The 57671-nt window shown below is 35.4% G+C and carries 61 protein-coding genes and 5 tRNA genes (1 of these 66 running past the window's edge); 32 read left to right on the top strand and 34 right to left on the bottom strand.

Going from position 1 to position 57671, the window contains the following annotated elements; genetic code table 11:
• On the bottom strand, positions 1 to 524 hold a 524-nt coding region (locus H0X48_02410; protein MBA3954148.1), incomplete at its 3' end, for a trypsin-like peptidase domain-containing protein.
• Positions 525 to 745: 221 nt separating this feature from the next.
• Here H0X48_02410 and H0X48_02415 point away from each other — a divergent pair.
• Complete coding sequence (locus tag H0X48_02415) at positions 746 to 3472, top strand: hypothetical protein (GenBank protein ID MBA3954149.1); 2727 nt, start codon at positions 746 to 748, stop codon at positions 3470 to 3472.
• Here the strand turns inward: H0X48_02415 and H0X48_02420 are convergent.
• Positions 3469 to 4200 (bottom strand): TlyA family RNA methyltransferase, encoded by a 732-nt coding sequence (locus H0X48_02420; GenBank protein ID MBA3954150.1) that lies wholly within the window; start codon positions 4198 to 4200, stop codon positions 3469 to 3471. The genes H0X48_02415 and H0X48_02420 overlap by 4 nt on opposite strands.
• A gap of 102 nt (positions 4201 to 4302) precedes the next feature.
• Between H0X48_02420 and H0X48_02425 the strand changes: the two genes are divergently transcribed.
• A complete protein-coding gene (locus H0X48_02425; GenBank protein MBA3954151.1) occupies positions 4303 to 4629 on the top strand; it encodes a hypothetical protein in 327 nt (108 codons plus the stop codon).
• Positions 4630 to 4637: 8 nt separating this feature from the next.
• Here H0X48_02425 and H0X48_02430 read toward each other — a convergent pair whose 3' ends face one another.
• Positions 4638 to 5249, bottom strand: a complete 612-nt coding sequence (locus tag H0X48_02430) for a GNAT family N-acetyltransferase (protein MBA3954152.1) — start codon at positions 5247 to 5249, stop codon at positions 4638 to 4640.
• 166 nt (positions 5250 to 5415) lie between these two features.
• On the opposite strand from H0X48_02430, the gene H0X48_02435 reads away from it, so the two are divergent.
• Together H0X48_02435 and H0X48_02440 are read left to right on the top strand one after the other, a co-directional pair.
• The gene (locus H0X48_02435; GenBank protein MBA3954153.1) at positions 5416 to 5652 is read left to right on the top strand and encodes a type II toxin-antitoxin system HicA family toxin; all 237 of its coding nucleotides are present in this window, start codon (positions 5416 to 5418) and stop codon (positions 5650 to 5652) included.
• Positions 5642 to 6010 carry a type II toxin-antitoxin system HicB family antitoxin gene (locus H0X48_02440; protein MBA3954154.1) on the top strand — a complete coding sequence of 123 codons (369 nt, stop codon included), beginning with the start codon at positions 5642 to 5644 and terminating at the stop codon, positions 6008 to 6010. The genes H0X48_02435 and H0X48_02440 overlap by 11 nt, the downstream gene beginning before the upstream one ends.
• A 160-nt stretch (positions 6011 to 6170) precedes the next feature.
• Here H0X48_02440 and H0X48_02445 read toward each other — a convergent pair whose 3' ends face one another.
• The gene (locus H0X48_02445; GenBank protein ID MBA3954155.1) at positions 6171 to 7103 is read right to left on the bottom strand and encodes a hypothetical protein; all 933 of its coding nucleotides are present in this window, start codon (positions 7101 to 7103) and stop codon (positions 6171 to 6173) included.
• 300 nt (positions 7104 to 7403) lie between these two features.
• Here H0X48_02445 and H0X48_02450 point away from each other — a divergent pair, with 300 nt between their 5' ends.
• On the top strand, positions 7404 to 8063 hold the full coding sequence (locus H0X48_02450) for an FkbM family methyltransferase (protein ID MBA3954156.1): 660 nt from the start codon (positions 7404 to 7406) through the stop codon (positions 8061 to 8063).
• 55 nt (positions 8064 to 8118) lie between these two features.
• Here the strand turns inward: H0X48_02450 and H0X48_02455 are convergent, their stop codons facing one another.
• From H0X48_02455 to H0X48_02470, 4 genes are all read right to left on the bottom strand, one after another.
• Positions 8119 to 9720 (bottom strand): trypsin-like peptidase domain-containing protein, encoded by a 1602-nt coding sequence (locus tag H0X48_02455; protein ID MBA3954157.1) that lies wholly within the window; start codon positions 9718 to 9720, stop codon positions 8119 to 8121.
• Positions 9721 to 9826: 106 nt separating this feature from the next.
• Positions 9827 to 11533: a trypsin-like peptidase domain-containing protein gene (locus H0X48_02460; protein MBA3954158.1), complete on the bottom strand. Its 1707-nt coding sequence runs from the start codon at positions 11531 to 11533 to the stop codon at positions 9827 to 9829.
• A 110-nt stretch (positions 11534 to 11643) separates the two neighbouring features.
• Positions 11644 to 12324, bottom strand: coding sequence for a hypothetical protein (locus tag H0X48_02465; protein ID MBA3954159.1), 681 nt, complete (start codon positions 12322 to 12324; stop codon positions 11644 to 11646).
• Positions 12325 to 12850: 526 nt separating this feature from the next.
• Positions 12851 to 13051 (bottom strand): hypothetical protein, encoded by a 201-nt coding sequence (locus H0X48_02470; protein MBA3954160.1) that lies wholly within the window; start codon positions 13049 to 13051, stop codon positions 12851 to 12853.
• Positions 13052 to 13544: 493 nt separating this feature from the next.
• Between H0X48_02470 and H0X48_02475 the strand changes: the two genes are divergently transcribed.
• The 7 genes from H0X48_02475 (at position 13545) to H0X48_02505 (ending at position 19818) form a co-directional block, all read left to right on the top strand.
• Positions 13545 to 14378, top strand: coding sequence for an ankyrin repeat domain-containing protein (locus tag H0X48_02475; protein ID MBA3954161.1), 834 nt, complete (start codon positions 13545 to 13547; stop codon positions 14376 to 14378).
• A 59-nt stretch (positions 14379 to 14437) separates the two neighbouring features.
• The gene (locus H0X48_02480; protein ID MBA3954162.1) at positions 14438 to 15742 is read left to right on the top strand and encodes a glycine--tRNA ligase; all 1305 of its coding nucleotides are present in this window, start codon (positions 14438 to 14440) and stop codon (positions 15740 to 15742) included.
• Positions 15743 to 15764: 22 nt separating this feature from the next.
• Entirely contained in the window at positions 15765 to 16331 is a 567-nt protein-coding gene (locus H0X48_02485; GenBank protein ID MBA3954163.1) for a VTT domain-containing protein, read from the top strand.
• A 36-nt stretch (positions 16332 to 16367) separates the two neighbouring features.
• The gene (locus H0X48_02490) at positions 16368 to 17705 is read left to right on the top strand and encodes a hypothetical protein (GenBank protein MBA3954164.1); all 1338 of its coding nucleotides are present in this window, start codon (positions 16368 to 16370) and stop codon (positions 17703 to 17705) included.
• A 23-nt stretch (positions 17706 to 17728) separates the two neighbouring features.
• Positions 17729 to 18370, top strand: a complete 642-nt coding sequence (locus H0X48_02495; GenBank protein ID MBA3954165.1) for a TrkA family potassium uptake protein — start codon at positions 17729 to 17731, stop codon at positions 18368 to 18370.
• 302 nt (positions 18371 to 18672) lie between these two features.
• Positions 18673 to 19080, top strand: coding sequence for an ankyrin repeat domain-containing protein (locus H0X48_02500; protein MBA3954166.1), 408 nt, complete (start codon positions 18673 to 18675; stop codon positions 19078 to 19080).
• Positions 19081 to 19179: 99 nt separating this feature from the next.
• Positions 19180 to 19818, top strand: coding sequence for a hypothetical protein (locus tag H0X48_02505; protein MBA3954167.1), 639 nt, complete (start codon positions 19180 to 19182; stop codon positions 19816 to 19818).
• Between the two features lie 2 nt (positions 19819 to 19820).
• Here the strand turns inward: H0X48_02505 and H0X48_02510 are convergent, their stop codons facing one another.
• Positions 19821 to 20369 carry an ankyrin repeat domain-containing protein gene (locus H0X48_02510; protein MBA3954168.1) on the bottom strand — a complete coding sequence of 183 codons (549 nt, stop codon included), beginning with the start codon at positions 20367 to 20369 and terminating at the stop codon, positions 19821 to 19823.
• A gap of 210 nt (positions 20370 to 20579) precedes the next feature.
• A complete protein-coding gene (gene rplU, locus H0X48_02515; protein MBA3954169.1) occupies positions 20580 to 20921 on the bottom strand; it encodes a 50S ribosomal protein L21 in 342 nt (113 codons plus the stop codon).
• 593 nt (positions 20922 to 21514) lie between these two features.
• Here rplU and tsf point away from each other — a divergent pair.
• The 9 genes from tsf to H0X48_02560 all read left to right on the top strand — a co-directional run bounded on the left by tsf (position 21515) and on the right by H0X48_02560 (position 26557).
• Positions 21515 to 22105: a translation elongation factor Ts gene (gene tsf / locus H0X48_02520; protein MBA3954170.1), complete on the top strand. Its 591-nt coding sequence runs from the start codon at positions 21515 to 21517 to the stop codon at positions 22103 to 22105.
• Between the two features lie 5 nt (positions 22106 to 22110).
• The gene (locus H0X48_02525) at positions 22111 to 22815 is read left to right on the top strand and encodes a UMP kinase (GenBank protein MBA3954171.1); all 705 of its coding nucleotides are present in this window, start codon (positions 22111 to 22113) and stop codon (positions 22813 to 22815) included.
• 30 nt (positions 22816 to 22845) lie between these two features.
• Positions 22846 to 23433: a ribosome recycling factor gene (gene frr, locus H0X48_02530; GenBank protein ID MBA3954172.1), complete on the top strand. Its 588-nt coding sequence runs from the start codon at positions 22846 to 22848 to the stop codon at positions 23431 to 23433.
• 83 nt (positions 23434 to 23516) lie between these two features.
• Positions 23517 to 23592, top strand: a tRNA-Lys gene (locus H0X48_02535).
• 14 nt (positions 23593 to 23606) lie between these two features.
• Positions 23607 to 23691 (top strand) — tRNA-Leu (locus H0X48_02540).
• Between the two features lie 13 nt (positions 23692 to 23704).
• Positions 23705 to 25015 (top strand): hypothetical protein, encoded by a 1311-nt coding sequence (locus tag H0X48_02545; protein MBA3954173.1) that lies wholly within the window; start codon positions 23705 to 23707, stop codon positions 25013 to 25015.
• Positions 25016 to 25024: 9 nt separating this feature from the next.
• Positions 25025 to 25957 (top strand): thioredoxin-disulfide reductase, encoded by a 933-nt coding sequence (gene trxB, locus H0X48_02550; GenBank protein ID MBA3954174.1) that lies wholly within the window; start codon positions 25025 to 25027, stop codon positions 25955 to 25957.
• Between the two features lie 95 nt (positions 25958 to 26052).
• A complete protein-coding gene (gene rpmH, locus H0X48_02555) occupies positions 26053 to 26193 on the top strand; it encodes a 50S ribosomal protein L34 (protein ID MBA3954175.1) in 141 nt (46 codons plus the stop codon).
• Entirely contained in the window at positions 26186 to 26557 is a 372-nt protein-coding gene (locus H0X48_02560) for a ribonuclease P protein component (protein ID MBA3954176.1), read from the top strand. The genes rpmH and H0X48_02560 overlap by 8 nt, the downstream gene beginning before the upstream one ends.
• Here the strand turns inward: H0X48_02560 and H0X48_02565 are convergent.
• Positions 26541 to 27194: a hypothetical protein gene (locus tag H0X48_02565; protein ID MBA3954177.1), complete on the bottom strand. Its 654-nt coding sequence runs from the start codon at positions 27192 to 27194 to the stop codon at positions 26541 to 26543. The genes H0X48_02560 and H0X48_02565 overlap by 17 nt on opposite strands.
• Positions 27195 to 27342: 148 nt before the next feature.
• Between H0X48_02565 and H0X48_02570 the strand changes: the two genes are divergently transcribed.
• From H0X48_02570 to H0X48_02580, 3 genes are all read left to right on the top strand, one after another.
• Entirely contained in the window at positions 27343 to 28020 is a 678-nt protein-coding gene (locus H0X48_02570) for a hypothetical protein (GenBank protein MBA3954178.1), read from the top strand.
• Between the two features lie 63 nt (positions 28021 to 28083).
• Positions 28084 to 28566, top strand: coding sequence for a DUF1499 domain-containing protein (locus H0X48_02575; GenBank protein MBA3954179.1), 483 nt, complete (start codon positions 28084 to 28086; stop codon positions 28564 to 28566).
• A 144-nt stretch (positions 28567 to 28710) separates the two neighbouring features.
• Complete coding sequence (locus tag H0X48_02580) at positions 28711 to 28887, top strand: hypothetical protein (GenBank protein ID MBA3954180.1); 177 nt, start codon at positions 28711 to 28713, stop codon at positions 28885 to 28887.
• 92 nt (positions 28888 to 28979) lie between these two features.
• On the opposite strand, the gene H0X48_02585 is transcribed toward H0X48_02580, so the two are convergent.
• Positions 28980 to 29054 (bottom strand) — tRNA-Phe (locus H0X48_02585).
• 100 nt (positions 29055 to 29154) lie between these two features.
• Here H0X48_02585 and pheS point away from each other — a divergent pair.
• From pheS to ppsA, 3 genes are read left to right on the top strand one after another with little or no spacing between them, the layout of a single operon-like run.
• Positions 29155 to 30231: a phenylalanine--tRNA ligase subunit alpha gene (gene pheS / locus H0X48_02590; protein ID MBA3954181.1), complete on the top strand. Its 1077-nt coding sequence runs from the start codon at positions 29155 to 29157 to the stop codon at positions 30229 to 30231.
• A 20-nt stretch (positions 30232 to 30251) separates the two neighbouring features.
• On the top strand, positions 30252 to 31172 hold the full coding sequence (locus H0X48_02595) for a UTP--glucose-1-phosphate uridylyltransferase (GenBank protein ID MBA3954182.1): 921 nt from the start codon (positions 30252 to 30254) through the stop codon (positions 31170 to 31172).
• A gap of 33 nt (positions 31173 to 31205) precedes the next feature.
• Positions 31206 to 33602 (top strand): phosphoenolpyruvate synthase, encoded by a 2397-nt coding sequence (ppsA, locus tag H0X48_02600; protein MBA3954183.1) that lies wholly within the window; start codon positions 31206 to 31208, stop codon positions 33600 to 33602.
• Here ppsA and H0X48_02605 read toward each other — a convergent pair.
• From H0X48_02605 to H0X48_02660, 12 genes are all read right to left on the bottom strand, one after another.
• Positions 33567 to 33812, bottom strand: a complete 246-nt coding sequence (locus H0X48_02605) for a hypothetical protein (protein MBA3954184.1) — start codon at positions 33810 to 33812, stop codon at positions 33567 to 33569. The genes ppsA and H0X48_02605 overlap by 36 nt on opposite strands.
• Positions 33809 to 34030, bottom strand: a complete 222-nt coding sequence (locus H0X48_02610) for a hypothetical protein (protein ID MBA3954185.1) — start codon at positions 34028 to 34030, stop codon at positions 33809 to 33811. Before H0X48_02610 ends, H0X48_02605 begins: the two co-directional genes overlap by 4 nt.
• Positions 34031 to 34132: 102 nt before the next feature.
• The gene (locus H0X48_02615; protein ID MBA3954186.1) at positions 34133 to 35326 is read right to left on the bottom strand and encodes a type II/IV secretion system protein; all 1194 of its coding nucleotides are present in this window, start codon (positions 35324 to 35326) and stop codon (positions 34133 to 34135) included.
• Positions 35311 to 35688, bottom strand: coding sequence for a hypothetical protein (locus H0X48_02620; protein ID MBA3954187.1), 378 nt, complete (start codon positions 35686 to 35688; stop codon positions 35311 to 35313). The genes H0X48_02615 and H0X48_02620 overlap by 16 nt, the downstream gene beginning before the upstream one ends.
• Before the next feature lie 94 nt (positions 35689 to 35782).
• Positions 35783 to 36058: an HU family DNA-binding protein gene (locus H0X48_02625; GenBank protein MBA3954188.1), complete on the bottom strand. Its 276-nt coding sequence runs from the start codon at positions 36056 to 36058 to the stop codon at positions 35783 to 35785.
• A 69-nt stretch (positions 36059 to 36127) separates the two neighbouring features.
• Positions 36128 to 36213, bottom strand: a tRNA-Leu gene (locus H0X48_02630).
• 23 nt (positions 36214 to 36236) lie between these two features.
• Positions 36237 to 36310, bottom strand: a tRNA-Cys gene (locus H0X48_02635).
• 17 nt (positions 36311 to 36327) lie between these two features.
• The gene (locus H0X48_02640; protein MBA3954189.1) at positions 36328 to 36876 is read right to left on the bottom strand and encodes a rhodanese-like domain-containing protein; all 549 of its coding nucleotides are present in this window, start codon (positions 36874 to 36876) and stop codon (positions 36328 to 36330) included.
• Between the two features lie 120 nt (positions 36877 to 36996).
• Positions 36997 to 37860 (bottom strand): signal peptidase I, encoded by an 864-nt coding sequence (gene lepB, locus H0X48_02645; GenBank protein MBA3954190.1) that lies wholly within the window; start codon positions 37858 to 37860, stop codon positions 36997 to 36999.
• Between the two features lie 55 nt (positions 37861 to 37915).
• Positions 37916 to 38770, bottom strand: a complete 855-nt coding sequence (locus H0X48_02650) for a M23 family metallopeptidase (GenBank protein ID MBA3954191.1) — start codon at positions 38768 to 38770, stop codon at positions 37916 to 37918.
• Positions 38771 to 38980: 210 nt separating this feature from the next.
• On the bottom strand, positions 38981 to 39715 hold the full coding sequence (locus H0X48_02655; GenBank protein ID MBA3954192.1) for a 1-acyl-sn-glycerol-3-phosphate acyltransferase: 735 nt from the start codon (positions 39713 to 39715) through the stop codon (positions 38981 to 38983).
• 33 nt (positions 39716 to 39748) lie between these two features.
• Complete coding sequence (locus tag H0X48_02660) at positions 39749 to 40522, bottom strand: hypothetical protein (protein ID MBA3954193.1); 774 nt, start codon at positions 40520 to 40522, stop codon at positions 39749 to 39751.
• Between the two features lie 140 nt (positions 40523 to 40662).
• On the opposite strand from H0X48_02660, the gene H0X48_02665 reads away from it, so the two are divergent.
• A complete protein-coding gene (locus H0X48_02665; GenBank protein MBA3954194.1) occupies positions 40663 to 42540 on the top strand; it encodes an ABC transporter ATP-binding protein in 1878 nt (625 codons plus the stop codon).
• Between the two features lie 58 nt (positions 42541 to 42598).
• On the opposite strand, the gene H0X48_02670 is transcribed toward H0X48_02665, so the two are convergent.
• From H0X48_02670 to H0X48_02680, 3 genes are all read right to left on the bottom strand, one after another.
• The gene (locus H0X48_02670) at positions 42599 to 42919 is read right to left on the bottom strand and encodes an RNA-binding protein (protein MBA3954195.1); all 321 of its coding nucleotides are present in this window, start codon (positions 42917 to 42919) and stop codon (positions 42599 to 42601) included.
• 175 nt (positions 42920 to 43094) lie between these two features.
• A complete protein-coding gene (locus H0X48_02675; protein MBA3954196.1) occupies positions 43095 to 43772 on the bottom strand; it encodes an endonuclease III in 678 nt (225 codons plus the stop codon).
• A 36-nt stretch (positions 43773 to 43808) separates the two neighbouring features.
• On the bottom strand, positions 43809 to 44012 hold the full coding sequence (locus H0X48_02680) for a hypothetical protein (protein ID MBA3954197.1): 204 nt from the start codon (positions 44010 to 44012) through the stop codon (positions 43809 to 43811).
• A gap of 411 nt (positions 44013 to 44423) precedes the next feature.
• Between H0X48_02680 and H0X48_02685 the strand changes: the two genes are divergently transcribed.
• A complete protein-coding gene (locus H0X48_02685) occupies positions 44424 to 46823 on the top strand; it encodes a sigma 54-interacting transcriptional regulator (GenBank protein MBA3954198.1) in 2400 nt (799 codons plus the stop codon).
• A gap of 14 nt (positions 46824 to 46837) precedes the next feature.
• On the opposite strand, the gene H0X48_02690 is transcribed toward H0X48_02685, so the two are convergent.
• Together H0X48_02690 and H0X48_02695 are read right to left on the bottom strand one after the other, a co-directional pair.
• Complete coding sequence (locus tag H0X48_02690) at positions 46838 to 47161, bottom strand: hypothetical protein (GenBank protein MBA3954199.1); 324 nt, start codon at positions 47159 to 47161, stop codon at positions 46838 to 46840.
• A 48-nt stretch (positions 47162 to 47209) separates the two neighbouring features.
• The gene (locus H0X48_02695; GenBank protein ID MBA3954200.1) at positions 47210 to 47401 is read right to left on the bottom strand and encodes a hypothetical protein; all 192 of its coding nucleotides are present in this window, start codon (positions 47399 to 47401) and stop codon (positions 47210 to 47212) included.
• Between the two features lie 285 nt (positions 47402 to 47686).
• Between H0X48_02695 and H0X48_02700 the strand changes: the two genes are divergently transcribed.
• Genes H0X48_02700 through H0X48_02710 form a run of 3 tightly spaced genes read left to right on the top strand, consistent with a single transcriptional unit; the run spans position 47687 to position 52800 of the window.
• Entirely contained in the window at positions 47687 to 50206 is a 2520-nt protein-coding gene (locus H0X48_02700) for a sigma 54-interacting transcriptional regulator (GenBank protein MBA3954201.1), read from the top strand.
• Between the two features lie 9 nt (positions 50207 to 50215).
• A complete protein-coding gene (locus H0X48_02705) occupies positions 50216 to 51076 on the top strand; it encodes a tyrosine-type recombinase/integrase (GenBank protein MBA3954202.1) in 861 nt (286 codons plus the stop codon).
• 2 nt (positions 51077 to 51078) lie between these two features.
• Positions 51079 to 52800, top strand: a complete 1722-nt coding sequence (locus H0X48_02710; protein ID MBA3954203.1) for a hypothetical protein — start codon at positions 51079 to 51081, stop codon at positions 52798 to 52800.
• Positions 52801 to 52852: 52 nt separating this feature from the next.
• Here H0X48_02710 and rpsT read toward each other — a convergent pair whose 3' ends face one another.
• From rpsT to H0X48_02735, 5 genes are all read right to left on the bottom strand, one after another.
• Positions 52853 to 53137: a 30S ribosomal protein S20 gene (gene rpsT / locus H0X48_02715; GenBank protein MBA3954204.1), complete on the bottom strand. Its 285-nt coding sequence runs from the start codon at positions 53135 to 53137 to the stop codon at positions 52853 to 52855.
• A gap of 19 nt (positions 53138 to 53156) precedes the next feature.
• Entirely contained in the window at positions 53157 to 53360 is a 204-nt protein-coding gene (locus H0X48_02720; GenBank protein MBA3954205.1) for a 50S ribosomal protein L28, read from the bottom strand.
• A gap of 126 nt (positions 53361 to 53486) precedes the next feature.
• Positions 53487 to 55340: an ATP-dependent metallopeptidase FtsH/Yme1/Tma family protein gene (locus H0X48_02725; GenBank protein ID MBA3954206.1), complete on the bottom strand. Its 1854-nt coding sequence runs from the start codon at positions 55338 to 55340 to the stop codon at positions 53487 to 53489.
• Between the two features lie 174 nt (positions 55341 to 55514).
• Entirely contained in the window at positions 55515 to 56849 is a 1335-nt protein-coding gene (locus tag H0X48_02730) for a hypothetical protein (GenBank protein MBA3954207.1), read from the bottom strand.
• A gap of 15 nt (positions 56850 to 56864) precedes the next feature.
• Positions 56865 to 57671 carry the 3' portion of a hypothetical protein gene (locus H0X48_02735; GenBank protein ID MBA3954208.1) on the bottom strand. The gene runs 288 nt beyond the window's last position, so the window shows 807 of its 1095 coding nt (coding positions 289–1095); its start codon lies off the right edge, out of view — the gene reads right to left on this strand; it ends in the stop codon at positions 56865 to 56867.

The raw sequence follows: 57671 nt of genomic DNA on the forward strand, positions 1-57671 counted from the left end.
GCAAGCACTGGTTCAACAAGTTTTAATTCTTCTGAATCACCTAGCTCTAAATAAGGGACTTTACCTAATTCTTGCAAAATAACTTTTTTGCCTTCAGGGGTAACTTTCAGCAAAGCTATATCAGATTTAGGACATGCACTTTCAACAGTTGCATCGATAGCTATACGGCCTAAAGCAGGTATACATACTTGTACTGCAAATGCACCTTCAACCACATGAAAATTGGTAAGCAAGTACCCTTCAGCATTTATAAAAAAGCCACTACCACAACCTTCATGTTGATTAGGGGATCTGAAAGGCTTTGTCCAATCAAAACTTACTTGTTTTGCCAAAACTTGCACAACACTATTTTTAGCTCGTTGTTCAGCTTTTTCCCATTCATGAGATGTTGCTGTAAGTTCACCAACCATTTCCGTTGCTGCTTGAGTAGCTTTTCCCACTAATTGGTTTGTATCTTTGGCTTTTAATACACTGGCAGCACAGGTAACTACTACCAGGCTAGATAAAAAAAATCTTGTTTTCACGCGTGTCCCTTTAATTAATAAAAACGTAATTTATTAGTAAACTTATTATGTAAGTATATCAGATAAATAATTTTGTTCAATTAAATATATACTATAATTCTTATATGGTATTTTAAATCCGAGGCGTCTGTTATGGTTTTTTTATTGTTTTTCAGGAATAAACAGAGGTATACTAAAATTAATTCTCAAAAAACTGCAAAAAAATTTAACTTTATTATATTATGAAAAAACTGTTTCTTTCACTTGTAGGGGTAGTACTTGTACTAAGCATGCATTTTAGTAGCAAAGCTACCATTGCGTCGATAGGCTTCTTTAAAAAAGATGGTAAGTATATATTACTTATTGGCGATAGAACATTTGCTTTTAATAAAAGACCCGAAGAAGCATCTGTACTAAACGATTATGGACAACTTAGAAAATACCCTACTAACAGAGAACACCTTCCTTATGGTTATTATGATGCTTCGGATAGGTTTTTACTTGAAGGATTTCTTAACTCTCTTACAAATAAAGATGGTATAGCATTTTTATATTTAGAAATTGAGGCTACCTTTTTTAAAACTTTAATCAATAAAAACAGCAGTAGTAATAACACTATGTATAAAGGGCTGAGTAGCTCTCTGAGTACTTTAAGTAAAAAGTATAAAAATATTAATTGGCTATTATCAGATATTACCAACTCATATGTACTTAACGCAGGTAGCTGGTGGAATGCTTTTGAAGAAGTGATGAGCCGTTTACTTAAAAGTTACAACCTTTCCTTAGATACAGCTGATGAATTTTGGGAAAAAAATCCCGCAGCACAAAGTAAATTTTTTATAGAAAAATTTAAAAAATTTAAATTTGCTTTTAAGAAAGCAATAAAAGAGCTCCTTTCAGCCCCATTACCCTCTTTAGATAGTTATGGTGACTATATCCAAACAGTTCTTGATTCTTTAAAAAAGAATAAAAAACTTTATCTTAATCAAGCTAATTATTATAGGTATTATAGAAGCACAATCAAAAAGAATTACCAAGAGTTAAAGAAACTTCTTTTTTGTTTTAAAGATAGTACTCACTTAAGTTCTATGGATACTTTTCTTGAGATATTTGAACATACGCAATCATTAACCACTTTAAAACAATTTGGACGTATACTTAATCCTTTAGGCACCGTATTAGATGAAGCACAAGTAATGACTGAGTTTTTACTCACCTTAGAAAGGCATACTTTTGTCATTGATTTTATTAGCGAAGACCAGTATGATACTTGCACTAAAGATATACTTCAACTAGGATATACCAAAGTTTATTCGCTGACTACACAGCACAAACGCGATTCAGATTTAACACTATCAACATTAGATCAAATACTCTTTTACGGACCACATGTGTGCCTTTTAGACGAACGCTTATTAAAAAGTTGCTTTGAGAAATGTCAAGTAGCCTTGCTTACCAACAATACTCAAGACATGTGCAACCCAAAAGAAAATAAGGCTGTAGAGGACATGCTTGTATGTTGCACGTGTAAGGAAAGAATAAGTGAACAAAAATATCCGGTTCAAGACGGTCAAACCCTAGTACAAGCCTGCTCAATCAATTGTGTAAAAGAAAAAGAAGCTGCGCATCAAAATGCGCGTATCTACGGACAACTACAAGAGCTACTCGAATCAATTACCGATAAAGAATATCTTGAAGCTCTCTATAGAATAGTGTTTTATCATGCTATTTTATTAAATCCGCTTCTGGTTAATACTAAAAATATATTCCTTGAATGCATTTCATTACGCGCACATACAACGCTAAAAAAAGCGCTTTTATTGGTGCATACTTCTACATCACAAGCTCTAATAGGTAATCAGATTATTACTTTATTAGCTATAAACACAAAAAGTCTTAGGCATACTATAGCAGCAATTGCAGAAAGCAAAAAAAACAACCTTGCCCATGCACTTTATCATGCCCAAACCGTAGAATATGATAAAATAGATCAAAGCTCTTATAAACTTGCTGATAGCTTACGTGAAAATATAAAACAACTTCAAAAAAGTTATCTAAACACTACAGGTAAATCTGTAGATATACATTATTTATATTATATTCAAACATATCTCACTACTATTACAGATCTTTTAGGCTATACACCCTCTGTCCTTGATACTGTCACACTTATCAACAACACTCAAGAAACAAGAGAACCTAAAAAACAACTCGGAAAAGAAGAAGCAGAAGATACATTTGATGAACAAGCTCCTATTGAAGAAGAACAGCTTTTTCAAAAGCTAGTTGACACCACTCAGTTAAGCATTTTAGATAATTCAGCAACCAAAGTGTTGCGTGATATCAATAAAAAAAGCAGAGAGAAAAAACCCCTAGTAAGCTTAAGAGACACCTTCGGCCCCATTTTTTATCGTATAGATATTTTTAATCTACGTACTACACTTGCTCAAGATCCTTATCTTATAAAAAAACTTAATACTTCTTTAGAATATCATCCAAGGATAACTTTGCTTACTACCCTTTATTCTTTATGGAATGATTCTCAATATCAGCCAAAACTAACTATCTCAAAAAACAACTATGGTATCTATCAAATGTATTTTAATAAACTTGCTATCAAAGAATCTATTGCACCTAATACTAATGTGCACCATCTTTTTAGTTTTAACGTAGATCGTTATCTTGTATCACATGGTATACTTGAATATGTTGATGACAATAGCACCATACAAGTGTCTGTACCTGGTGCTTTAACTTTTTCCGATGGCTCATGTAAAATAGGCTTTTTCCAGTATGGTTTTAATAAACAACTAACTCTTTGCTACCACCGTTGCTTTAAAGAGTACACAGCAAAATCATACATTAGCGCCCCACTACGTGCCGCTTTAGTTGAATTCTTACACAAGCATACGGCAGAATTACCATCGTATATACTTAGTGCCCTAAACAATTACACTAAAAGTAACTAAATTTTTACAAAATAACCTAAAAATTCTTTGTTACCTGTAGCACCTTCAATGGGTGACTCAGTAACACCTTGGCAATCAAATCCAAAACTTTCTATTGATTTAATAGTTTGCTCAACAACTCTTTTATGCACTTCTGGGTCTTTAATTATCCCTCCTTTGCCAATTTCGTGCCGTTCAGCTTCAAACTGGGGTTTAATAAGAGTAATAAGTTTACCAGCAGGTTTAAGTAAAGTGCATACTGCATTCATTACCTTACTGATAGATATAAATGATAAATCAAGGGTAATGAGGTCAACCCTTTCACCGACATCTTCTAAATAACGTAAATTAGTACGTTCTTTAACTATAACACGCGGATCTTGACGAATTTTCTCATGTACTTGACCGTAGCCCACATCGATACCGTATACTTTTTGGGCTCCTCGTTGCAACAGACAATCAGTAAAGCCACCAGTTGAAAGTCCTGCATCAAGAATTACTAAATCTTTGGGATCAACTTCAAAATAATCGAGAGCTTTTTCTAATTTCCAACCAGCACGGCATACGTACTTAGGTAAATCGAGAGTAAATACCACTTCATCAGTATCGGTTACTTGAGTACCAGGCTTGGCAATAACCTGTCCATTAACTAAGGCTTTATTTTGCATAATCCAGCTTTGAATTTGCGTACGGCTGTAGTGGGGATACAGCTCTTGAATATAAACATCGAGTCGCTTTTTAATTTTCATGTGCTTCTAATAATTCCTTAGTAATCTTTATGTTACAACTCTACTTAATCATAATACTTATAGTTGTTTTATCTTATTTTAGACCTTTAATACAGGACTTTTATGTATATTTTTTTGCTTATTTTTATTTTTTCTAGCTTAACAAACTGTTACGCTATGCATACTGCCTCTCAAACTTTAACTGAACTTCGGGAAGTAGTTATTGAACCCACTGGTACAGCAGACAATATGATTCATGCTCGCACTTCAGGTCAACCAACTAACGATCAAATAATAATGCTTACTAAAGAGATAAGTAAACTTCGTAAAAGCAATAAAATTAGATCTAAAACTAGGACAGTTATAGTACCTTTACTGTTTATCTCAGCTTGCGTAGGAATCTGGTTAATTAAAAGCAGCATCGACAATCTTGCTTCAAAAAGATATTAAAAACTGGCTCATGCATTAGGTTTAAAACTTTTATTAAACCATGCCATGGGAATATCAGCTTCAAAGGACCCATTACTATTTTTAATACGTCCTTCAAAGCGACCTTCTTTTTTAAAACCTAGTCTTTCATAAAGCTTGATAGCTGGATTAGATTCACGAGCAACAATCTCAACTCGATAAATATCAGGACGATGCTCTTCTAGTTCCTTAAACAGAGCCAAAAATAAGTTAGTTCCAATACCACTACCTTGAAAGTCAGGATGCACTAAAATGCTACCTTCACTTAATACATGAGCAAATACTTTTGGCTCGAGCTTGTATTTTAAAAGAGAGCCAATAAGCTGACCATTATACTCTGCAACAAAAATAAGCCCTTTAGTAAGAGCATTTGCAAGTATTTTATCAATATAATCATCAGTAATTTCATCAGCAGTACGGGCTAATCCACCCGGTATTGCTGCAACTTGTCGGTAAAGTAACTTTAAGTTATCCCTATCTTGGGCGTTACCAGGTCTAATAACATAATTAATTTTTGATTTTTCTGTAGGATTCATAGCATAACTTGAAAAACAGATAAATATGAGAGAAATTAAAAAAAATTGTATATAAGAACTGTTCATTAGGCTCCTAGCTAGGTAACTTTAAAATGGGATAAATTATTTTAGCTTATATTTAATTATTATATCAATTATAAAATAATTATCAAATACGCGCAAAAGCAATTGTTGCATAAAAGCATGCATTTTGATATCATTAATGATATAAACACTACAAAAGAGAACTATAGTGAGTAAAATAGAGAAATTAATTAGCAAAATTTTTAATGGTAGCTCAATTTCTTATGACGATGCAGAGCGCATACTACTTTATCTTAATTTTGATTTAGATGTGACAGGCTCGCATCATATCTTTAGAAAACGCAACTATAGCAAAACAGTTTCCCTGAAAAGAAGACCTCAATTGTTAGCGTATCAAATAAAAGATCTTAAACAGGTACTATTGGATCATAATTATGAAAAATAAAAATTTAAGTTATTACCTTAATCTCCCTTGGACTTATACTATTGAAACAGACATAGATGAAAACAAAAATAAAATATATATAGTAAGCGTTAACGAGCTTGAAGGTGTCCGTACTGATGGTATAACAATTGAACAAGCAATTCACCATATTAAAGATGCTATTGAAAGTACTATCAAATTATATATGAAACATAACGAAGAAATCCCAGAACCTATTGATGAAGAACAATTTAAAGGTAATATAGCATATAGAACTTCTTCACGGCGCCATTATTTACTTGCTCGTGAGGCAAAAAAACGTGATCAATCACTAAGCAAAATTATAGATGAGTTCATAGATAAAGCGATGAGCAAATGATAAAGCCCAGCCAATTCTAAAATGCCTGAAACTATGCCATAGAGATATCAGCTTTACCTTTGCCATTAACATCTTTAAGATACTTTTCAAATACAGCAGATTCTCTGTTTAGTTAGAAGAAGCTTATACTAGTATAAGCTTCTTCTAATAACCTAAAGATCTAACTAGTAGCAAGCAATTTGTTTATATCACTAAGTATTAAAGTGAGCGCTCCATTCATAAGGCCAGCTGCCAAGTACATAGTTACTGAGGAAGTATCTTTAGTTGCATTATACTGCGCAATCTCAAGTGAAGAAATGAGCCCATGAGGAGGATAGGATTTTAAAGTACGAAGCTTTATTTCATTAATATCTTGGATAACCTTGTTGCGATCAGCGTTACCTCTATTGAATATACTAGATCTATTTTGTTCTTCTAACCGGTATTTTATTTTTTCTAGTCTATCAACTAATGTAAAAGCATCACGCTCATTTTGGATAGACTGCAGTTTGAGGAAATAATCAAATTCTTTATCAGTAAGAGCCCCCTTAGTAAGTTTTTTAAATTGTTGCCAACTTGCAAAAAACTTATCCCATTGAGGAAATATTTGCTTTATATCTTTAGCCACACGTTGTTTCCAAGAATCCGGCAGCCCGCTTTTATTGAATATAGTTGCTAAAGCAACATTTGCTATTTTATCAGATAAAGCTCTTTCGTTTTGAATTTTAGATTTAAGCAGTAATAAATTTATAGTGTTTTTGCTTTTATTACCATAGGTAGTGGTTAACTTTTTAGCTGTATTATCAGCAATTAAGTCACGCATGCGCTTAAGATCAGTTATATACTGTATATATACTCGAGGTGCTTTTCCTAAAGCAACGTCAGATTCAACAAGCGTAAACGATGCATCCTGAAATGCCTTAAAGTTTGTATAGCCCTGTGGCTCAAGCTCAATAGAAGCGCTATCTCCAAAAGCAGCTCTTTTAAAAGAATTTGACATACTGCTTAACTGCTCTGAATTACTTTGTACTATTTTTTGTTTGAGGTTTTCATCAAGAGCATTAACCATTGCCACATGTACTACTATAATACTTACGTAATATTTTATATTCATAACACTTATCCTTATTTTTGAAAGTAAAACTATCTCTTTGTTATAATACTACCATTAAATATTTTCAAATTGCAATAATATTTATTTTAGGCAGTTGTTAATAAAAAAAGGGCCCGTTTAGGCCCTTTGAGTAGTATTAGAAAAGAAAGACTCTTTTATAAAATTCAGATATATATTTATATTATTGCATATGCAAATAATAAATTACAACAGTTAAATAAATAAAATAGCGAGAAAGAGCAAAATAGTGTATACTTACAAGCAAAACACAGTCAGTCTATTTATAAAAAAGAGCACTTTATGCATACAGATAATTCCCTAGACTCTTTGCCTCAAGGGCCCATTACCAAACAGTTTATTGCCCAGTTTTTACCGATTAATCCAGTTATTATAGAAGCAGGAGCTCATAGAGGTAGAGATACAGTAAAAATGGCTAAGTTATGGCCTGAAAGTACTATTTATGCTTTTGAACCAGTACCTGAACTGTATACCCTTTTAACAGCAACTACCCAAGAGTATGTAAATATCCAATGCTTTAATATAGCATTAAGCAATAAACAAGAAGCTGCTCTTTTGTATATTAGCGGAGGCACTTCAAATGCTTGTAGTTCTTTACTTAAACCTAAAGAATGCTTAACGCTACAACCCACTGTAAGCTTTGAGCAAACTACCCTAGCACAAACAGTAACGCTTGATGCCTGGGCTCAAGAAAAAAACATAACTCACGTTGATTTTATGTGGCTTGATATGCAAGGTAACGAGCTTAAAGCGCTTGAAGGAGCTCAAACGCTACTGCCAACAGTAAAAGCTCTCTTTATAGAGGTAAACTTAGTTGAGCGGTACGAAGGCAATCCTTCTTTTAATCAATTACAAGATTTTCTTGCTAGGTTTAACTTTAAAGCGCTACAAAAAGACATGCCCAAGCATAACAAGATTAATGTACTTTTTGTGCACAATTAATGTATACACAACAAGCCCAAAGTAAATGTTACTTTGGGCTAGAATAAACGCTGTTTTAGTTAGACAACGTAAGCTGCCATATATTTTTAATAGTATCGGTCAAAGGAAACATAAAATCTCTTGCAAGAAGAGGCTCTTCCTTAAGTACTTTTGCTAGCGAAAGCACTGTTGCATTAGTATCTTTTGTTGTAATGGCTATTTCTTTTGTTTGAACACTACGAAATAACGCTTCACGTAGTTCTTGTAAAGTTGTTACCTTTTGCCCGTTAACCGTATCAAGTAAAGCTCCTGCATAAAAACATCCTACTTTATGAGTTTGAGAACCTGGTAAAATACGTGTTATAACTAAAGCTTTTTTAGCTTGATGATCAAGTCGTGTAAATAACCGTAAAAGGGATGTTTGTGGTAAAAGATTATTCCCTCTTCTATCTTTTACGAGATGATTTACACGTAACTGCATAACGCACATACCACCAAACATTTCATAATCTATTTCTTCTGATTCATAATCAGGGTAAATAAAGCGTATAGGATAGACAGGTGGTTCATTAAATAGACAATCAAGCTCTAGTTTTTGACCTTTACGGTATACAATAAGCTTAAGTGGTGTTCCTGCAGGAAAGCGCATCAACAGTTCATCAATAGTTACTTTATCTGACGTGCGCCATCCTACTTTAACATCACCATACTCATCTATTACATATGCTATGCCATTACTTTCAATACCATACCACATATCTCCTGCCTTAACTCCTGCTTGAGCAGCAATAGAATTAGCCTGTAGGTAATGTATATAGACACCACCCGGCACAGGGTTACCTAACGAGTGAGCATGTTCATCTGTAGCATGATTAACATAAATACCTAAGTCAGGCTTACGTACTAACTGTTTGGTTTCAAAGTCTTTTAAAATAATTTTTACATCATTAATAGGCACTATATAACCGACATTTTGAGCTTGAGGAATACCAGCGCTATTAATACCTATAACTAAACCCTGGTTGTTTAAAAGTGGCCCACCAGAATTACCTGGGTTTATAGGTGCAGTGATATGCATATATGATTTGCCATTGCTATATTCACGTCCTGCAATACGTCCATCAGTTGCTTTTAAATATCGTTGTCCAAGAGGATAACCTAGCGCAAGAACGGGTTCAGTAGGATATAAAATATCTGAATCTCCTAACTGCAAATACGGTATTTCTTCTCCAAGAGCTGCTTTAACAAGACTAGAACTTTCATCAGAAAGCTTAAGCAAGGCAACATCAGTTTCAGGACATACACCTACAATAGTAACATCCAGCAAACGTTGCCCTAAAATCGGCACATGAATAAAGACTGATTTAGCACCTTCAATAACATGAAAGTTAGTAAGTAAATACCCTTCAGCATTAATAAAAAAGGCTGTTCCAGCGCCTTGATGTTGCTCAGGAGCTTTATACGGCTCTAACCAATTAAACGTTGTTCCCTGAGACCAGACTTGTACTACTGTATTTTGTACCCTTTTTTCTAGTGTATGCCATTCAACATATGATTGCTGAGCAAGGCCGCTTGAGCGCGTTATAGAGCGAGGATATTCCAGTTCAAACGAATAAGCTTTAAACATACTACATGCTAAAGCGATACTTATACTACCAATTTTATAATATATGCTCATATACTCCCCTTAAAAGCAAATAAAACAAACCACACATTTACTCTTTATAAGTAGTATAAGCCGGCACAAGGCCGGCTTACAAGAAAAGAGCTATTATATTTAAAAACTATTTGGTTTGTTGAACTTCAATCGGTGCTTTAGGTGCTTGGCCTACAGCTTTATCGCTTTGGTACACTTGAGCAAGATTTTTATACAGTGATGATAATGGATAAAAATAAGTAGCTGACAGCTGTCTCTCGTCACGCATAACTTCATCAAAAGGCATTACCACAAGTACACTTTCAACTGTTCTAAGTGTTAAATACCCTGTTTTTAAGCTTTGCGGCACTACTTTACGCAGCTCATCAAGCGTAGTTACCTTTTGACCATTAACTTGGGCAATAACTGCTCCAGCACCAATAGTGCGAGAACGTGATGCAGGAGAATTAAGCAATATATGTGTTACAATAAGCCTTGGCTCACGATTTTTACGGATATCGCTATACTCAAGCAAATCAGGTACATATTTACCAATTAGTACAATATGATTAATAGTTAAAGGCATAACAACAAGACCACCGATAACTTCGTAATCAACTTTTTCGTAACCAGGATACATTATATGCACTGGTGGAACTTCTGATTGACTAAACTTGAAGGTAGTAGATTTTGCTACTCCTTTACGATAATAATCAAGCGTAATATCTTGGCCTACTTTAAGCCGCGATATATAATCAACTATTGATACTTTGTCTTCAGCGCTCCACGGCACATTCATTTCACCATAAATATCAACAGTATTACCGTTTATTTTATAGATCATGTCGCCACCCTGGATACCAGCTTTAGCAAGCGGACTTGATTTATATACTTCAACAATATACAAGCCGCCAGGCAGAGGGTTACCTAAAAACTTGGTTAACATCTCACTACCATTTTTATACAATAATCCTAAATAGGGCTTACGGAGTAGTTTTACGCTCGTAGTTGCAGGCATTGAACGCACTTGATCTAAAAATAAACGCACTTCATTTATAGGTATAATATAGCCAACGTTTTGAGCGTTTTGAATTATAGCAGAGTTAACTCCAATAACTTCACCAATACTGTTAAGCGAAGGGCCTCCGGAGTTACCTTTGTTAAGCGCAGCGCTAATTTGAATAAAATGTTGCCCTTCAATATGCTCACGACCACTTACCACACCAGTAGTACTCTTAAGGCCTTGTTGGCCTAACGGAAAGCCAAGCGCCATAAGTTTATCGGCTCTATAAATAGTATCTGAGTTGCCAAGCTTTAGATAAGGTATACTTGTACGATTAAGATCTTTTTTAAGTTCTTGATTATCATGTTCTTTGAGTTTTAAAAGTGCTAAATCACGTTCAGGGCTTACACCAACAACTTCTACTTCAAAACGGCGTTTACCCAACGATGGTATTTGAATAAAAAGTACTTTAGCTTGATCAACTACGTGGGCATTAGTAATAAGTTCCCCTTGGTCATTGATAAAAAATGCTGTACCAGTAGCTTCATATTGATTTGGCGTTTTATAAGGCTCCAACCAGTTAAATTCTGCAATTTGCGCAAATACTTGTACTACCGTATCTTTAAGCTTTCTTTGTAGATCACTCCACATCTGACGCTTACTTATTTTTAGCTCATCATCACTGATCATGCTATTGTCTGGTATCAAAACAGGTTTTTCTGTACTTACTTGCGTTGTCTGGCTTTTAGTTTGAGCTGTTTGAAGCTCTCTATAGACCCTATAGTTAACTATACCTACAGCAATTAAAATACCTGCAACAAGTGCACCAATAATGGAATATACAATACGCATACTATACCTCTTATAAAAGTTAATTAACAATTTAAGATAAGCTTAGCGGTATACGTAAAAAACACTAGTACTAATTAATAAGCAGCTGCAATTAGAGCATTTTCATCCTTCTATGGCTTCTGCTCATAATTATAAAGATAGTGAGCAAGTTTCTGAGCAGTATCTTTATTAAAAGGGGCCTGCCCTCTAATTAAAACTTCAATAAGGTGGTTTCTGCAATTAAAAAGCTCTTTTGCATAATCAATCACCGTTTTATTAGTTTGACCTTTAATATAAGGACTTACACCAAAATACAAAAATTTTTCAACTATAAACTTTGCCTTAGCGCTTCCTGCTATAAGGGGACAATCTCGCAGAGCTTGAAGCAGAGGAGCTGCTTTATTAAATTCTCCATTAGCATCAGCAGCTCCATATTTAAGAAGTAAACTAAGTGTATCAATGTTTTTAGTATCATTATGTAGCAAGCTATCTAAAATAGTTCTTGATAAAATTTCTCCCGTTTGGTCAGCACCAGCTTGCAATAAGGGTTCTAAAAGCTCTGCTATTTTATTGGTAAGCACCTCAGTTAACGATGTATAATCAGAGGTTGATGATTTGAAAGGAATATCGAGGTCAGCTTTGTTAAGTAATCTAGCATAAACCTCATAAGCCATTTTCCATTTATAAAACTGTTTTGTATTTGACATGTGTGTAAAATTTATCCGCCTTATATAATGCATACTATAAGACACAGAAATAAAAGACATCAGCATAATCAAAAGTGAAGCACGTACCCGTATTTCAAAAAACATAATCGCGCCTTCCAAAGAGTAATTATAAAACAGATTAACCTTTATTATTAATGCTTATGATTATACACATATTGAGCCATTTCCTAAACAATATCTTTACTACAAGACATTTTCCCTTATTAAAATCTCTAAAATTATAATTATCCTTCTTAAAGATACCAAGATTAAACTCTATTTTTTAATTCAAAGTATATTAATTTTTTAATGGAATCTTGAATATCAAGTCTATTAAGTGTTAAATTAATAATAGTATTAAACTTTTTTACATTAAAACACTAGTGTTGCACTTGCTTTATAGCTTAATTTCGCTATCATAGTAAATAGACTCCAAAAGAAACTATCCTTATTTTAAGGCTATTTTGCATATAAAATTCTACTAGTAACTAATATTATTTTAATAAAAATTCTTAACCTTTAGGAGATAGTATATGTTTACCCGCATGCTGCTTTTAACATTTTCTTTGCTTATATCATCAAATTGCTTTCCTGCTCATCATAAAGGTATGTATGGTGACGAGAATCCCTCTTATATATGTAATTGCTCTAAATGTAAAAACGGCAAACCTGATGTACGCCCTATAAAATGAGCGGTAATAGTGTATTGAATTAATAATTTCGCTACGTCTGTATAATCGTGCTTTTGTGCTACATTTATAAATTCTTTGCTCATACTAGTAAGTAGATCAGGGTTAATTTTAATCATTGACTCAAGAATCAATTTTACCATAGCTGGAAAGATAAATGCTTAGGGCCAGAAACATATTTATTTTGCAATTAAATAATTTAATATTGAATTTATTATTTTTTAAATTATTTAATTGCAAAATTCTGTATTAAGAAAATAATATTGGTTTGCTTTACATACTTAATTTTGCTATTATAGTAAACAGATCTTAGGGGAAAAACCTTGCTTTAAAGTCTCCTTTTTATATAAAGTGCTATTAGAAACTGATACTTTCTTGATAAAAATTCTTAACCATTAGGAAATGGTATATGTTTACCCACCTCTTGCTTTTAACATTTTCTTTGCTTATGTCATCAAACTGCTTTACGAGTCATTATATTATATATGGCGACGAAAATACCCATTATCTATGTAATTGCTCTAAATGCAAAAGCCAAAGACCTGATATACGACCTATAAAATAACCTTTATTAAAATCTTAACGCAAAGCACACAAAAATTATTACGTAGATCAGTAGTAAAGTAACTGCCAGTTATGAATATATTTTTTCTTGCTTTAGTATTTCTAGCATCACCTCTGTATGCTATGAATAACCAAACTTCTTTGTTTGAACGGTTGGTATCTTATTTACCACTATGCATGCAAACTCAAGCTATGCAACATCAAGCACGTAGAGATGCGCAATTACTTGAAGCTTCTAAAGTAGGCAATGCACAAGATGTAAAAATATTACTTAATCAAGGAGCCAATCCAAACAAAGTTAGCTCAGATGGTACAACACCACTTTTTGCCGCAGCAAGTAATGGCCATACAAAAGTCATACAACTTCTACTTACCGCTAGCGCAGATCTAGAAAAAACTTGTCATTGTTTCATATCGCTTAGTTCACCTGAGCAATCTCTTTTTATGCCTCTTAAAGCAGAGCGTTTAGATATTGGTCAAATGCTGCTTGATATTTCTGCTGGCAATACAGAGAATTATACACCTCTTGAGGCAGCTAAGCTAAATCAGCAGACGCAAGTAATAAGAATTATCACAAAATATAGCACTATGTTAGACAAAGCAACAGATAATCCAACTGAAAGCGCATTACGAAAAGCCATTGTACTGGGTTATACAGATATCGTTGAGAAACTTTTAAAAAGACTAACTCTAACACACTCTCAACTTCAGGCCTATAATCGCTTAGCATACCACTACTACAAATACACCTGTAATAGCATCTATAAAAAAATAGGCCGATTACTTTTACGAGAAATACACGTAACTTATACATTGACTGGCAGCACACAGTCAGGTGCTACAGTACCGGGTGATATAGCTAAGCTTATTGCTCGCTATGAAAGCACTGGACCTCAGATTGCTTAAAATCTAGATTTGAAGTATGCTAAAATAATACTTAAAGATTATTTGAGGAGCACTTTATTATGTCATCTGTTGTAACACTAGAAAAATTAGTCTCTTTATGTAAACGACGTGGCTTGGTTTACCAAACTGCTGAAATCTATGGAGGCCTTAATGGCGTGTATGATTTCGGGCCCGTTGGTACATTACTTAAACAAAATATACGTCAAGCATGGATTAACGCCTTAAAAAAGCTGGAGCTTGAAGTGGTCTTTATTGAAGGCTCGCTACTGGCACCACATGCCGTATGGGAAGCTTCTGGCCATGTGCAAAACTTTCAAGATCCATTAGTTGATTGTCTGATTTGTAAGCATAGATACAGAGCAGATGATGTTGATTTAGCTAAACCATGCCCTCATTGTGGCAATACCTCTTGGACAGAAGTCCGTCAATTTAATTTGATGTTTAAAACACAGCTTGGCGCTGCGGTTGATAGCACATCGATCGCTTATTTGCGCCCAGAAACAGCTCAAGCTATTTTTATTAATTTTAAAAATGTTATGACAAGTAATCGTGTTAAGATTCCTTTTGGCATAGCACAAGTAGGCAAAGCATTTCGTAACGAAATCACCCCTAAACAGTTTTTATTTCGCATGCGTGAGTTTGAGCAAATGGAAATGGAATGGTTCTGTACTGAAGAGCAATCAGCAGAGTTTTTCTCTTTTTGGTCTGAACAACGCAGAGCATTTTATACCAGCATTGGGGTAAATCCAGATAAAATACGCTTAAGACCTCATGACAAAGATGAGCTGTCCCATTATTCAAGCATGACATCAGATGTTGAATATAATTTTCCTTTTGGTTGGAAAGAGCTTGAAGGTATAGCATACCGGGGCAACTTTGATTTAACACAACATATGAAGCATTCTGGTAAAGATTTAGCGGTTTTTGATGAAGCTACTAAAACTTCTTATATACCCCATGTAGTTGAATGTTCTGTAGGTACTGATCGCTTATTTTTAACGCTTCTTTTTGATGCTTACTATGAAGATTCTGTTGACGGCGAAACACGCATTGTGCTTAAATTAGATCCTAAAATAGCACCTTACAAAGCTGCTTTTATGCCGCTTACTAAACAGCAGGTTGAGCCTATGGAAAAGATTTATAAAAAATTCAAGCAACTAGGGTATTCCGTTCAATTTGATGTGTCTGGCTCTATTGGTAAACGGTATCGCCGCCAAGATGAAATTGGTACACCTGTTTGCTTTACCTATGATTTTGATACAGAACAAGATAACTGCGTGACAGTACGCAATCGTGACACTATGAAGCAAGAACGTATAGCTATCGATCAACTTGAAACTTACCTAGCAACAGTGCTAGCATAGTCCTCTAACGAAAGAGTCTGTTATGAAAGGCATGTATAAATGGCTAGGAAAGCATGTACATGCACCTTATGGAACCTTTATGTTAGGTCTCGTGACCATTATAGAAGGCTTCTTTATAATACCCGTAAGCACAGTACTTGCATTTTATTGTCTTGAAAATAGAAGGAAAGCATTTATATATGCTACCGTAACAACTATAGCTTCTGGTTTTGGTGCTTTTATTGGGTACTATATGGGTGTTGCTTTATGGCAGTGGGCAGGTCCTTCACTTATAAACAAAATTATAGGCGCAGATACGTTTGGTCGTTTAGTAGAACAATACAAAAACAATCAAGCTTGGGCAGTAACAGGTATAGCACTTACCCCCCTTCCTTTTAAAGCACTAACCCTTACTGCAGGCTTTTGCAAGTTACCCTTAGCACCCTTTATAGCTTTTACTTTAATTGGCCGCGGTATTAGATTTTACCTTATAGCTACCGGTATTTATCTATGGGGCGAGAAAATACAGTATTATCTTGATAAATACTTTTATTATTTTGTTGCTTTAGGCATAAGCATGTTGGTTGGCAGCTGGTGGTTTTTACATTAATTTACTAGTAAAGTATAAAAAGCAAAGATAACAAGTATGGCATTACGCAGAAATATATTGGCATCTCCCGGAAGAACGGTATTATTATCTATTTTTTTTACCATTTGTGTAGGTACTCTTTTTTTAGCATTACCTATTGCACAAAAAACGTATGTGCCACCTTTAGACTGCTTTTTTACTGCTACTTCAGCTACCTGTGTTGCAGGAGTGCTTACTGTACCGTTTAACTCATTTACGTTATTTGGTAAAAGTATCATACTTGCTCTTATTCAAATAGGTGGTCTAGGGTTATTAACATTAACCCTTTTTTTAGCGTCACTTTTCTTTAATTTAGGGCTATCAACGCAACTTATGGTAGGGCAACTATTTGAAATAGATAGTTGGCGCACCACAAGGCGTGTCTTATTATTTGTTATTAGTTTTACTTTTTTATGTGAAGGCATAGCTGCTGCGCTTATTTATCAAATTATTAAGCATCAGTTCCCTACTCAAGAAGCAGTATTTCATGCCTTTTTTCATAGTATATCATCTTTTAATAGCGCAGGCCTAAGCAGTTTTGGCAATAGCCTGATCAATTATTCAGCTAATATCCCTTTACTTTCTGTTACCGCATTTCTTATTATTGCCGGTGGCTTTGGTTTTGTAACTTGGTATGAACTGTTTATGTATGGGTATAGCCGCTTTTTCACTCATAAACGATTCCATATTTCGTTAACTACGCGTATTGTACTTATTATGAGCGTAGCTGTGATAGTTATAGCTACCTTACTTCTTATTGTGCTTGAAGGCCCTTCCCATTTTTACCATGCTCCTTGGTGGTTAACGTGTAGCAATATGCTTTTTAATGCTATTGCTTACAGAAGTGCCGGACTTACTACTATAGATATACATACTATGCAATCAGCAACGGTGTTTTTAATTATTATGTATAGCTTTATAGGATCATCACCCGCATCGACTGGTAGTGGTATAAAAATTACTACTTTTACGTTGTTTTTAGCTACTATACGCGCTGTTATGACTGGCCGCACCACGGTCGACCTTAAAGGTAGACGTATACCCCAAGATCAGATATTTAAAGCTATGGCAATACTTTCATTAAGCTTTTGTTGGATAATTTTTAGTACTTTTTGTTTGCTCTTAATAGAGTCTAAAGCAAGTTTTATTGGTGTGTTTTTTGAAACAGTATCATCATTTACTACTTTAGGACTAGCAACTGAAATAACACCATTTTTATCACCATTGGGAAAACTTCTTATTATAGTTAATATGTTTATAGGACGTGTAGGATCATTAACCCTGTTATTAGCCTTAAAAACTCGTGTTGATCGCGTTGACTTTCAGTATCCTGAAGAACGCCTCATGATAAGCTAATATTTTTACTAAAGGTACTAGACATGAAATTTTGTGTAATTGGCGTTGGTCGCTTTGGTTATAATGTAGCAACCACACTTGCAGATAATGGCATGGATGTACTTGCTGTTGACGGCAATGAATCTATAATAGCTTCTATACGCGACAAAGTAACACAAGCCATTTGTTTACGTGTTATTGACGAAGAAGGATTACGCACCATTGGTGCTGATGAAATGGACACTGTTATTGTAGCTATGGGTGAAAACTTTGCCCAATCTATCCTAATTACTGCTATACTCAAACAAAAATTAAAAACACGTATGGTTATTGTTCGCTCTATAAGTGGCATACATCGTGATATTTTGCAACTTATAGGTGCTGATCAAGTAATATTACCAGAGCAACAGGTAGGCCGCCAACTAGCTGATAATTTAAGCTTACCGTTTAAAGCATTGATGCGTTTAAGCTCTAATTTTTGTATAAGTGAACTTCTTACGCCTGAGCGTTTTATAGGTCAAACATTAGGCGAGCTTGAGCTGTATAACACCTATACGGTACGCTGCTTAGCACTACGCGTTAACAACGAAGTTATTATCAGCGATGACAGTTATAGGCTAATGGATACTGATATATTAATTATTGCAGGCAACAATAAAGATATTGCACGTATCTCAAAACTCTAAACTCTAATTAAAATAATTTCATATATGTTGATATATATTTAATATAATAATATATATCAACATATATGAAATTAAAATACACAATAGAGAAATACTATAACTCGTAAATTACTTTTTGTAAGTGTATTACTTGCTTGCTCTCTCGTATGGGCTCTCAATTATGATGATGAACTTCTTAATGGAGCTCACTTGGGCAACCTAGCTCAAGTAACACGAGCTTTATCTAATGGTGCAAATCCTAACGCAAAAAACATGGTCTCTATGCTCTTACTAGAGCTATTTTGAGTCAAAAAATTCCCATAATGAAAACAATTCTAGACCATGGAGCAAATCTAAACTATGCAAATCCTCAAGATTGGACTGCTTTGCATCAAGCAGTCTATCCACCAAATCCCCAAGCTATCAAACTGCTTCTTGAAAGAGAAGCAAATCCACTAGCAAAAAACAATTTAGGCCGAATGCCTTTTGATATAGCTAAAAAGCATATAGCTCTACTTAAAAAAATAGATGAAACAACAACTTTAACAAAAAAAACACGACAAGAGCTACAACAGACAATTGATAACTATAAAGAAATTCTAAAACTTTTAAGCGAAGCTAATACAAAAAAAGCTCGCTTAGCTTTAGAAAAACACTTAGCTACCAGTGAAATAAATGGCGTTAGCCTAAGCAATCTTGCAAAGACAATAGTTGGGTACGCCATTAAATAATAATTTTAATATTATAAATAATCTTGATTTTTTTGATAAAAATAAAATATAATTAATAATATAATTAAAAATAAATTTATCTAAACCAAGTGAGGCATCATGCAAAAACAAATTTTCCTAGTCACAGCACTTATTTCCCTGTTCACTTCTTTAACCATAACAGCAGATACAAATACCCAGAGCTATCTACAAAAAGCCTTAGGGCAACTCGTTGGTCCGCAATATCAAGAGAAACTTGGCGAATTATTTGGAAGCAATTCTCAAACGGCTGCATCTGGACATAACAGATCACAAGCAGCACTCTCTTTACGTCAAGCAGTAGAATCAGGAAACACCGAAAAAGTACAACAACTTTTAGAGACTACTCATTTTGATAAAGAAGTTCTTATAAATTATGCTCTTTTAGCTGAAGAAAGCTATTTACGTACTCAAAATCAAAAGTTTAAAGCAATAGAAGGTTTAATTGAAACAAAATTAAACCCACGTACTACAAGTTTAAATTCAACAAATTCATTAGGCTGGTCTGATATTCTGAGTAAAGTAGGTACTTATTTAAATAAAGATCAGGCAAATCAATCAACTGAATCAAGCACCACAAACTCTATGACTTCTGACCAAAGTTTATCAAAAGTCATAGAACTGATTAGACAATATAGTGGAAGTACCCAAGAAAAACCCCAACCTAGCACTGAGCCCCAAAAAACCAAACATTGGTATGACTATTTTGGTGGCAGATAACTTTACTTGTTAGTGCCTATACTATTTATATTCGTTAAAAAAGCTGTTTGATGCTTTTCCTGCCCCATATGAAACGCAGATTTGCCTATTTGATTAAGCGAATTCCAATCTGCACCTTTGACACTTAATAATTCCATAACTTCACCATTATTATTAACTGCAGCGTAATGAAGAGGTGTATCGCCCATAGCATTAACAACCTTTACTTCAGCACCATAGTTAAGTAATATATCCATCATCTCTTTATTATTAGTAATTGCAGCATAATGAATAGGCCTATTACCTAAAGAGTCCATAAAAACATTAACATCTGCCCCACTTCGTAAAAGAGACTCTAAGACAAGAGGTTCTGAAAATTTAACCACTTTAATTAAAGCATTTGATAAAGCTATTTTAAGCTCTGCTGAAGCTCTATCAGCTTGTCTAACAAGAGCTTGAAACTCTTGTTTATCTTTTTCATTTTTAAATATAGCTGAAGAATCCATGCTCACTGAATAAAAACAAAAACTACTAGCATACAACAAAGTTAAACTATACAAAATACGATTCATAAGATTATCCCTTTTTGGTTTTTTAATTTAGATTTAATTATATATAAATTATATAAATTATAATTATTTCAATTATAGCATATATTCAATCTATTGCAAGTCTAATCCAATTTACAAAAGAAAAAGAGTATCTTGATAAAATTAAAAGAGAAGATAACAAAAAAAGCATGGTTTTAAAGCCATGCTTTTAAGTTATAATGCAAAGAAAGCTTAGATAGCTTCAATACGCACAACCGTGATTGGCTGGCGATGACCTTGCTTACGTTTGTATTTTTTACGACGTTTAAATTTAAACGCAATAAGTTTAGGCCCTCTCATATGCTTTACAATAACCGCTGTTATTGGTGTTGCAAGAAAAGGTTTACCTATTTCAACTGATTCAGGACCAGTTTTTCTTAAAAGAACGTCACTAAAAGAAACTGTGCTGCCTTCTGCAGCATCAAGCTTTTCTATACCAATAGTTCTGCCTTCAAGAGCTTGATATTGTTTGCCACCTGTTTGAAAGATAGCATAGCGATCAAATGATGCTAATTGTTTTCTGTTATCTGACATTATAAAATACCTTCGTTTGTCATCAAAATAATCTTTAGAATAATTTTAGTCTACCATACAATCATTTTTTGTCCAGTCTGTTTTGCAAAATATAGTTATAGCAGAGTCTCTTGAGTATATTCAAAACATACGATTAAAACAATTCAGGACGATATTCAAAATGCATAGATCATAATGATACCCCCTACCACCCTATATATAAAAGCGTATTTTTCGTATATGTAAGAACTATCTCCCAGGGGATAGCATTACGTTAAACAAGCGGTATTTCTTCAATAATTGGTATACCCAATTTTGCAGTCCCAAATCTTCTAATCAGCGAGAGATACATTCCAGCTTTTTATTGACCCTGTTAATTTTTGTTCCTTTTAGTTTATACATTCCTACTCCAATAAGAATATAAAAATTAAGAATATAAAAATATTTTTTAATAGCATCTTTAGACTTATTTTGTAGTATAAAACTATAATGGTAATAATACATTAGACTACTATAAAAAAGCTGAATACAAAAGCGCTATTGCCCAATCCAATTGTTTTTGGCACACTTATAGTCTAACTACTTTTTTTATAGCACATTTCAAGGAGTGTCAAATGACAACTATTAGCATGGAACTAATCCAAAAATTACGTGAACGTACAGGCGTTGGCATGATGGACTGCAAGAAAGCTCTTCAAGAAGCTAACGGTGACATTGAACAAGCGGTAGATCTACTGCGTAAAAAAGGTGCTGCTGTAGCTGAAAAACGCTCAGACAAGGTAACTTCCGAAGGCCTCGTACATGCTTATATTCACCCAGGATCACGCATTGGCGTAATGGTTGAATTAAACTGCGAGACTGACTTTGTAGCTCGCACAGAAGATATGATTAAATTCGCTAACGATTTGTGCATGCAAATTGCAGCATTTAGACCAGTATGCGTAAGCTCAGACCAAGTAGATCCACAGCTTATCGAAAAAGAAAAAGCTATTTATAAAGAACAACTTGCTGGCAAACCCGCACAAGTTATGGACCAAATCATTGAAGGTAAATTACAAAAATACTTTACCGACGTTTGTTTGCTTAACCAAACATTTATTAAAAATGATAAGTTAACTGTTCATGACATGTTAAAAGAAATTATCGCTAAAATGGGTGAAAACGTTAAAATTAGACGCTTTATTCGTTACGAAGTAGGCGTATAAACTCTATGAGTCATAAAAAGACTATACTACTAAAACTCACTGGGGAACTTATAGAGCAAACAAATGCAGGTCTTAATGCTGATCGCATTCGCTCGTTGGGCACTCAGATAAAAGAGCTTATGGCTGACTATACTTTTGCACTTGTCATAGGTGGGGGTAATTTTTTTCGTGGAGCTCAACAGGGCAACGAAGTAGCTATTACTCCTCAAGTCAGCCATTATGTAGGAATGCTTGCAACAATGATGAATGGTCTCATTATGCAAGATATCTTTGAGCAGCTAGGCATTCATACTTCATTGTTTTCTGCTCTTGATTGTCCTGAAATTGGTCTTTCTATTTCTGCTCAAGAAATACGCAAAGCTCAAAAAAATAACCATTGTATGATATTTACCGGTGGTACAGGAAATCCTTATTTTACCACTGATACTACTGCTGTCTTGAGAGCACTACAAATCAATGCTGATCAGCTGTGGAAAGGCACAAAAGTAGATGGTATTTATACCAAAGACCCTCAAGTGCACCATGACGCAGAATTTCTTCGTCATGTAAGTTACACCACCGCTTTAGATCTTAGATTAGGCATAATGGATTTAGAAGCTTTTGCATTAGCTCAAAAACACTCCCTGAGTTTACGTGTATTTAATATATTTACTGAAAATGCTTTACTCAGAGCAGCCTCCGAGAGTACATTTGGAAGTACCATAAGCTAAACAAACGAATTAACGAAAGAAAAATAACTCATGATTAATATTACTATCACAGAAGGTGCTAATCCAAAGCAGTTCGAAAAAGAACTTGAAGCTGATATGGATAAAAACATAAAGCACTTTGAAAAAGAACTTCTTAAAATTCGTACCGGCAGAGCACATCCCTCTATGGTTGAAGATTTACGTGTACAGTGCTATGGCTCTTTGCTGCCACTACGTGATATTGCTTCTATATCTGCACCTGATGCTGCATTACTTGTTATACAGCCTTGGGATAAAAACTTGATGCCTGATATTGAGAAAACACTTGCTACTTCAGATTTAGGGGTAACTCCGCTTAATGATGGCAACGTTATACGTATTCAATTACCACGTATGAGCAGCAGCCGCCGTGAAGATCTAACTAAAGTATTACATCAAAAGCTTGAAAGCTGTAAAATAGCAGTAAGAGCAACACGTAAAGATGTTCAAAATATCGTACGAGAAACAGAAAAAGCAAAAAAAATATCAGAAGATTATGCTAAGCGCTTACAAGATAGTTTGCAAAAAGTAACTGATAAGTTTATTGAAATAAGTGATAAACTTGCTGCTAAAAAAGAAGAAGAGATAAAGCTCTTATAATACCTAAAGATTTTCTTGTTTTTTAAGAAAAATATGGTATAATTTAAAAGAGTTTTAAATTATTCACCTGAACATTGACATATGGGCTACTAGCTCAATTGGTAGAGCAACAGACTCTTAATCTGCAGGTTCTTGGTTCGAGTCCAAGGTGGCCCACCAAGAAAAACCTATTAGCAAGAGTGGCGAAATTGGCAGACGCGCTGGACTTAGGATCCAGTCCCGAAAGGGGTGGGGGTTCGAGTCCCTTCTCTTGCACCATTTTAAAAAGGAGATGATGATGATTCATGGTGAAAATAATTTTAACTTTACTTTAATCAAAGAACCCAACTGTTACTTAGCTACAGTAACGATACCAAGCGCTTCTGTTGACGCTTTGTATCAAGAAGCATTACTGGCGCAAAAAGCAGAAGCTCAAACATATGGGTTCACTAAAGGCACCACGCCTCTTTATTACATAGAAAATACTTTCCGCCCTAATATAGTAGAGCATCTTAAAGAATTACTTTTCACTCATTGTGTTATGAATTTCTTATGCCATTCGCTTTCTAAAAACAAAATTGTTGTTGCCGGAGAGCCTGCGCTTATTGATATTATTCTTACACCCGCATCTGCCGCTCAATTTGTCTTTGGTATTAACTCGTTAGTACCCGATGGTGAAGATCGGTGGAAAAGACTCGTTTTAAAAGCTCCTGAACGCAAACATTATAAAGATCTTGACCGTCAAGTTGAATCTTTTATAAAAGAAGAGACAACAAAACAACAAAGTCATGATGATACTACCATACACATTGGTGATTGGGTATGTTTTGATCTGTATTTAGTTGATAAAAATGATAAACCTTTGCTTGGTGGCTATAGAGATCAACTGTGGGTTAAAATCAATGAAGAAGAAGCTGATCGTGAACTTCATGAGCTTTTTATAGGAAAAAAAGTGGGCGATACATTTTTAAGCAAAAGTAGCTTTTTACAAATGTATTTAAGCAATGATCTTAATATGCATTATACCTTTGGTATTCACATTAAAGATTCTATTGCGCATGCTTATTTTTCTTTTGATCATTTTAAACGCCATTTTTCCCTTAAAAATGCTCGTGATATGCATCAAAAACTTATAGAAGTGTTTTCACACCGTAATGATTTATCACAACGACGTGAAACAGTAGAAGCTACTTTTAAACTGTTACTTAAGCATTACTTTATTCCCGTACCTCAAGCATTGCTTGAGCGGCAAAAGCAGCTGGTTCTCTCAACCGTACATGATAATCCTGATTACCATGTATATAAAGCACAAGCTGATTTCAAAGAAAAAGTAAAACTACTCGCTGAAAAACAGCTTAAAGAATCGCTTATTATTGACACTATTGCCTATCAAGAAAACATTCAGGTAAGCCATGATGATATCTTAACCTATCTTAATTTGATTAAAAGACCTCGTACTAAAGAATTTGTTTATTTTGGTATGCCGTCTACTAACCTTAAAGGTCAAGAAATTCCGCTTCCTACAGAAGTTATCAAGCAATACTGTTTACGAGAAAAAACACTTAACCACGTTATTCATTACTTAACTAAAAAAAATAAATAGTCACTTATTATGAGCCTACACACTACGCACAAATTACTTATTATTGGCTCAGGACCAGCAGGATTAACGGCTGCTATTTACGCAGGACGTGCTGGGTTACAACCAATAGTTCTTGAAGGTGATAGTCCAGGTGGTCAACTTATGGGGACCACCTACATAGAAAACTGGCCTGGCGAAAAAAGCATCTTAGGCCCTGATCTTATGATCAAAATGCGTGACCAAGCCAAACATTTTGGAGCTCAACTTATCAGTCAAGATGTTCTAGACGTGGATTTTAACCATAGACCCTTTACGGTTATATCAAACAAACAGACCTATACAGCTCATAGCGTTATTATAGCTACAGGCGCTACGCCTAAGCGACTTAAATGTCCGGGCGAGGATACGTATTGGGGCAAAGGGGTAACAAGCTGTGCGGTGTGCGATGGAGCCTTCTATAAAGATAGAAAGGTAGTAATAGTCGGAGGCGGCGATACTGCTATGGAAAATGCTTCTTTTATGACCAATTTCACCAACGATATTACGCTTGTTCATATATTACCCCATTTAACTGCCTCATGGCCTATGCAAGAACGAGTAATTAAAGATCCTCGCATTAAGATTGTCTATCAAAGCACGGTAACAGCTATTAATGGCGATGGCAAAAATGTGCAAAGTGTAGATATTACCAATCAGCAAACTGGTGAAAAAAGCATTTTATCTACTGATGGTGTTTTTATAGCCATTGGCCTTTCTCCTAATACACATCTTTTTAAAGGCCAAATAAGCCTTAACGATTATGGGTATATTTTACTTGATGATCATACTCGCACATCTGTTCCGGGAGTGTTTGCTGCAGGTGACGTAGCAGATGCTCGTTATAGGCAAGCTATTACTTCTGCAGGATCAGGTTGCGCTGCTGCACTTGACGCAGAACGCTACTTAAAAGAGCTATCTCTCTAATTTTTTTGAAAAAAATTCAATAGTGTACTAAAATAAGATAATAAACACGTTATAGTGTAGTTATGTATATACCATTTTTTATTTAAGGAAACCAAATGTCAGTTACTTTTAAGCTCAAACGTACTAAAAGAAATAGAAAGCATGGCTTTTTAAAACGTATGTCAACACATGATGGCCGCAAAATTATCAATCGCCGTCGTGCTAAAGGTAGAAAGCGTCTAGCAGTTCATGCCTAAAGTCATGCCCGGTATTGCTCGGCGTATTAGCCTCTTTATTCAACAAGAGATCAGATCCTTAATCCGATCTGGACGTCTTGTAAGCCGGCAACCGGGGCTTGACATACGTGTAGCGCTTGCGCTACACCCTGTTGGGCGTATTTTAATTATTACGCCTCGCGCATCAGGTAATTCACCTGAACGCAATCTTATCCGTCGTCGCTTTAAAGCTCTCTTTTATCAAGAAAAACTATACGAGTCAGGTTTTGATGTCGTCATATTTTGTAAAAAAGAGAGCACTAAGCTCTCTTATGACCAGTTAAAAACTACTCTTATCTCTGCGCTACAAACGGCAACAAACACTTACTCTAAAAAAAGTTTTTAGAGTAATACTCTTGAGCATGCTGACCTGCTTGAGTATTAATAGCTGTTAATCGAGCAATAAAACAGTCAATTTCACTTGCATCAGCCTCTTTTATATATTCAAGTGCTTGATCTATAAAGACATCACTCGCTTTATACTTTTTTTCTACCAGCGCTAGTACTGTATACTCATATAACTCTCGTTGATTACAAGACTCTAAATTACTGAGCGACTCTTCAAGCATAGATCCTGCATTATTATGCTCTACAATAGTATGAGCTAGTGCTTGAGCCCAAAGATGCAATGCTCTTTTCTTTTTATTTTCTTGGTCTAGTAAACATGAAAGAAAAAAGAGCTTTTGTGCGTAAGAAACCTCTAGCGGGTTAAGCGTTATAAAATGCTCATAAATTGCAAGCGCTTGAATATACTTACCTTGTTGCTCATAAAGTTCTGCTGCTTTAGTATATGAGTCTAAAGCTTTAGCATCTGCAAACGAAAAAAGCAGATCTCCTTCTAATTGATAGGCAACAGCTTGATCATGCAGTGAATGGGTAAGTAAGCGATAAATACCTAAAGCACGCTCTTTTTCTTTACGAGCTACAAATTCAGCAAGCTTAAACCAAGCTACGGTATATTTATCTGTTTGAAGTTGGGACATATCTAAACCTTTAATTTCATCAGTATTACTCTCACATTAGTATAATACTATAGTATTAAATTATTATTGATTATCAATACAAGAGTTAAGTAAACTAAAGTGGTATTATTTAGAATACCATTATATTGACACAATAAAAAAGGGGAAAATGATGAAAAAAAAATATGGTTTATTGGTTCTATTGCCCCTTATATTAGGGCACCCAGCCTTAAACGCTCTTTTTGTTGCTCGCACTACACAGGCTATTGAATTTCCAGCAACGCCAGTTTCAGCTCCTCTAATTGAAGATGCAGCAACCTGTTGTCCTCAGCCACTACCGACATTTTGTGTTCCCAAGCCAGTAAAAAATGCAAGGCCCTGCTGTCCACCACCAGTATGCTTGCCAACACGCACAACATGCCCACCGGCTGTTCCTTGCTTGCGCCCTTGTCGTTTAGGCGTACCTGCATCCTGCGCTCCTCAGTTGCCTTGTTTGCGCCCTCGTGCATGTAGAAAGAAAATCTATTGTTGCCCAGAGCCAATACCATGCCGCGCTAAACCTATTTGTTGTCCCCGTATACGTTGTTGTAGACCAAAACCACGCTGCTGCCCTCCTGTAATACCACCATGTCCACCACGACCATGCATCACACAACCTGCATGTCCTGCTGTATCACAACCGGTGTGCCCTTGTGACGCATTAGGTAATTCAACTGCGCCAGTAGCACCAGTAAAAGTTGTTATAGCACCTACTATGGCTGATACACGTTATGCAAAAGAAGGACTAACGCCTGACCAAGAGCTTTCTCGTGATCAAGCTATCGACCAACAGCTTTCAGAGATTTAAAAATTATGAGTAAAGGGCAGCAAAACTGCCCTTTTTGCTTTGTTTAAACCTGTAGGATCCCGTATGGAAAAATTTGTACTGTTTATACTACTGATTTTACTCGCTACCAAAAGCTATACGAGCAATTTTTATCAACGTACGTACAAAAATCAAAGTATATTTAATTTTAGTGGCAAACGTCCTAGCACTCTTGGAGTACATAATGGAAAACTTACACCTTGTACACATAAATCCAATTGTGTAAGCAGCCAATCAACTGAAGATTCTCATAAAGTTCAGCCATTTTATTATAAAAACAGTGGAAACCAAGCACTAAAGCGCCTAATCTCTTTACTAGAAGCTCAACCTCGTTGCACTATTATTACTCAGTCTCCAAATTATATTCATGCTGAGTTTAAGACCTCCATTATGGGTTTTGTTGATGACGTAGAGTTTTATATTCCATCATCTGGTAACCAAATACAGGTACGCTCTGCTTCACGCATAGGACATTACGATCTAGGTGTTAATCGAAAACGTATAGAAAGACTACGCAAGCTCTTTTAACAATCTCTAATCAGAAATATATCTCGAGCTAAATTAGTGTAATTTAGTAAGTTTAAATAAATAATTATTGACTTTTTGAAATAAAATAAGTTATCCTGTAAAATATCAATCAATAATTATTAATACTTACAAGAAAGGTATCTTATGAAAAAATTTATAGCATTCGCATTACTAACAGTAGCAATAGCTCAAGCTAGTTCATCTTTTGCATTATTTGGTAGACGTGGTTACAACAATAACTGTTGCCAACAAGAACAAGTATGTTGCCAACCTGTAGTTGAAACATGCTGCCAAGAAGTAGTTGAACAGCCCTGCTGCTAAGATAGTACTCGTTACAAGCTTACAAAAAAGACCCTCTAAGTATAACTTAAATACTCAAAGGGTCTTTTTATCTTCTCAATATTAAATAAAACTGGTGCCGGGAGACGGAATCGAACCATCGACACGAAGCTCTTCAGGCTTCTGCTCTACCACTGAGCTACCCCGGCGCACGAATTTAATAATTATAATACACTATCGACATCTTTTGTCAACGTTTTATGTTGCATATTCCCATTGCCAATTGTGTAACCCTTTGTTACTCTTAAAGTGCATATAAAAAAATCTATTGCTCAAGCTAACATTGGTACCATGAACGATATAAAAAAACATTTAGAAACTATCAAGCAAGAATTCCTCAAAGAGCTTGCGCAAGTAACTACACAGCAGCAGCTTGAAGAAGTGCGTGTAAAATACTTAAGTAGGCAAGGGGTAATAACTACCCTCACCCAACAAGTAAAAGAATTATCTTTAGAAGACAAGCGTCTGTATGGGCCTTTATTTAAAGATATTAAAGAAAGCACACAACAGGCTTTTGAGCAACGCCAAGAAAATCTGCAAGCTCTTAAACTGAGCCAAGAAGCTGAAAAATTAGCCTATTTTGATGTTACAGCTTCTCAGCCATTATTTTCTAAGGGGAGTTTGCATCCCTACAGTCAAGTTATACAACTAGTACAAGACGTTGTAATCTCCATGGGCTATGAAGTAATCGATGGACCTGAGGTAGAAACTGCGTATCATAATTTTGAAGCGCTTAACATTCCTGAAAATCACCCTGCACGAGATATGCAAGATACTTTTTGGCTTACCTTACCTGGTTTACTTATGCGTACGCATACCTCATCGGTAGAAGTACATGCAATGCAAAAGCGTACATTGCCTCTTGCTGTATTTGCTCCAGGCAGGACTTACCGTAATGAAGCAACGGATGCTTCTCATGATTTTATGTTTATGCAAGCAGAAGGGCTGTTTATTGATAAAAAAGTGTCATTATCCCATTTATTTGCTACCGTAAAAACTTTTTTGCAGGCACTTTTTGAAACGAAAGACCTTTCTATACGCATTAGACCAAGTTATTTTCCCTTTGTTGAGCCTGGAGTAGAAATTGATATGTCATGTCCTTTTTGCACTCAAGGATGCTCAATTTGTAAAAAGACGCGGTGGATAGAAATTTGTGGGGCAGGACTTACCCATCCTCATGTTTTAAAAGCATGCAATATAAATCCTAATGAATATAGCGGCTTTGCTTTTGGTTTTGGTTTAACACGGCTTGTTATGCTTAAGTATGGCATTACCGATATCCGATTACTACATACTAATCGGATTGAGTTTTTAAAACAGTTTTAAAAAAATAAAAAGGAGTTGGTATGGAGATAGTAAAAGCAATTATACCGGCAGCAGGTTTAGGTACAAGTTTTTTGCCTTATACAAAAGCAATGCCTAAAGAAATGATGCCACTTTTAAATAAACCTGCAATGCAGTATATAGCTGAAGAAGGTCTACTGTCAGGAATTACTAACTTTTTAATTGTTACCAGTAAAAGCAAACAAGCAATAGCAGACCACTTTGATGCTGCAGGAACACTTGAAGCCTTACTTAAAGAACGCAATAAATCTGAACTACTCTCAAGCATAGAAAAATTGGTACGCCTTGCACAGTTTAGTTATATTCGCCAATCTGAGCCATTAGGACTCGGACACGCTATATGGACAGCACGTCACACTATAAACAAAGAGTATTTCACTGTTGCATTACCTGATGATATTATCGTTGGCAAACAACCAGCACTTGCTCAGTTAATACGTATTGCTCGTCAAGAAAAAGCAAGCGTTATAGCAGTGCAAGAAGTTCCTGCTGAAAAAGTATCTTCTTATGGCATAGTATCTATTAAAAAACAGATTACTCCGTCATTGTTTCAATTATCTTCTGTTGTAGAAAAACCCAATCCTAAAGATGCTCCCTCAAACTTAGCCATAGTTGGCAGATATGTATTATCCCATAAAATTTTTAATTCGCTGGATTGGATAACTACCTATGGAGCTTCACGTGAATTAGAGCTTACTGACGCCATAGCACATATGATGCAACATAACGAACGTGTATTTGCCTATAAAGTTCAAGGCACTCGCTATGATATTGGTAACCCGTTAGGATGGATAAAAGCAGTTATCGGTACCGCACTACAAGATCCTGAATATGGTCCAGTAATACGCAAATTTTTAAACGAACTACAGGTAAGCGATTCATTAATATATACTTCTGCAAAACTTACCGAAAACTGTCTATAAGATTCTTTTATTTTAGCAAGCCAAAACTGAGTTATGTGTATGAAATTTATAAAATATTTTGATGAAATTGGTTTAAAAGACATTAATCTAGTAGGCGGCAAAAATGCTTCGCTAGGTGAAATGATTCAAAACTTAGGTACTGATACTCTTAGAATACCTTTTGGCTTTGCTATTACTACAGCAGGTTATTTTCATCATATACAGAGTAATAATTTAGATCATACTATAACTCAAGAGCTGGCGAAACTCTCTGCTTCTTATACACCAAGCCTTCTAAATGAAGTTGGCACACATATAAGGTCAGCTATAACACAAGCACCGCTGCCCGCTGATTTGATAGCAGAAATAACCCAAGCGTATATAACACTCTGCAATTATTATCATACAAGTGACCTTGACATAGCTATACGATCTTCAGCTACAGCTGAAGATCTACCTACTGCTTCTTTTGCAGGGCAACAAGATACCTATCTTAATGTCAGCGGCATTGATGCTATTGTTCCCTTATGTAAAGCTGCTATGGCTTCACTTTTTACTAACCGTGCTTTAAGTTATAGAATCGAACAAGGGTTTGAAAATACAAACATTGGTATATCAATTGGTATCCAAAAAATGGTTCGCTCGGATAAAGCATGCTCTGGGGTGTTATTTTCAATTGATACTGAATCAGGCTTTAAAGACGCACTTATTATAAATTCTTCTTATGGACTAGGTGAAACTCTCGTACAAGGATTAGTAACACCTGACGAATTTCATGTACATAAACCTACACTCAGACAAGGTTATAAACCTATTATTAAAAAACAAGTAGGCACTAAACATACTAAACTTATTTATTCTACCACTCATAACCAAACTACTCTCCAAGTACCGGTAGAGATTCATGAGCAAGAAATTTTTTCTCTTACAGACGCAGAAATTCTAGAACTAGCTCGTATGGGATTAATTATCGAAGATTATTATTGCCAGGCACGCAATTATTGGTCTGCTATGGATATTGAATGGGCTAAAGACGGCATAGACCACCAGTTATATATAGTACAAGCAAGACCAGAGACCTTCCATTCACAAAGTATTAATAAAGACCAGCTTACACGTTACCACTTAGATGACTCTTCAGCTCAACCATTAGTGCTTACAACAGGTCATAGTATCGGCCATAAGATAAGCTCTGGAACTGCTCGTTTATTATCAATTGAAGATGCAGATTTATTTAATGAAGGTGACATATTGGTTACCCCTATGACGGATCCTGATTGGGTACCGTTAATGAAAAAAGCATCAGCTATAATAACCGATAATGGTGGCCGCACCTGCCATGCAGCAATTGTAAGTCGTGAGTTAGGCGTTCCTGCTTTAGTAGGCACGGGTAACGCAACAAAAACATTACATGAAGGGCAATCTATTACAGTCGATTGCAGCCAGGGAAGCTTAGGATATGTTTATGATGGGCTAGTACCTTTTAGCAAACAAGTAACTACACTCACGCACTTACCTCAAGCTCCTGTAGATATTTTAATTAATATAGCAAATCCTGATAGTGCTTATGAACATTCTTTTTTGCCTGTAGCAGGCGTAGGTCTCGCTCGTTTAGAATTTATTATTACTAATTTTATCCAAGTGCACCCCATGGCGATATGTCACCCAGAAAAAATACAAGATCCACAGCTTAAAGGTAAAATAGATGCACTCGCTTCAGCTTATGACAGTTGGCAAGAGTTTTTTATTAGTACGCTCGCTCAGGGTGTAGCAACTATAGCTGCAGCATTCTATCCACGACGTGTGGTAGTACGATTAACTGATTTTAAAAGCAACGAGTATAGAAACTTATTAGGTGGCAGCCTTTTTGAACCTCTAGAAGAAAATCCTATGCTAGGCTTTAGAGGAGCTATACGTTATTGCAACCCAGCTTATGCACCCGCATTTGCTCTTGAGTGTGCTGCGCTAAAAAAAGTACGTACAGAAATGGGGCTAACTAACGTTACTTTAATGGTTCCTTTTGTACGCACCACCCTGGAAGCAGCATGTACTGTAGAATCACTTAAAAGCCATGGCTTAGTGCGCGGGGAAGATGGCTTAAAGCTACTCATGATGTGCGAGATACCTTCTAATATTTTACTGCTTGAAGAGTTTTCTCAGTATTTTGATGGGTTTTCTATAGGATCTAATGATCTTACCCAACTTACTCTTGGAGTTGACAGAGATTCAGCTCTTTTAAGTAACTTTTTTGACGAACGAGATCCAGCAGTACTTGCATTTTTACTGCTTGCTCTAGAAAAAGCACGTAAAATTGGTACTTCTATGAGTATTTGTGGACAGGCACCTTCAGACTTTCCTGAAATTGGTGAGCTTCTTATTAACAATGGTATAGATGCTTTATCCCTTAATCCTGACTCAGTAATTGCGTTTATACTCAGATTTCAACGGTAAAGCCTTAGGTATACATACATGACGACAATTACTACAACGCCCTTGTTCAAACAGACGGCTATATCGCTCACAGTGACATGAGCATGAAAGTTGACTATAAGAATAAAGCGCTGAGCCCGATTTTTTAGCAGCCGAAGAAGCTTTATCCATGCACTCAGGACTAGCAGTTATACAGCTTGTTATGCACAAAGTAAGCACTAAATTTTTCATGATATGCTTTCTTTTGGTTTTTCTTGTGTCTTTTTTTCTATATACTTATGCACTCTGCTTAAAATTGCTGCTGTTTTTTTGTCAAGTTTACGACCTTTTGCATCTTCGTGAAAAAAAGGTTTATCAACATTGCCAAGCACATCTTTACACATAGGACAACCATAGATAGTACTAGCACCTACTAAAACACTAAAAAATGTATAAAACCTTACCTTCATTGCCTCTCCTGTTTATCATAAACTACTATACCCCTGCTCTAGTATTAAGCATACTTTATAATATTTGCAAATAGCAATAATTAAATAACAAAAAATAATACTCTACAGAGCGCTGCGGATAAACTCGTCTAAGCTTATACTTCCTTGGTTGATTTTATCAGTAGCATCATATAAAAAAGAGCGCATACCATCTTGAATAGCCTGATTATATAAAGCATTAAATGCTGGTTGCTGTGTGATAAGACTGCGGAGCTCATGAGTAACAAGAAGAAGTTCAAAGATACCAATACGTCCTTTATGGCCTGTTCCTTGGCATTCGGAACAACCAGTGCTGGTAAAGACTTGCTCTAAAACTAAATTATATTTTTTAATGATAAGAGCTTGCGACTCAGATAGAACAGTGGGTATACGGCATACTATACACAACTTTCGTACAAGACGTTGTGCAAGTACTCCAGATAAAGCAGCATTAATCAAAAAAGGTTCAATACCCATATCAAGTAATCGCATCAGCGTGCTTATTGTATCGTTAGTATGCAAAGTACTTAAAACCAAATGGCCTGTTAAGGCTGCCTGAATAGCAACTTGGCCGGTTTTTTTATCTCGTATCTCTCCTACCATAATAATATCTGGATCTTGACGCAGCAATGCTCGAACACCACACTCAAACGTAAAACCGATCTCAGGAAATATCTGTCCTTGAGTAATACCTTCAATATGGTATTCGATAGGATCTTCAAGGGTAACAATATTTTTATCAGTTGTTTTTAGCGTAGAAAGCAAAGCATGAAGAGTAGTAGTTTTACCCGATCCCGTAGGTCCGGTTACTAAAAAGAAACCTTGAGATTGTGTGCTCATTTTTAAAACCTGCTCAGCCATAGCAGTACTTAAACCAAGTGTATGTAATGATACTAAAGCAGTAGTTCTATCAAGTAGCCTAATAACTATTTTTTCACCATAGACACAGGGAAATGTTGCAAGCCGACAATCAATTGATCTGGTATCAAAAACATAAGAAAATTTACCGTCTTGTGGCATACGTTTTTCTGCAACATTAGTATGGGCAAGAACCTTTAAGCGTGAAAGCACCTGTAACATGTGCTTTTTTTCAATCGCTGGCTGCACGTATAAAATACCATCAATTCTAAACCGGACACATAGTGATTCTTTAAAAGGTTCTAAATGTATGTCTGAAGCCCGCAAACTACATGCTTGTAACAGTAATTTATTAACTATAACTATAGCTGGAGCTTCAGACATACGTGTAGTATGCTCTGGCATTAGGCAAATGTCCAAGAAATAAAGAACCCTACAGCAAAAGCGATGGATTCAGCCATATGAGCTTGAGCCCAGGCTAAATACCCATTAAGAGCTTCTTGAAAATTTGCAGTTGAAGGAAAACCAAAAAAGCTTGTAATAGCATCATAATGTATAGAAACAAGATTAAATGTATTTAAAAGCCATAAGATCAGCACAGTGCCTAGAATAATCCATAAAATAGGTCGGGCTAAATACTTAAATAAAAATCCTGTTATAAGACCAAGGCCACCGTACAATAATAGAGGCCCATACCAGCTATGCGATACATCAAGTGATTCCCACTTTTGCTTAAGAGTACCAACAAAGTTATGTACTGTGTCATTTAAATAAGCAATCATACTCTCTCTTTCTTTTTTAAACTTTAAGTAATTGTGTACAAAAAAAGACGCCTAACTAATAAGTTAAGCGTCTTTTATACTATCTTATATGCTATTAAAGAGCAACCATATCTCTTAATGCTTTACCTGCTTTAAAGCGTGCAACTTTTTTAGCGGGTATTTGCATTTTTTTACCAGTAGCAGGATTGACACCTACACGACTTTTTCTTTTTAACATAGAAAATGTTCCAAATCCAGTAAGCACTACTGATTTACCACTTTTAAGTGAACCACCAACAGACTTAATAAAAGCTTCTAGAGCAATTTTACAAGTAGCTTTAGGCATTTTACAAGCTTTAGACATTTGTTCAACTAATTTTGCTTTATTCATAGTTTATCCTTTTAGTTTAGCGACTTAGAGTAGTATATACTACTCTAAGCACACTTACATTACTTTATGTGGTGCCGAGAGCCGGACTCGAACCGGCACGAGCCGAAGCTCGAAGGATTTTAAGTCCTTTGCGTCTACCATTCCGCCACCTCGGCAAAAGCTTTACTATCAATTTGTCTGGAGGCGACACCCGGATTTGAACCGGGGATGGGGGATTTGCAGTCCCCTGCCTTACCACTTGGCTATGTCGCCAAACATTCTTTAAAATACTATTTATGAGTCTCTTGAGCTTTAAGCTTTTGGCTTAATTCTTCTGCTGTAATCTCTTGTACAGTTAGATCAACAGGTTGGCTTTTATCAACCTCTTGCTTAAGCCACTTTGCTTGTCCAAGACCAGATACAGGGTAGTCAGAACTATTAAGAGCAGCTTTCTGAGTCCACTGAGCTATACCACCTTCGTATACTTTTACATTCGTAAATCCAAGAGCATGCAATTTCTTAACTGCTTCACCACTTGCGGTACATTGGTAATTAGCGCAATAAGTCACTATTTCAATATCTTTGGGCCAGTGCTGAGTTTTCTCTTCTAACTGATCAAGATCCATTCTTACAGAACCGGGAATATGTGCATCTGCAAACTGCTTATCATTAGTTAAATAGATAAGATTAAGAGCGCCATACTTTACGTTTTCTGTATTAGCAACAGTTGCTATGTCTTTATTTTTATCTTTTTTAAACCAATCACCACATGCTGGCACAACAGCAAGCACTATTACAAGTAATCCAAAAGAGCCTGCTTGTACTAATTTTTTATTCATTTGATGCCTTAAATCATGTGTTGATCATGTCTTACGTATCTAAATTTACCACAAAATTGGATGAATGCAACTTTTTTCTTAGTTTTCTTTTATGTTGCTCATAAATTATCACTAAATTGCTTATTTAACCCATTGCAAACAACGGTTCCAACGCACTTTTTTCCAAAATTCAAGGGGGTTTTTAATTAAATCAAAGATCCACCATGACTCATCACTATCAATAGACCAGAGTCTAAAAATTATTTTGCCATGAATAAGCTTGCCATCTAAAGCTCCCCAAGCGCGAGAGTCTAAACTACCTTTTCTATTATCACCCATTGCCCAATACTGATTTTTACCTAAAGTAACATCAAATATATCTAATCTTTCAGTAGGTGTTTCTGGACGCAATATAAGCCCAATTTGTCCAAAATTATTTATACCGAGTATATCAGCTGGATTAATCTTATAAAATGGTTGTTTGTTCCATTCTTTTATACTTAAATCAATTGATACTGGTACTTGATCGCTCGGTCTAATTGAGGTGCTCTTCTTCTGAACATAAATTAAAGGGTATTTATTAAGATAAGCAGATTCATCTAATTTTTTATTATTTAAGTATACTACTGGTTTACCATCTTCTATCTTACCTTGAACATGGTCACCTGGTATACCAATTAAGCGCTTAGTCCAGTTATCAACCTTCCATGATGCATATCGTTCCCATATATTAACTGCTGGATTAGTTGAATACTTATACATAGGAGCATCAAAAGCAATAATATCACCTCGCTGAGGAGCTTTAAACCAATAAGTTAGTTTATCAGCTACAAATCGTTCACCTACTAAAAGCGTTGTTTCCATTGATCCTGTAGGAACTTGATACAGTCCAAACAAAAAAGTACGTATAGCAAAAGCAGCAGAGACAATTACAATAAGCTCAAATATTACCCTAATTGCTTGAACATCATAATATCTTCCTAAAATACGACGTGAATAACTCATTATATCCTTTCAATTGTATACAATTCAACTTTATACACTGTTACTACTTATCTAGTTATACTAAAAAATAAAATGGGTTTACTTGTTTGTTGTATACGTATACTTCAAAATGCAAATGAGACCCATCTCCCCCACGACGCTTACGCACAAAGCCAGTTGCACCTACTTTGCCAATAGGCTCTCCTTGTACTATATGTTGTCCTACACGAACAGACATTTTATCAAGATGAGCATAGCGCGTTCTAAATTTATGATTATGTGCAATAACTATAGTATTACCATAACCTGCTGTATAATGAGCCTGGACAACAATACCAGGGCCTGCAGCTTTTACTGGAGTGCCACGCGGTGCTGCTAAATCAATACCGGTATGGAAACCCCATGAACCATCGACTTTTCTACGTTTACCAAAAGGAGAGCTCAGCCAAAACTCTGATTTTTCTAAAGGCCATAAAAAAAGTGGTTCTCTTTGTAGTTTTCTTAAAGAGTCAATACGTGTTGGTGTTTTTGATCCGCTTCTCACTATTCTTTTTCTTGCTGCTACTTTAGCAGTAGAAACACAAGATCCCATAGAAGCTGACTCTACACTTACAACACAATCTTCTTGATAAAATTTACGTAATGCTCTTTCTAAATTATGTTGCCGCGCAAAAGAAAGCGCAGACTTTTTAAGATAAGCAGGTTCACGATTTACCGTTAGAAATTGAGGTTCAGCTTCTTGCATGTCTCTATGACTTAGAGTGTCAAGACTTTGTTTTTTAAGAACAGTTACATAGTGTAAATAATCGCTTTTAACTTTTATTAACTGTGCAGTTTCTTGCTTAAAAAACTTGTACTCAACGCAAAGCAAACTACTTACTACTACTAAAAAACCACACCCTAGTGAAAAAATAATTTTATATACTGTCATATTTGTATGCCTTACCCGGTCAACACTTACTCTCTAGTGTAATTGATATAATTTCTAGTCCTCTTATTAATCTGTCGCTCTATAATAACATGCTCACAATTTTTGTGAACTGCTTCATTTTAATACTAAGCCTACGTGCTGGCTCTTTACGGTACCGAAACTATAGCAAAGAAATAAACAAAGCACAATTTCATGTATCCCTTATACTGCTTATCCGCGCTGTTGGTCTATAAACCATTGTCGCACTCGTTGAGTAAAGAGCTCATCAGTGTCCTGATCGCTATACACAAAAGGCTTTCCTACTATAACAAGCAACGGAGCATAGTAAATCAAAAATCCCGTAGGAGGATAAATAATTCTATTGTTAGGCATATATACAGGCACTACAGGACGACCAGTTTTACGTGCAATAATTGCAAATCCCTCAAAAAAAGTATGTATTTGCCCATCAAGAAAACGGCCCCCTTCAGGGAAAATAATTAAATTACGCTCTTTTTTATTAACAAGCTGTATAACTTTAATAAGCGATCGAGCTGCTTTTGTGCAACTTTGGCGGTCAACAGCAACAAACATACGACGGACAAAAAATCCTATAATAGGCGTATGACTATAATATTCAAGTACTAACCATATATGCGGATATCCCTTGCACAGTGAGCCCACGACAGGAATATCAAGAGATGACTGATGATTAGCTGCAAATATAACCGGACCTTGAGGTATATTTTCAAGACCGATCCAACGCGAAGGTACAAAACACACATGTATAATAAGTCTATAAAACTTATCGGCTAGCCAAAAGAAAAGTTTATTATCTCTTCTTTGACTTAGAGGAAGCAATGCTAAAAGCATACAGGGAATTACAAAAAATGGACCTATGAGCATTGCTATAGTATAAGCAGCACCAGTTCTTATAAAAGTACCTAAAGATAGTAATACAGCCATAATCTCAATAACTTTCTTGAAGTAATACAGTATTTAAGAATTATAATAGAGTCCAAACTGCTCATGTATTTGCTTACTATATACTGTAGTTAAAAAACATATAAAAATTGGCACAAATACACCAAGAAAAACGTACCAACTTACTACTTGAAAAAGCAAGATTGGCATATACTTTTCTAGTACTAGACTTACACTTAGGCTACCAACTTTTACCAAATTGTATACTATAAAGAAAAAAGGGTAATTATAAACAACAAACAACAAAGCTCTTCCTAAAGCATTAATCCATTCTTTGATACTCATACGCGAGTCCATTAAAAACAAAAGAGAAAATACATAAAAAGGCGCTATGCCATTGCTAAGACCAGTTATAAAAAAAATACCTGAGACTAACCACTGCGGCACTACGGTTGTTACTAGTACAAACATAGCGTCTAATACTAGAGTTAAAGCAAGAGCAGGTAAAATATATATCAAACGCTTTGTAAAATAACTACTCTTTTTATATTCTACAGAAGCTCTAGTAGCAGCCACTAAGAGTACAGTAATATAACAACAATAAGCGAGAAGCACAGCAATTGGTTGCCAAATAGGAGTGTTTTTTATCACTACTACCAAAGGCACTACTAAAAACGATATTACTAGTGCGGCTGTAACACTACTTGGCAGCAAGCGTACTGTATCTAGAAGCAAACTAACAGACTTCAAGCTAACTAACAATAAAGGCTTAAGATTAACAGGCAAAAGCAGCTTAAGCGACTCAATCCATGCATTTTTCAGTTCATTAAGCTTGATTGCAACCTGCATACTCGTTCCTTTAACTTTAATTTCTTAATTATTTACAGTATACTAGAATATTTAGTACTGTAATAGTAGCTAACACATTTCTAGATATATACAATTATCTGTATTAATGTATAGAGATAGAGTATAACAGGATAAAATATATGTTAATAAATTTAAATAATGTCGTAGAAAAATACTATCAATTTTGGACACGACTTGCTGATACAAAAAGCAAAGTTCGCATATTGCCCATCGATTTCAATACATCGTGGACCCGCATCATATGGATACAAAAAAAATATTTTCTAGGCGCTTTCTTTTGTGAAACTCTTATTCAAATATTTTATACGCTCGTTCCTCTTTTTATAGGAGCTATAATTGAGCAACAACGCTTTAGTTTGTTTGTTTATTTAACAGGCGCTTGGCTTCTTGCTATAGTAGGAGAATTTGCAGGCATATATTGTTCTATACTCTTACAAATGCAGTGTATTAATAGTATTCAATATAATGCATACCAATTTTTCTTATGTGTTGATCCGCTCTATCATACACTCAGATCAAGCGGCAAGCTCTTTGCAAAAATTGAGCGTGGCGCACGTGCTTATGAAGACTTTTTAGACCTCTTCATGCTCGATTTAGTACCTACTGTTATGAGCATTTTCACCGTTATTGCTTCATTTTTATGGATTGATGTTAGATTAGGCCTGTTATGTTTTATACTGTTATTAGTTATAGCAGTAGCTAATATAACTCTCAGCTTACTTACTGGAGCAGCTTTTGAAAAAAAACTTATTGATGCTGATGATTCAGTTAAAGCTTTAAGCGTTGAAAGCTTAACTCAAGTACAATTAGTAAGGTCTGCTTTTGCTACCAACGAAATAGCACGCAAAGCATACAATAAAAACAATAAGCTTATGTTTACCGAAAGCACTGCTTGGGTAGCTTCATCAGCAAGTACTCTTATTACACGTATACTCTACCTAGGAAGCATTTTTATTTTAGGTACAGCAGTTATTAAAGCTATACTGAGCGGGACTGTAAGCACCCTTATAGGCACCACTATACTACTTGCTTATATTAGAGGCACTTACGAAATTATTAAAATTGGGCGACGTTTACGCAAACTTTTAAAATCAGTTACTCGCATTTCAGATCTCTTTTTATTTGTAAGAACTTTTGGAAAACAATCGTTCCCCGTACTTTCAAATCAACTTTCCAAACAAGCTCTACACGAAGTTGAAGAAAAGATTGATAGCCCAACTATCACTATAAGTATCACCAATCTTGATTTTGAATATAATACTAAAGCTAAAATATTTGAAAGTCATCATTTGTCTCTTGAGGCACCAGCTACAAAAACAAATAAACTGTATGGTATTATAGGACCTTCAGGTATGGGTAAAACTACCCTGCTTTCTATAATAGGTGGCCAACTCAAGCCATCAAAAGGGTCCATTACAATAAACGGCATAGATGTCTATTCTATAGATGACTCACTACGAAAACGTCTTGTTGCCATTCAAGGCCAAATAGCTAGTAGTCTTAGTGGTACCTTAAGAAGTAACCTATTACTTGGTCTACCTCATGACAAACAAGTATATACTGATAAAGAGATGGTTCAAACTCTTAAAGAAGTTGGTTTATGGTCTATTTTCGAAGAAAAAGATGGTCTTAATACGTTAATAGGTGAAAGTGGCCTGACTATATCCGGTGGCCAACGCCAAAGACTTAATTTTGCAGGTCTTTATTTACGTGCTATGTATTATAACCCACGCGTGATTTTAATAGATGAGCCTACTAGTAGCTTAGATGAGATCAGTGAAAAAGCTATTACCACAATGATAAGCCATTTGGCACAGCATGCTATAACACTCGTTATAGCTCACCGAATAAAAACAATCGAAAATGCTATAGGAATAATGGACTTCTCTTTATTAAGCGAAGATAAAGACATCAAGTTTTATAACTTAGTAGATCTTGAAAAGAAATCATTGTATTACCGTAGACTTATACAAGGTCATATTAAACTAGATATTTAAGCATAAAAAATGGCGAGAATAAATCTCGCCATTTTATCGTACTTTTTGATCTTGTCAATTAAGAACGGTTACCTCTAAAAGGAGTGCTTCTTCTAGCAGAGTTAAAACGGCTATCACGACCGCCTGCTGGACGTTCTTCACGTTCACGAGCTTCGTTAACAACCAATTTTCTACCGTCTAATTCACGGCCATTAAGTGCAGAGATAGCTTGTTCAGCTTCTTCTGTTGATGGCATTTCAAGAAAACCAAAACCACGTAGTTCGCCTGTAAGTCTATCTTTAATAATTTTTACAGAGTGTACTTGTCCAAATTGCTCAAATGTCTTTTTTAATGACTCTTCGCTTGTTGAACGTGATAAGTTTCCTACGTAAATATTCATAATTTGTTACCCTTGCGGTAATATAAAACTGATAATTAATACAAATGTATGTTTTAACATTATTCTTTATGATATCTACCTGTTATATGATACCGCTTCACATAACGATGTATAAACCAAAATACTAAAACATTAATTACAGTATAATCTTTTATAATTATTAAAGCAACCGATTTTAACGATGTCGCAAAACGTTACGTTGAGGACACAGCGGCAAAAGAATACACGTTGAACATAAAGGAGATACAGGAACACATATATTTTGACCCCACATAACCAGAAGATAGTTTAGTTGTATCCACTGACTACGGGGTATAATACGCTTGAGTTGCTCTTCTGTTTGTTCAGGAGTGCTTGTACATACAAGACCTAAACGATTAGAAACCTGATGTACATGAGTATCAACACAAATTGCCGGAATACCAAAAGCTTCGCCTAAGACTAGGTTAGCAGTTTTTCTTCCTACGCCTTTAATGGATAAAAGCTCCTGCTCAGTGGCAGGAACTTGACCATTAAAACGTTCGATAATCTCTTTCGTGACATCTTGGATAACTTGAGTTTTTTTACGATAAAAGCCTAAGGGCCTTAAAATAGCTTGTAATTCTTGGGACGATACTAAAAGCAGCTCGTGCGGTGTTATCGCACGAGCAAACAGTTGTTTGCAAATACCAAAGGTGATGGTGTCCCGTGCTCTTAGGCTTAAAAGGCAGGCTATTAAAATAACAAAAGGATCTTTGCCGTATATATCAATAAGAAGTGATATCATAGGCTTGAGCATTCCTTTGGTAGCCTGCTCTAGTAAAGCTATTATTTTTTGGGCGCGAACTTCTAATTCTACCCCATTAGTTGACATATAGACTAACTATCATTAATCTACTCATATTATAATTTAGCTTGGCTTACCATAAGGTGGGCCAAAAGGACCTACTTGAAGTTTAGAAAGATCTTGAGAACCACTTTTATTGCTTTCTAAATTATAGCCTCCTAAAATGTTCTTTTTTTCACTAACTATTGTAGCAAAGGGCATACTAAAAGCTATAAAAATTAAACATAAAGCATTTGCAATAAACCTATTTATGTGGTTATTAGTCATATTGGACCTCTTCTAAAAAAGACATAAAAATTTAATACTTAAAAAATAGTATAACTCCTATAATAGAAAATATCAATCAAGATGCATTATATAAGTGAACTTATTAACCTTATCTTAGGCAACACTGCCTGCTTATTACTTGCTAAATTTTTTGCATTTTTGTGTAAGATTTATTTTATTACAACCTTATCATTATCAAGCCTTAGGTCAAACAATTCTAAAAAATTGTTTAAGTTACTTATGGTTTTTCTTATATGCATAATTTTAAGCGATGCAAGCTGGATTTTGAATCTTTATAGAAAAATGCTCCTTGCGGACCAAGAAGTAAAATTTATTACTTTTACAACTAGACTAACATGGGCTTCATTTATAACTCAATATTACACACTTGGGCTATTTTTAGAACACTTAGTGGAAAAAAAACTTAGCTTTAAACTACGAAATACTCTTTTCTTACTTATAAACTTAGGTATTTCGACAGGCTTTTTATATTTAGCTTTTTTCAAGTATGGAGTCCCATCAAATAGTCAAGAAACTTTAGAATTTGAAAAAACCTTAGTATTTAATGTTTATATAGTTATTACGTGCTGGTTTCTACCAGTAATGTATCAAACTTACAAAAAAATGTATTTGGTACAATTGCCTAAAATACTTAAAAAGCAATTACAATTTTTTATAGGATTTTTAATTCTACCGCACTTGTTTTTAGACATTATTACTACCAATATCTTCTTTGTTCCTTGGCTTTCGGCTCTACTGCCATTCAGTCAAGAAGTTCTACTTAATCTTTCTACTTTTTTAGAAAGTTATACTATATATCACTGTTATAAAAGCATATTGAGATTGAGATTCTTAAACTTTAGTAACCATGTTGTAGAACGAGCACCTTTTAATTTTATAAATGATTTTAAAGATATACTAGAGCAACTCAGCCATGTTACAGCATTAAAAGAGCTGGCTCACATTACTCAAAACTTTTTTACTGCTGCGTTTACTATACCTGCAGGGCGCACACGCTTGTATGTAAGAAAAACAGAGCTAGACTCTAAAGATGATACGCATTACGACTTAGCATTAATTACAACTAAAGTTGAAAACTTTCTTGCTAATCATGATCTAATGACCTCTCCAGCAGGAGCTCTCTTGCGTCAATCTAAAATATTTATTAAAGATGAGCTTGAGTTTACCAACTTTTATGAGGAACAATCTGCTCTGTCTAAAATTATTGATTTTTTAGACTCTATTAACGCAGATGTATTTTTACCTATCTACGAACGACAAGCCATTACCGCTTATATTATAGTGGAACGACATGCACGAGCAGGGAAGCTTTATAACAACGTAGAACGTGACGAAATGCTTGTGTTTACCAGCTATTTAAGCAATATTATAAACATACTTAAGCATAGTAATTTAGAAGCTTTGCTCCACAAAGAAAAAGAGCTTGAAGAAGAACTCTATCACAAGCATCAAGAGATCAATCAGTACAAAGAAAGTATTAAATCGTTTTTAAGAACCAATAAAGACAGAAAAATTGGCATAGTATTTTATAAAAATCGCCGTTTTACTTTTGCAAACCAAGCAGCTCAAGAGCTTATTGAAATTGATGTCAATACACAAGAAGGGCATCCTATTGCTCAATCATTTAGGCAACTTGCACGTAATGTACAACAATATAAGTCAAGTCAGACACTCTTTTGTCGTGATTTACATAACAATAAGCTTATTTTATCAGGAATACCCAGCCTTGAGCTTAATACCGTAATAATTATGGTCTACTATCCTGAAATATCAGATATTATCAAAACTCAGTTTGAATTTCTGAAAGATCCTTCTGCTTGGGATTATTTGTTGTACCTTGAAACTACTCAATCAGGACAACTTATAAATCAACTTATTCCTGGCAATGGTGAAATGCTTCTTAATTTTAAAATTAACCTGTTATCTACATCATTAAGCCGAAAAGCTACGTTACTTGAGATGGCAGAGGATGATTTACTTCCTACGGTTGAGATACTGCATCATATTAGTTTACGGCCAACACTGCATATATTAAAATTAACAATACCAGAAAAAAATGATGAAGTTGCTCTTAAAGTTTTTGGCATTAACCCATTACTTGATAAAAATGAGCCTGAAGCTTTACTTCAAAAATTAGACACTATAGGAACACTTTTTATACAAAATATACATTTGTTAAGCTTGGAAACTCAAAACTATTTAGCTGAATTTATCTCCTACGGTTACTATCATAAACTACGTAGCGACCATAAATTTTTTAGCAATGTTCGCATTATTTGCTCTACAACTAAAAATCTGCAAACATTAGTAACTGAAGGCCTTTTTTCTAAAACGCTCTTTAATGAACTTAAAAAGACTTCTTTGAGTATGCCTTCACTTACAACATTACCTGACACTGAAATCAATCAGCTTACCTCTGGTTTTACTGAACAAGCATTAAAAACGCAGACATTTAAAAATTTGCTTGAACTAAGCGATAAAGATAAAGACAAGCTTCTTGATCAAAGACCTGGAAGCTTACAAGAGCTTAAAACTAAAATACACCAAGTACTTGTTCATAAGTCAACTAAACATAAGATACATGATACCACAGAATTTGATCGCGCTTATCATGTAACAGACCCCGAGCTTGCGCAAGCTATACGGATGGGTAAAAAAGCTCTTAAAGACCCTCAAACAATGCAAATGTTGTGGAATAAGTTTAAAAACCAAAACAAAATTGCTACGCTTTTAGGAGTCAACAGATCTTCTGTAAATCGACGCTACCAAGAATATAAATTTGATGAATAACAACAGGTAGTTGGTCAAAAATAATGTAACTTGTATAATTTGGTTTTTTTGCCATAAAAGCCTAAGGGCCTTAAAATAGCTTGTAATTCTTGGGACGATACTAATAGCAGCTCGTGCGGTGTTCTCGCACGAGCAAACAGTTGTTTGCAAATACCAAAGGTGCTGGTGTCCCGTGCTCTTAGGCTTAAAAGGCAGGCTATTAAAATGATAAAAGGATCTTTGCCGTATATATCAATAAGACGTGATATCATGGGCTTGAGCATTCCTTTAGTAGCCTGCTCTAATAAAGCTATTATTTTTTGGGCGCGAACTTCTAATTCTACCCAATTAGTTGACATATAGACTAACTATCATTAATCTACTCATACACTATTACTATTGGTGTATTAGTAAGGTGGTGTTGGTGGATGAATTGCAAGTTTTGCTGTGTTTTGAGTAGATTCTATAGCCTTAGTTAAATAAGAAAATAAGCCGCAGGCATTAGCATTACTTGTAACAATCAAAGGTACACTTAAAGCTATAACAAGTGTGTACACACCATTTGCAATAAACCTATTTATATGGGTATTATTAGTCATATTGGACCTCTTAAGAAAATGTAAAAAAAAACTGATACTTAACAACAGTATAACCTCGACAATAGAAAATATCAATCAATTATGTGGAATATAAGTAACCTTATTAATATCATTTTGGGAAGTGCTGCATGTTTATTGATTGCCAAAATATTTGCATTTTTATGTAAAATTTACTTCCTCACAGCCCTGTCTTTATCAAGCATTCGCTCTAATGGTTCTAAAAAATTATTTACTCTCCTTATAGTTTTTCTTACTTGTATAATCTTGGGTGATATAGGCTGGATATTGACACTTTCGCGCAAAATTTTTGCCGGGAGCCATGAGATTAAAATTATTACTTTCATTGCTCGTATGGCATGGGCACTATTTATAACTCAATATCAGGCTCTTGGTCTATTTTTAGAACATTTGATTGAAAAAAAAGTTACCTTTAAGCCTCAAAATATTATATTTTCTCTTGTTAACTTTTGTATTTCTTTTTGTTTTCTTTATTTAGCTCTTTTTAAATATTATGTACCTTCAGGTAGCATTGAAACACTGGAATTTGAAAAAACACTCGTACGCATTTCTTATATAGTTATTATATGTTGGTTTTTGCCAGTAATGTATCAAACTTATAAAAAGATGTATTGGCTAAGATTGCCTAAAATACTCAAAAAACAGTTACAGTTTTTTATAGGTTTTTTAATTATCCCTCATTTATTTTTAGAAATTATCACTAGTGACCTCTTTCCCTGGATTTCAGCTTTATTGCCTATAAACCAAGATACACTTCTTAATCTATCAACTATATTAGAAAGTTATGCTATATACCATTGCTGCAAAAGCATAATACGATTAAGATTCTTAAACTTTAGTAACCATGTTGTAGAACGAGCACCTTTTAATTTTATAAATGATTTTAAAGATATACTAGAGCAACTCAGCCATGTTACAGCATTAAAAGAGCTGGCTCACATTACTCAAAACTTTTTTACTGCTGCGTTTACTATACCTGCAGGGCGCACACGCTTGTATGTAAGAAAAACAGAGCTAGACTCTAAAGATGATACGCATTACGACTTAGCATTAATTACAACTAAAGTTGAAAACTTTCTTGCTAATCATGATCTAATGACCTCTCCAGCAGGAGCTCTCTTGCGTCAATCTAAAATATTTATTAAAGATGAGCTTGAGTTTACCAACTTTTATGAGGAACAATCTGCTCTGTCTAAAATTATTGATTTTTTAGACTCTATTAACGCAGATGTATTTTTACCTATCTACGAACGACAAGCCATTACCGCTTATATTATAGTGGAACGACATGCACGAGCAGGGAAGCTTTATAACAACGTAGAACGTGACGAAATGCTTGTGTTTACCAGCTATTTAAGCAATATTATAAACATACTTAAGCATAGTAATTTAGAAGCTTTGCTCCACAAAGAAAAAGAGCTTGAAGAAGAACTCTATCACAAGCATCAAGAGATCAATCAGTACAAAGAAAGTATTAAATCGTTTTTAAGAACCAATAAAGACAGAAAAATTGGCATAGTATTTTATAAAAATCGCCGTTTTACTTTTGCAAACCAAGCAGCTCAAGAGCTTATTGAAATTGATGTCAATACACAAGAAGGGCATCCTATTGCTCAATCATTTAGGCAACTTGCACGTAATGTACAACAATATAAGTCAAGTCAGACACTCTTTTGTCGTGATTTACATAACAATAAGCTTATTTTATCAGGAATACCCAGCCTTGAGCTTAATACCGTAATAATTATGGTCTACTATCCTGAAATATCAGATATTATCAAAACTCAGTTTGAATTTCTGAAAGATCCTTCTGCTTGGGATTATTTGTTGTACCTTGAAACTACTCAATCAGGACAACTTATAAATCAACTTATTCCTGGCAATGGTGAAATGCTTCTTAATTTTAAAATTAACCTGTTATCTACATCATTAAGCCGAAAAGCTACGTTACTTGAGATGGCAGAGGATGATTTACTTCCTACGGTTGAGATACTGCATCATATTAGTTTACGGCCAACACTGCATATATTAAAATTAACAATACCAGAAAAAAATGATGAAGTTGCTCTTAAAGTTTTTGGCATTAACCCATTACTTGATAAAAATGAGCCTGAAGCTTTACTTCAAAAATTAGACACTATAGGAACACTTTTTATACAAAATATACATTTGTTAAGCTTGGAAACTCAAAACTATTTAGCTGAATTTATCTCCTACGGTTACTATCATAAACTACGTAGCGACCATAAATTTTTTAGCAATGTTCGCATTATTTGCTCTACAACTAAAAATCTGCAAACATTAGTAACTGAAGGCCTTTTTTCTAAAACGCTCTTTAATGAACTTAAAAAGACTTCTTTGAGTATGCCTTCACTTACAACATTACCTGACACTGAAATCAATCAGCTTACCTCTGGTTTTACTGAACAAGCATTAAAAACGCAGACATTTAAAAATTTGCTTGAACTAAGCGATAAAGATAAAGACAAGCTTCTTGATCAAAGACCTGGAAGCTTACAAGAGCTTAAAACTAAAATACACCAAGTACTTGTTCATAAGTCAACTAAACATAAGATACATGATACCACAGAATTTGATCGCGCTTATCATGTAACAGACCCCGAGCTTGCGCAAGCTATACGGATGGGTAAAAAAGCTCTTAAAGACCCTCAAACAATGCAAATGTTGTGGAATAAGTTTAAAAACCAAAACAAAATTGCTACGCTTTTAGGAGTCAACAGATCTTCTGTAAATCGACGCTACCAAGAATATAAATTTGATGAATAATAATAGGCTATGAACAGACAAGAATTTATTTTAAAACAAGAAGAATTTTTACATTACCTCAAGCATGAGAAAAAGCTGAGTGATAACACTCATCGTTCTTATCAAAACGATTTAAACAAACTTGTGGCATTCTGGACTACTAGTGAAGAACAGGGCCCAGTAAGCTTAACTCTTGCTCTGGTTTTAGAACAATATATTAACTCACTTTATAGAGCAGCAAGTGCCATACAATCTATTGCACGCAAAGTATCATGCTTTAATTCACTTAAAAAGTTTTTAAAAAAACAGCAGATACCTTTATCAGTAAACCTTAAAAGGCCTTTAGTTAAGCTGAAAGACCCTCTCATTGTACCAGTATCTGAAATTTTTCATCTTATGGACCTTGTTCATACTGAAGAGCTTCCTACAAAGCAGCCACTACGCGATAAAGCTATACTTGAACTTTTGTATGCAACGGGTATCCGTTGCTCAGAAATAGTACAAATAGAGCTCCGATCAATAGACTTTACCAACAGAGCCATTGTAATACGGGCCCGCAGAAAAAAAGAACGCGTCGTGCTGTTTGGTTCTCGTGCACTTGAACGTATCACTCAGTATTTGCAAAGTGAGCGTCCTGAGCCTAAAAGTAGCTATGAGCGGCTTTTTTTAAATCAGCGAAACAATCCTATTTCTGTAAGGTCAGTACAACATATTTGTGTTATGTTTAGACAATGCATGAAAGAAAAATATGATCTTACTCCTCATGTGTTACGCCATTCATTTGCCACTCATATGCTTACTAATGGCGCAGATGTTGATACATTACAAGAGCTATTAGGGCATAAAGCACGTATAAGCACTGAACGATATTTAAACAAGATTACCAAGTAGCTATGGATATTTTTGCTCGTTCATTAACCCCACGCTTACCATTAGTAGTTATCTGTGTATGCAGTGCTCTTTTTTTGATAGTAGGTTATTTGTTCCACTTACAAGTTAACTTAATGCCTAATTTTCTTCATTTAGGTAAAAAAAACTTTTTGCGTAGTGAAAGAATAGCGTCACCACGCGGCAATATTATAGATAAGAATGGAAATCTTCTGGCTACAAATAGGCCGGTAACAGGTATTTATTGGCAAGGCACAGGCAATAAATATCTAAGTTCTGAGCAAAAAAAAAGTATAGAAGAGTTACAAAATAGAGGTATTTCTACTTCTGAATTTGAAAAAACACTTGCTTACGCAGAAAAAAAAGCACAACTTCTGTGCTTAGTACATGATGCCTCTTTTGAGCAATTAAGTCGCGTTATAGAAAAGTTTCCTTGTCACGCTAATATAATCGTAGATACTCATTTTAAACGCCATTATCCTTACAAATCAATTGCAAGTCACCTGGTTGGTTATTTATCTAATCCCGGCATAAATGCTAACGGCTGTATGGGCCTTGAGCATCTTTTTGATGAAGCATTAAAAGGAGAACCTGGACAACGTTTAAATACTATTAATTCAGTTGGTTGCCATTTAGAGTCTCAAGAGTTAAAAAAAGCTTTAGCTGGAACAACTATTGAAACTACACTCGATTTACGATTACAACTTATTGCAGAAGAGCTGTTTCCTGCAGATAGCACAGGAACGTTTATTGTACTTGATCCACAAACAGGCGGTCTTGAGGCTTTAGTATCTAGGCCAGATTTTGACCCGAATATATTTTTAGGGCAACTTGGAGGGGAGCAATGGCATGCACTGCAAGAAAAAAAGTGTTTTATAAACAGAGCTTTTAACGCATGTTATCCGCCAGCATCGATTTTTAAACTTGTTACGTTAAGTGCTGCTCTTGAAACAAAAATCATTGATCAGACTACTTCTTGGTATTGTAATGGACATACAACCTTTGCCGGTCGTGATTACCATTGCGCTCGCAAAGAAGGCCACGGTAGTATAAATACGCCACTAGCACTTGCTAAATCATGCAATATACCTTTTTTTGATATAGCTAAAAAAATCAAAATAGATACGTTAGCCGACTACGCACAGCGTCTAGGCTTAGGTATCAAAACAGCAGTTTTATTTCCTGAACGCTCAGGGCTTATACCAACCTGCCAATGGAAACGCACAGTAAAGAAAGAGCCTTGGTGGCCCGGAGAAACGCTTTCAGCTGCCATAGGACAAAGTTATACCTTAGTTACCCCCTTACAAGTTGCGTGCATGGTATCAGCTTTTTGTGAGGGATATTTAGTACGTCCGCGTATTTTAATGGTAGAACCTGTGGTAAAGCAACCGTTACAGTTACAAAAAGAAACAATACAATTTGTTAAAAAATGTATGCATGAAGTGATAACATTAGGGAGTGCTAAAATTTTAGCTCGGCTTAAAAACTTTACTCTCTATGGAAAATCCGGTACTGCTCAGACAAGTGATCTATCAAAGCGTAATCTAGGAAAACAATTTGTAGAACACGGTTGGTTTGCGGCATGCTTTAATTATAAAAACCACAAACCGCTTACGTTAGTTATTTTAATTGAAAATGCAGGCTCTTCTCAAGTGGCCATAGGGATTGCCTATGAGTTTTTTAAACGATATGAAGAATTAGTAGAAACAAAAATAAGCGAAACATGAAAACCAGTTTCGCTTATAATGCATAAAAAAACAAAGCTATCTACAAGAGAATTTATACAGCAGGTTGAGCAGCTTGTGATTTATTGAATTTTTTTGTTAAACGGCTTAGTTTACGAGCAGCCGTATTACGATGAAGCACATGTTTACTTTTAGCACGTGCTAATTTTGCTGCAACATCTCTTAACAAAGTTTCTGTAAGAGCTACATCTTTATTTTGTTCTATGGAAGCATGCACTTTTTTAAGAGCAGTCTTAATAGCAGTACGACGCGCTAAATTGCGCATTCTGCATTTTTCGTTTTGTTTAGCTTGTTTTTGGGCTGATTTTGTATTTGCCATTCTCGTTACTCACTTATAGTTAAATTACTTTTTGTACCTTTTGTGCTTTAACACATTTAGTACATACTTTGCCAGCGTGTACTTTTCTATCGCTAGAACAGGTTAAAGTAAAACGCATTTTATGTACGTTAGGATAAACCCATCTTTTTGTTTTGTTGTTTGCGTGACTTACGTTGTTAGCCACTTGCGGTCTCTTGCCGCACACAGCGCATATACGAGACATAAATAAAAATCCTTTCTAACGATATTCAAAAATTACCAGTATACTATATATTATAGTTTACTATAATTAGTTTTTTTTTCAAATTCATCTACCCAAGCTGTTTTTGCAGCTGGCTTATATCTTAGATTATTGTAATCTAAAACTTGCTCGTGCTGGTATATCAAGTAACTCATAAATCTCATCAGCATAGAGTGTTTCTTTTTCAAGCAACATTTCAGCTAACTTATATAACTTATCTTTATTATCAGCAAGAAGTACAAGCACTTTATCATAACACTCTTGCATAATAGAACGTATTTCGTGGTCAATAAGACGAGCGGTTTCTTCCGAGTAACCATACGGTCCTTGCGGCGTATAGGCAACTAAACCAAGAGTTTTAGACATACCATAAAAGCGAACCATCTGTTGAGCAATCTCCGTAGCTCGTGCAAAGTCACTTGAAGCACCTGTGGCTAACTTATTAAACACAAGCTCTTCAGCTGCTCTACCACCTAAAGCTGCCATGATATCTCCTACCATTTCAACTTTTGACATACTGTGCTTATCTCGCTCAGGTAAAAAGTGAGTTACTCCTAAGGCACGACCTCGTGGCACAATAGTTACTTTATGTAGGGGATCACACTCTTCATGCAATAACAACCGCACAAGGGTATGACCAGCTTCATGGTAAGCAGTAATTTTACGTTCTTCATCAGTAAAAGTACGTGTCTTCATTTCTTTACCAAGCATCATTTTGTCACGAGCTTCGTCTATATCTTTAAGATATACTTTATCTTGATTATGCTTGGAGGCATTGATTGCTGCTTCATTAATTAAATTAGCTAAATCAGCACCAGAAAAGCCTGGTGTGCAACGTGCTAGATGATTAAAATTAATAGTAGTATCCATTTTAACATCTTGAGCATGAACACGCAAAATCTCTTCACGACTTACTAAGTCTGGAAATGGAATTTCTACACGACGGTCAAATCGTCCAGGACGCAATAACGCTTTATCAAGCACATCAGCTCTATTAGTTGCAGCTATTACTATAACAGAAGCAGGAATTCCTGTTCCTGTATCAAAACCATCCATCTCGGTAAGTAACTGATTTAACGTTTGTTCACGTTCATCATGCCCACCACCTTGACCAGAACCACGCTGACGCCCTACAGCATCAATTTCATCTATAAATATAATGCTTGGTGCATTTTTGCGCGCTTGAGCAAATAAATCGCGTACGCGCCCTGCTCCAACACCTACAAACACTTCAATAAAATCTGAACCACTTACACTAAAAAAGGGACAGTTCGCTTCTCCAGCAACAGCCTTAGCAAGAAGTGTTTTACCATTACCTGGTTCACCTACTAATAACACTCCACGAGTAAGTTTAGCACCTAAACGCTTGTATTTCTCAGGATTTTTAAGGTAATCTACCACATCATATAATTCTTCTTTGGCTTCTTTAGCGCCAGCAACAGAATCGAAGGTCACTTTAATCTGCGCAGGGTTAAACAATTTAGCTTTACTTTTACTTATACTAAAAATGTTATTGCCATTAGAACCATTAGCACCACGCGCTTGCTTGAAGAAAAACCAGACAAGCATAATAGTTGAACCAAGCATAGCAAGCAATAAAATATTCCAAATGCCAAAATCAGCCGATGGATAAGCGCCTGTTACATCTACTTTATGATCCTTAAGCAGAGAATTCCATAATTTTGCATTATGAGGAACTACCGTAGCAAAATGGGTTCTTATTTCTTTTCCTGTAGGACTTTTTTCAGTTACAATACCCTGTACTTCGTTGCCTGTTACTGTAAGGGAACTTATTTGATCAAGTTCAACCTTTTTTACAAATTCAGAATAAGACAACTTTTTGTTAAAATGGGTATTTTCGATAAATTGAGCCAACAGCATAAGAACGCCAAGCCCAACAAGCGTAATTACAACTAAGTTACCTGGCCCGTTTTTTAAATTTTTTATATTCATTTTTTTCATAATACAACTCACTTGTATAGTATACTTATTCGACTGTTCTGACAGCTAGAACATGGTAGATTAAGATGATTTTTTATAGAGAACCGAAAAGAAAAGCGACAGCAAAGCTATCGCCATTCCTTTAGTATACAATAGAATACTATTTTTGTCGAACACAAAAATAACTGGTATCTCTTAGCTTGGAAAAACGGTATACCGTGGCGACCAAGCCGGATAAGCACAGTATTCCTGCACCGGTGTAATAAAGTTCTTTTGCCGCGTTGCTACATGTAAAGTTGCTATGCGGCTTAGTGCATTATCTTGATAGCAAAAGACTAAATACTGGCCACAAGGTGACCATGAACAATCAATTTTATTACCTTTATCGAAAGTAACTTGTTCATGCTTTTTAGTTTTTATAGAATAGACAAAAAGCTGCATTATACCGTTAACTTTTTTAGAATAAGCTACTTTATCAGTATATGACGAGTAAGCCGGCCCAACACAATACCCATCTTTAGTTAGTAACTCACTTTCTCCTGTGTCGTTGTGATAATAACATATTTGAGGGCCACGCGCCTGCGCATTCCCTTGACGAATCTTTTTAGCATCAGAACAAAAAATAATATCACCGTTAGCAAGCAATGTTGGTGAACTATTTTTACCATCATTTTTTATAAGACACGTGTGAGCGCTTTTTTTGTTTTTTCTATTAAAACTATAATGCCAGATATCTCCTGAGCGGCAATAAATAGCTTTGTCACTTTCAGGAGCCAGAGATATTCCTACACAAGTACCCGTAAGATCAAGTACCACTTTTTTTGGTTGATGAGGCGTTATACCTATTAATCTTACGTTAAAACGCGTAAACTCTGAGCAAAAAAGGCGAGCAATATCTGGATCATTATGCCAATAGAGCCCTACATAGGTGCCAGGTAATGAAAGTAATTCTGCTTCATGGCTACCATCAGCATCACACATATACACAGTATTTGCCATTTTGCCATGCATACGCTGCTTGCGTTTAGTATAAGCAATTTTGGTGCCAAAAGAACCTTGCTGTTGAGTAAGCTCAGGCCAAAGTTCGTCTGCTACCGCGTAAGCCCAACCACGCACAAGATTGCCCTGCTTTAGTGCTTCTTTGCCTTTAATCATAGTTGCGTCAAGAGTATCATAAAGTCGCCATTGAATAGCTTGACCACCAGGAGCAGCGTTAATAAAAACAGCAAGACTATACCCCTTAGTCGAAAGAGCTTTAATGTCTTGTGTTTTTGACAACTGTCCAAATTCTTCAATTAAAACTGAAAACTGCTTGCTCCTCTCTAGAGCTTTTTTAAGTTCCTGGGCAACCTGTGCAAGCTCTTGCGTAGGGTTGATTACTCCCAGCAATAGTTTCATTGCACTTTTTTTATTTGTCTTTAAATCACTTACTGAAAAAGTAAGCGTAAGGTCATCTTGCGCCCTACAATTGTGTGGCACAGCTATGCCAAGACTTATTACCAGTAAAAAAATAGATATATAATTATGCATACTCATCTCGGGTTATTAACTTATAATTAATGTTATGCGTTTTCCGTGTACTTGTTTAGGAAAATTTACTTTAAGTATACAGCTTTTATAAGCTTGATATACAGCTCGTTGAGCATTTTTGGGGCCTTCAATAGTTTTAGCTTTGCCATCTGTGTGACCTACTTCTATAACCAACTTGATGCCTGTATACTCTTCAAAACCTGGTGGCATATCAATATAGTGCTGTATTTGAGTTACTATATCTTGCTGCCAACTGGAATATTGCCCTACCTCTCCTGAATCTCCAGAATCTATAAACAAGCTATACTCTTCTGGCACAAAAGCTACGCTACTATCAACGTGTGTACTATCTGGCATACTACTATGATTAGTATGATTAGCAAAATCTAGTTTGGAATCTACTTCAGGTTCTAGCTTAGACTCTACTAACAAAGCTTGAGACGGCTCTACAGGAACTACTTCAACACGCTCTGCTTTTACTGGCACTACATTCTTTTCAGGCTTTAACTCAGGTTGCTGTACACGTCTAAATTCAGAAAAAAGTGGCTTTTCTTGAGCTTTAGAGGCTTGAGGTTTTTGAGCACCTTCTGCTTTAGCTGCTTTTGTAGTTTGCATTACCGCTGCAGCACCGGTTTTAATTCCAGCTTTAGTTCCAGTTTTAATTAATGATGAAAACTCACGTTTAAATTCAGAAAACACTGGTTTTTGTTCTACTACAGTTGGTTTGTTTTTTACAGGTGCATTTGCTTTAACCAGTGACTCTCGTCGCTTTATATCTTGAGCACGAGGAGCTGGAGGTTTTTTTACACCCATTACTTGCGT

This window comes from Candidatus Dependentiae bacterium (genome assembly GCA_013821315.1).
Taxonomy (GTDB): domain Bacteria; phylum Babelota; class Babeliae; order Babelales; family Babelaceae; genus JACDHA01.

Bases quoted from the DNA above. Each gene is read 5' to 3' on its own strand.
- H0X48_02415 (MBA3954149.1), top strand. From the start codon at position 746: ATGAAAAAACTGTTTCTTTCACTTGTAGGGGTAGTACTTGTACTAAGC.
- H0X48_02420 (MBA3954150.1), bottom strand. From the start codon at position 4,200: ATGAAAATTAAAAAGCGACTCGATGTTTATATTCAAGAGCTGTATCCC.
- H0X48_02425 (MBA3954151.1), top strand. From the start codon at position 4,303: ATGTATATTTTTTTGCTTATTTTTATTTTTTCTAGCTTAACAAACTGT.
- H0X48_02430 (MBA3954152.1), bottom strand. From the start codon at position 5,249: ATGAACAGTTCTTATATACAATTTTTTTTAATTTCTCTCATATTTATC.
- H0X48_02440 (MBA3954154.1), top strand. From the start codon at position 5,642: ATGAAAAATAAAAATTTAAGTTATTACCTTAATCTCCCTTGGACTTAT.
- H0X48_02445 (MBA3954155.1), bottom strand. From the start codon at position 7,103: ATGAATATAAAATATTACGTAAGTATTATAGTAGTACATGTGGCAATG.
- H0X48_02450 (MBA3954156.1), top strand. From the start codon at position 7,404: ATGCATACAGATAATTCCCTAGACTCTTTGCCTCAAGGGCCCATTACC.
- H0X48_02455 (MBA3954157.1), bottom strand. From the start codon at position 9,720: ATGAGCATATATTATAAAATTGGTAGTATAAGTATCGCTTTAGCATGT.
- H0X48_02460 (MBA3954158.1), bottom strand. From the start codon at position 11,533: ATGCGTATTGTATATTCCATTATTGGTGCACTTGTTGCAGGTATTTTA.
- H0X48_02465 (MBA3954159.1), bottom strand. From the start codon at position 12,324: ATGTTTTTTGAAATACGGGTACGTGCTTCACTTTTGATTATGCTGATG.
- H0X48_02470 (MBA3954160.1), bottom strand. From the start codon at position 13,051: ATGGTAAAATTGATTCTTGAGTCAATGATTAAAATTAACCCTGATCTA.
- H0X48_02475 (MBA3954161.1), top strand. From the start codon at position 13,545: ATGAATATATTTTTTCTTGCTTTAGTATTTCTAGCATCACCTCTGTAT.
- H0X48_02480 (MBA3954162.1), top strand. From the start codon at position 14,438: ATGTCATCTGTTGTAACACTAGAAAAATTAGTCTCTTTATGTAAACGA.
- H0X48_02485 (MBA3954163.1), top strand. From the start codon at position 15,765: ATGAAAGGCATGTATAAATGGCTAGGAAAGCATGTACATGCACCTTAT.
- H0X48_02490 (MBA3954164.1), top strand. From the start codon at position 16,368: ATGGCATTACGCAGAAATATATTGGCATCTCCCGGAAGAACGGTATTA.
- H0X48_02495 (MBA3954165.1), top strand. From the start codon at position 17,729: ATGAAATTTTGTGTAATTGGCGTTGGTCGCTTTGGTTATAATGTAGCA.
- H0X48_02500 (MBA3954166.1), top strand. From the start codon at position 18,673: ATGAAAACAATTCTAGACCATGGAGCAAATCTAAACTATGCAAATCCT.
- H0X48_02505 (MBA3954167.1), top strand. From the start codon at position 19,180: ATGCAAAAACAAATTTTCCTAGTCACAGCACTTATTTCCCTGTTCACT.
- H0X48_02510 (MBA3954168.1), bottom strand. From the start codon at position 20,369: ATGAATCGTATTTTGTATAGTTTAACTTTGTTGTATGCTAGTAGTTTT.
- rplU (MBA3954169.1), bottom strand. From the start codon at position 20,921: ATGTCAGATAACAGAAAACAATTAGCATCATTTGATCGCTATGCTATC.
- tsf (MBA3954170.1), top strand. From the start codon at position 21,515: ATGACAACTATTAGCATGGAACTAATCCAAAAATTACGTGAACGTACA.
- H0X48_02525 (MBA3954171.1), top strand. From the start codon at position 22,111: ATGAGTCATAAAAAGACTATACTACTAAAACTCACTGGGGAACTTATA.
- frr (MBA3954172.1), top strand. From the start codon at position 22,846: ATGATTAATATTACTATCACAGAAGGTGCTAATCCAAAGCAGTTCGAA.
- H0X48_02545 (MBA3954173.1), top strand. From the start codon at position 23,705: ATGATGATGATTCATGGTGAAAATAATTTTAACTTTACTTTAATCAAA.
- trxB (MBA3954174.1), top strand. From the start codon at position 25,025: ATGAGCCTACACACTACGCACAAATTACTTATTATTGGCTCAGGACCA.
- rpmH (MBA3954175.1), top strand. From the start codon at position 26,053: ATGTCAGTTACTTTTAAGCTCAAACGTACTAAAAGAAATAGAAAGCAT.
- H0X48_02560 (MBA3954176.1), top strand. From the start codon at position 26,186: ATGCCTAAAGTCATGCCCGGTATTGCTCGGCGTATTAGCCTCTTTATT.
- H0X48_02565 (MBA3954177.1), bottom strand. From the start codon at position 27,194: ATGTCCCAACTTCAAACAGATAAATATACCGTAGCTTGGTTTAAGCTT.
- H0X48_02570 (MBA3954178.1), top strand. From the start codon at position 27,343: ATGATGAAAAAAAAATATGGTTTATTGGTTCTATTGCCCCTTATATTA.
- H0X48_02575 (MBA3954179.1), top strand. From the start codon at position 28,084: ATGGAAAAATTTGTACTGTTTATACTACTGATTTTACTCGCTACCAAA.
- H0X48_02580 (MBA3954180.1), top strand. From the start codon at position 28,711: ATGAAAAAATTTATAGCATTCGCATTACTAACAGTAGCAATAGCTCAA.
- H0X48_02595 (MBA3954182.1), top strand. From the start codon at position 30,252: ATGGAGATAGTAAAAGCAATTATACCGGCAGCAGGTTTAGGTACAAGT.
- ppsA (MBA3954183.1), top strand. From the start codon at position 31,206: ATGTGTATGAAATTTATAAAATATTTTGATGAAATTGGTTTAAAAGAC.
- H0X48_02605 (MBA3954184.1), bottom strand. From the start codon at position 33,812: ATGAAAAATTTAGTGCTTACTTTGTGCATAACAAGCTGTATAACTGCT.
- H0X48_02610 (MBA3954185.1), bottom strand. From the start codon at position 34,030: ATGAAGGTAAGGTTTTATACATTTTTTAGTGTTTTAGTAGGTGCTAGT.
- H0X48_02620 (MBA3954187.1), bottom strand. From the start codon at position 35,688: ATGATTGCTTATTTAAATGACACAGTACATAACTTTGTTGGTACTCTT.
- H0X48_02625 (MBA3954188.1), bottom strand. From the start codon at position 36,058: ATGAATAAAGCAAAATTAGTTGAACAAATGTCTAAAGCTTGTAAAATG.
- H0X48_02640 (MBA3954189.1), bottom strand. From the start codon at position 36,876: ATGAATAAAAAATTAGTACAAGCAGGCTCTTTTGGATTACTTGTAATA.
- lepB (MBA3954190.1), bottom strand. From the start codon at position 37,860: ATGAGTTATTCACGTCGTATTTTAGGAAGATATTATGATGTTCAAGCA.
- H0X48_02650 (MBA3954191.1), bottom strand. From the start codon at position 38,770: ATGACAGTATATAAAATTATTTTTTCACTAGGGTGTGGTTTTTTAGTA.
- H0X48_02655 (MBA3954192.1), bottom strand. From the start codon at position 39,715: ATGGCTGTATTACTATCTTTAGGTACTTTTATAAGAACTGGTGCTGCT.
- H0X48_02660 (MBA3954193.1), bottom strand. From the start codon at position 40,522: ATGCAGGTTGCAATCAAGCTTAATGAACTGAAAAATGCATGGATTGAG.
- H0X48_02665 (MBA3954194.1), top strand. From the start codon at position 40,663: ATGTTAATAAATTTAAATAATGTCGTAGAAAAATACTATCAATTTTGG.
- H0X48_02670 (MBA3954195.1), bottom strand. From the start codon at position 42,919: ATGAATATTTACGTAGGAAACTTATCACGTTCAACAAGCGAAGAGTCA.
- H0X48_02675 (MBA3954196.1), bottom strand. From the start codon at position 43,772: ATGTCAACTAATGGGGTAGAATTAGAAGTTCGCGCCCAAAAAATAATA.
- H0X48_02680 (MBA3954197.1), bottom strand. From the start codon at position 44,012: ATGACTAATAACCACATAAATAGGTTTATTGCAAATGCTTTATGTTTA.
- H0X48_02690 (MBA3954199.1), bottom strand. From the start codon at position 47,161: ATGTCAACTAATTGGGTAGAATTAGAAGTTCGCGCCCAAAAAATAATA.
- H0X48_02695 (MBA3954200.1), bottom strand. From the start codon at position 47,401: ATGACTAATAATACCCATATAAATAGGTTTATTGCAAATGGTGTGTAC.
- H0X48_02705 (MBA3954202.1), top strand. From the start codon at position 50,216: ATGAACAGACAAGAATTTATTTTAAAACAAGAAGAATTTTTACATTAC.
- H0X48_02710 (MBA3954203.1), top strand. From the start codon at position 51,079: ATGGATATTTTTGCTCGTTCATTAACCCCACGCTTACCATTAGTAGTT.
- rpsT (MBA3954204.1), bottom strand. From the start codon at position 53,137: ATGGCAAATACAAAATCAGCCCAAAAACAAGCTAAACAAAACGAAAAA.
- H0X48_02720 (MBA3954205.1), bottom strand. From the start codon at position 53,360: ATGTCTCGTATATGCGCTGTGTGCGGCAAGAGACCGCAAGTGGCTAAC.
- H0X48_02725 (MBA3954206.1), bottom strand. From the start codon at position 55,340: ATGAAAAAAATGAATATAAAAAATTTAAAAAACGGGCCAGGTAACTTA.
- H0X48_02730 (MBA3954207.1), bottom strand. From the start codon at position 56,849: ATGCATAATTATATATCTATTTTTTTACTGGTAATAAGTCTTGGCATA.